Below are 56391 nucleotides of genomic sequence, written 5' to 3'. Positions count from 1 at the left end.
GCCGCCAAACAGATCAACGAGGCCGATGTCCTGTCTGCCGAGGCTGATCTCCAGCTTGCCGAGGTCAATCTTCAAAAGTCGCGCATCGTATCGCCGATCGACGGGGTCATCCTGACCCGCTCCGTCGATCCCGGCGCGACGGTCGCCGCATCGCTGTCGGCGCCCGTTCTCTTCGTCATCGGCGGCGATCTGAAGAAGATGGAGCTGCAGGTCGATGTCGATGAGGCCGATGTCGGCCAGATCGCCGTTGGGCAGAAGGCGACATTTACCGTCGACGCCTATCCCGACCGCACGTTCCCGGCTGAAATCGAGCAGATCCGCTTTGCCTCCGAGACGACGAACAATGTCGTCACCTACAAGGCGGTGCTGTCGGTCGACAATGCCGATCTGCTGCTGCGGCCCGGCATGACTGCAACCGCAGACGTAACTGTCGAGGCCGTCAAGAACACGCTGATGGTGCCGAACGCGTCGCTGCGCTATGCTCCCCCGGAAGCGGGCTCCGGCCGCAACCGCGGACTGCTCGGTCTCTTCCGGCCACCGCGCATGGGTCCGCGTTCGGGTGCCGGCGGTGAAGCGCTGACGGGAAACAAGCGCCGCATCTGGGTTCTCCGGGGCGAGCGGCAGGTACCCGTGGTGATCCAGGTCGGCTCCTCCGATGGCCAGTTCACGCAGGTGGCGTCTGGCGACGTCAAGGAAGGCGACGCGCTTGTGACCGACGCCACGGCGAAGACCCGGTAGGCGGCAGAGCGATGAACAATCCGCCGCTTCTGGAATTCAAGCAGGTCTCTAAAGTCTACGGCGAGGGCGAGGCGGCAATCCGCGCGCTCGACCATGTCGACATGACGATCAATGCCCATGAGTTCGTCGCCATCATGGGCCCCTCGGGCTCCGGCAAATCGACGGCTATGAATATCCTCGGCTGTCTCGACGTGCCGACATCTGGCGACTATGTCTTTCAGGGCATCTCCACCGGCGGGTTCGATCGCAGTCAGCTGACCCTCTTGCGGCGTCACATGCTGGGCTTCGTCTTCCAAGGCTTCAACCTGCTGTCGCGCACATCCGCTGTCGAGAATGTCGAGCTGCCGCTGATCTATCGCGGCATGCCGGCCGGCGAACGGCACGAGCGTGCCAGGGAAGCGTTGAAACTGGTCGGTCTTTCTGGCCGCGAAAACCACAAGACGCAGGAACTTTCCGGCGGCCAGCAGCAGCGCGTCGCCATTGCCCGTGCCATAGTCACCGAGCCGGCGCTGCTGCTGGCCGACGAACCGACCGGCAATCTCGATACCAGGACCAGCGTCGAAATCATGGACCTGATGACCCGGCTGAACCGGGAGCAGGGGATCACCATCGTCATGGTCACGCACGAGCCGGATATCGCCGCCTATGCGCAGCGGCTGCTGCGCTTCGTCGATGGCAAGCTCGAAACCGAAACGGTGCATCAGGCGAGGGCGGGCCATGTTTCTTGAGACGCTGAAACTTGCCCTGCGGGCCATCACCCGCAACATGCTGCGATCATTCCTGACGGTGCTCGGCGTGGTCATCGGCGTTGCCGCCGTCATCGCCCTTGTGACGATTGGCAACGGCACGACGGCCCAGGTCACGACCGAATTGCAGCGGCTCGGCACCAACATGCTGTTCGCAAGGCCCGGCCAGTTCGGTCCCGGACGTGCGAGTACCGAAGCGCGCCGCTTCACGGTGAAGGACGTCGAGGCGATCCGCGATCAGGTCGGCGGCCTGCGCGCCGTTGCCCCGCTCAACCAGACGACGGCGACGGTCATCTATGGTGGCCAGAGCCATTCGACCAGCGTCATGGGCACGACCAACGACTATTTCGTGGCACAGGATTGGGACATGGCGCTTGGCCGCACGTTCGATGCCGCGGAGGAACGCGGCAGGGCGCGCTGCATTCTCGGCGAGACCGTACGCTCGCAGCTCTTCGGAGCAGCCGATCCGACCGGCCAGCAGATCCGTGTCGGCAAGGTCTCCTGCAGCGTCATTGGCGTTCTCGCCAAGCGTGGCCAGTCGGGCATGGGCAACGACCAGGACGACGTCGTCATCATGCCGGTGAAAGTCTACCAGCGCCGCATCGGCGGCAAGGCGAACGCCAATGTGCAGATGATCGTCATCTCGGCCCGCGACGGCGTTGCGACGTCGAAGATCCAGGACGAGACCGAGAACCTGCTGCGTGAGCGGCGCAAGATCATTCCCGGCCGCGAGGACGACTTTAACGTCAACGACATGACGCAGATCGCCGAGGCGATGACCGGCACGACGACGCTGCTGACCGGCCTGCTCGGCGCGGTCGCGGCCATCAGCCTGCTCGTGGGCGGCATCGGCATCATGAACATCATGCTCGTCTCGGTCACCGAGAGAACCCGCGAGATCGGCATTCGCCTGGCGATTGGCGCGCTGGAAACGCAGGTGCTGATGCAGTTCCTCGTCGAGGCCGTCGCGCTGTCGCTCTTCGGCGGTATCACCGGCATCGTGCTCGGCATGGGGATCGGCTTTGTCTCGGTGACCCTGCTCAAGGTTCCCTTCGTCGTCAGCCCGCTGATGATCGGCGTCGCCTTTGCCTTCTCGGCGGCGATCGGCATGATCTTCGGCTATTTCCCAGCCCGCCGCGCCGCGCAGCTGAACCCGATCGAGGCGCTTCGTCACGAGTGAGGTGACGTCACCGCAGTTTGACATGTCATCCCTCAAACGTAACCTTGCCATCGCGCGGGATGCGTGCAAGGGATGATATATCAGTAACTTGTGCCCCGGATCTGAGATGCAGAATTCGCAAAGTCACCAATCCTATCTGGCGCTGGAGCACGCGATCGTCACGCTCGCGGTCAAGCCTGGCGCCATGGTGACCGAACGGCAGCTGATCGACATGACCGGCCACGGCCGTACGCCGGTCCGCGAGGCGATCCAGAAGCTCGCCTGGCAGGGACTGATCATCGTGCGCCCGCGCGTCGGCCTGCAGATCGCCGAGATCGGCCCCGATGATCACGCGAGCGTCATGCAGGTGCGTCGCGAGCTGGAGCCGATTGCCGCGGCATTGGTCGCCGAGCATGCGAACGAGGACCAGCGCGAGGCGCTGGCCGGTTGCGAGAACACCATGCGTGCCTGCGCCGACAGCGGCGATCTCTCCGCCTTCTTTGCCGCCGACAAAGCGTTCGACGAAGTGCTGGAGGAGGCTTGCCCGAACCGCTTCATCACGTCAGCGCTCGGCCCGGTCCAGACCCACGCGCGCCGCATCTGGTACTCGACGGCAAACCCCTCGCGCATGGAGCGTTCCATCGCCCTTCACGTCGCAACGATCGAGGCGATCCGCGAAGGCCGCACAGATGCCGCCCGCGATACGATGACCGTGCTGATCGACTATCTCAGCCAGAAATGAAAACGGCCCCGTTTCCGGAGCCGTTATTGTCCTGAAATCCAGTTGGACCTATCAGCCAACGAAGGCGCGTTCGATGACGAATTCGGCCGGCTTGCTGTTGGCGCCTTCTTCGAGGCCTGCCTTTTCCAGCAGTTCCTTGGTGTCCTTCAGCATCGCCGAAGAGCCGCAGATCATGCCGCGGTCGATGGCCGGGTCGATCGGCGGGATACCGAGATCGGTGAACAGCTTGCCGGATTCAATCAGGTCGGTGATGCGGCCGGTGCGCTCGAAATCTTCGCGGGTGACGGTCGCGTAGTGGCGCAGCTTGTCGCCGACGACTTCGCTGAGAAGCTCGTCGTTGCGGATTTCGTCGACGAGGTCGAAGCCGTATTTCAGCTCGGCGACGTCGCGGGTCGTGTGGGTGAGGATGACTTCCTCGAACTTCTCGTAGGTCTCGGGATCGCGGATCAGGCTGGCGAAGGGCGCAATGCCGGTGCCGGTCGAGAACATGTAGAGACGCTTGCCGGGGGTCAGTGCATCGAGAACCAGCGTACCGGTCGGCTTCTTGCGCATCAGCACCTGGTCACCAGGCTTGATGCCCTGCAAATGCGAGGTCAGCGGACCATCGGGAACCTTGATCGAGAAGAACTCGAGCTCTTCGGCCCAAGCGGGGCTGGCGATCGAATAGGCGCGGAACACCGGCTTGCCTTCGACCATCAGGCCGATCATCGCAAACTCGCCGGAGCGGAAACGGAAGCCCTGCGGCCGGGTCATCGTGAAGCGGAACAGCCGGTCGGTATAATGCGTGACGCTCAGCACCGTTTCGGCATAGACGTTTGCCGGAATGGAGGAGGCGAAGTCTTCGGTCTTTGCAGGGGCGTTCATTTCGGTATCGGATCCCGTATTCATCGCACGATAATTCTATTGCGAGGCTGATATTACAAAACCACCGCAAATTAAAGGCAATCCATTCTCTGCCTCGTGCCAGCCGCGAAATATGCATGTCATTCTCATGATTCAATGCCCTGTGGGCTCTTTTCGCTTTTGATCTGGCGGAGCGGGGCAAAGGATGCATATTAGGGCCAAAACGCGCCCGGTAGTAATGGGGGCGGCAGGCGGTACGGGGAAACATGAAGATTTTCAATTACAAGCGCGTGCCCTATGCGGAGATGCGCGCCTTTTCCGTCCACATTCTGACGGCTTCCGGCTCGTTTCTGGCTTTTCTTGGTGTCGTCGCCGCTGCCGAGCATCGCTTCATCGATATGTTCTGGTGGCTGGGTCTGGCGCTGCTCGTCGATGGCATCGACGGCCCGATCGCCCGCAAGGTCCGCGTCAAGGAAGTCCTGCCGAATTGGTCAGGTGATACGCTCGACAACATCATCGACTATGTCACCTACGTTCTGCTGCCAGCCTTTGCGCTCTATCAAAGCGGCATGATCGGCGAGCCCTGGTCCTTTGCCGCGGCCGGCATGATCGTCGTCTCCAGCGCCATCTATTATGCAGACATGGGCATGAAGACGGAGGAGTATTTCTTCTCCGGATTCCCGGTCGTCTGGAACATGATCGTCTTCACATTGTTCGTCATGGATGCGAGCGCCTTGACCGCGATGATCGTCGTCACCGTATCTGTGGTCCTAACCTTTCTGCCGATCAACTTCCTGCATCCGGTCCGCGTCAAGCGGTTGCGGCCGCTCAATCTCGGCGTCTTCTTCCTTTGGTCGGCGATCGGCATCTATGCGCTGCTGATGCATTTCAGCATTCCGCACTGGGCGGTTGTTCTCTTCATCGTCAGCGGTATCTATCTCTATTGCATCGGCGCCGTGCTGCAGTTTTTCCCGGCGCTCGGAAAATCGGCATAAGGACAGGCATGATGGCAAAGACCAAGGCAGTCGCATTCAGCCGCAACGGCGGACCAGAGGTTCTGGAATATGTCGATGTCGATCTGCCGCCGCCATCTGCCGGTGAGGTGCAGCTCAAGCATGCCGCAATCGGCCTGAATTTCATCGACGTCTATTTCCGCGACGGCACCTACAAGGCGCCGCATCTGCCCTTCGTTCCCGGCAAGGAAGCCGCAGGAACGATCACAGCGGTCGGGCCCGGCGTAACAGATTTCGCCGTCGGCGACCGCGTTGCCTATGCCGGTGCAGATGGAGCCTATAGCGTCGAGCGCAACGTCGAGACCAAGCATCTCGTCAAGGTTCCCGATGGTGTCAGCCTGGAGACGGCCGCGGCGATGATGCTGAAGGGGATGACCGCCGAGTATCTCCTGAACCGTACCTTCAAGGTCGGCCCTGAAACCGTGCTGCTGTTTCACGCTGCCGCCGGCGGCGTCGGTCTGATTGCCGGGCAGTGGGCGAGGGCGCTTGGCGCAACGGTCATCGGCACGGCCGGTTCCGACGACAAGGTCAAGCTGGCGCTGGAATACGGCTACGATCATGTCATCAACTACAAGTCCGGAAACTTCCTCGACCGCGTGAAGGAAATCACGGCGGGCAAGGGCGTTGACGTCGTCTATGACTCCATCGGCCGCGATACCTTTCCGCAATCGCTCGATTGCCTGAAGCCGCGCGGCCTGTTCGTTTCCTTCGGCCAATCCTCGGGCGCCATCGAGAACTTCACCATGTCGGCGCTGGCGCAACGGGGCTCGCTCTACGCCACCCGGCCGACGCTCTTCAGCTATATTGCGACACCGCATGAGCTTAAGGATTGTGCAAACGCGCTATTTGCTGTTGTGCTGAGCAACAAAGTGCGTATCAATATCAATCAAACCTATCCGTTGCGTGAGGTGGGACGGGCTCACGCGGATCTGGAAACAAGAAAAACGACTGGAACTACGCTGCTGATCCCATAGGGATTCCGTGCAAAAAGGACGGATCGGCAGAGAGAAATGAGGGGAACGTGTCGTCATCCAATGCGCCGTCGTCTGGTGCGTTACTGTCGGTCCAGAAGCTGACCAAGCACTTCGGCAGCTTTGCTGCCTGCAATGAAATCGACCTCGATATTGCGCCCGGCGAGATCCATGCTCTGCTTGGAGAAAACGGTGCGGGAAAATCGACCCTGGTGAAAATGCTGTTCGGCGTATTGGAGCCGACGGCAGGTCGCATCCTCTGGCAAGGCAAGCCGGTCACGATCGGCTCTCCCGGCGAGGCTCGAAATCTCGGCATCGGCATGGTCTTTCAGCACTTCTCGCTGTTCGAGGCGCTGACTGTTGCCGAAAACATCGCGCTTTCCCTCGCTGACACCATTCCGATCGGCAAAATCGCCGAAGAGGCGCGCACGCTGTCGGCAGCTTACGGTCTGCCGCTCGATCCGCATGCCCATGTTGCCGATCTCTCGGTCGGCGAGCGTCAGCGCATCGAGATCGTCCGCGCACTGCTGCAGAACCCCAAGCTGATCATTCTCGACGAGCCGACGTCGGTGCTGACGCCGCAGGAAGCCGATAAGCTGTTCGAAACGCTCTTCAAGCTCAAGGCCGAAGGCCGGTCGGTTCTCTATATCAGCCATCGTCTCGAGGAAGTGCAGCGCATCTGTGATCGCGCCACCGTCTTGCGCCACGGCAAGGTGACGGGTGCCTGCGATCCGAAGCAGGAAACGCCGGCATCGCTCGCCCGCATGATGGTCGGCAGCGATGTCGCAGCCGTCACCCATCCCGATCGTGGCAATAAGGGCGAAGTCCAGCTTGCTGTCGCCAGCCTGTCTGTCGCCGCGCGCACGCCTTTCGCGATGCCGCTGAGGGATGTCTCGCTTGCGGTACGTTCCGGTGAAATCCTGGCGATCGCCGGTGTTGCCGGAAATGGCCAGGGCGAGCTCTTCGACGCGCTGTCGGGCGAGTATCCGGTCTCCGCGCCATCTGCCGTCGTCATCCGCAGCAAGCCCGTCGGCAACGTCGGGATTACCGCGCGCCGCCTGCTGGGCGCAGGTTTCGTTCCGGAAGAACGCCACGGTCACGCCGCTGTCTCGGCGATGAAGCTCTCCGACAATCTCGTCCTTGCGCGCTGCCAGTCCGATCGCAAGTCGTTCCTCGGCGGCGGCTTTCTCGGCGTCATCCGCCACGGTGCGGTGAAAAATGCCGCGCGCCGTATCTCCGAGGCGATGGACGTGCGCAAGAGCGGCGAGGATCCCGCAGCTGGATCGCTCTCGGGTGGTAATCTCCAAAAATTCATCGTCGGCCGCGAGCTCGACCGGCAGCCGGCCGTGCTCGTCGTCAACCAGCCGACCTGGGGCGTCGATGCCGGTGCGGCGAGCCGCATCCGCCAGGCGCTTGTCGATCTGGCGCGCGCAGGTTCGGCCGTCATCGTCATCAGCCAGGATCTCGACGAGATCTTCGAGGTGGCAACCGAGATCGCGGTCATCTCCGAGGGACGTCTGTCGCCGCCGTTCCCGGCAGGCGAACTGACGCGCGAAAAGATCGGCCTGCTGATGGGCGGCCTGCACGACAGCAAGCCCGCTGCGGAGGCCGCACATGCGCATTGAACTCGAAAAGCGCCCGCAGGTCTCGAAGCTCTACGCCTTCGTCTCGCCGCTGCTGGCTTTGGCACTGACGCTGATTGCCGGTGCCATCATGTTTGCGATCCTCGGAAAGGATCCGATCCAGGCGCTCGACGCCTTCTTTATCGAGCCGCTGCTTGAGGTCTGGTCGCTGCACGAGTTGGCGATCAAGGCCGCACCGCTGATCCTGATCGCCGTCGGCCTGTCCGTCTGTTACCGCTCGAATAACTGGAATATTGGTGCCGAAGGTCAGTTCACGGTCGGCGCCATTACCGGCTCGATCCTGCCGATCGTCTTCACCGAATGGCATTCGCCGATGGTGCTGCCGCTGATGCTGATCATGGGCGCCATCGGCGGCGCTCTGTTTGCCGCGATCCCGGCGCTGCTGAAGGCGCATTTCAATACCAACGAGATCCTGACGTCGCTGATGCTGGTCTATATCGCCCAGCTGTTCCTCGACTGGCTGATCCGCGGCCGTTGGCGCAATCCACAGGGCTTCAACTTCCCTGAGAGCGTCAGCTTCCCGCCGGAGGCGACGCTTCCCGCGATATGGGAGGAGTCCGGCCGCGCCCACTGGGCCTTCATCTTCGCAATCGTGGCCGCAGTCCTCGTCTGGTTCATGATGAAATACACGCTGAAGGGCTTCGAGGTTGTCGTCCTCGGCCAGTCGGAACGGGCAGGGCGCTTTGCAGGGTTTTCATCGAAGCGGATGATCTGGTTCGGCTTCCTGTTCTCCGGCGCGCTTGCGGGGCTTGCCGGTATTTCGGAAGTCTCCGGCTCGATCGGCCATCTGCAGCCAGCGATATCGCCGGGCTATGGCTTCACCGCAATTATCGTCGCTTTCCTTGGGCGCCTGAACCCGCTCGGCATCATTCTCTCGGGCCTGGTGCTGGCGCTGACCTATCTCGGCGGCGAGGCGGCGCAGCTCTCGATCGGCGTTTCCGACAAGGTGACGCGCGTCTTCCAGGGGCTGCTGCTGTTCTTCGTGCTCTCCTGCGACACGCTCATCTATTACAAGATCCGCATTATCTGGTCGCGGGTCCGGGGAGGTGCGGCATGAGCATCTTCGAAGCCATTCTGCTCACCGTCATCACCGCTTCCACACCGCTCGTCATCGCCGCGCTCGGCGAGCTGGTGGCGGAGCGATCCGGCGTTCTGAACCTCGGCGTCGAGGGCATGATGATCATGGGTGCCGTCGCCGCCTTTGCGGGCGCGCAGTTGAGCGGTTCGCCCTATGTCGGCCTGATCTGCGGCATCGCCGCCGGTGCGCTGTTCTCGTTGCTCTTCGGCTTCCTGACACTGACGCTGGTCGCCAACCAGGTCGCGACAGGTCTGGCGCTGACGATCCTCGGCCTCGGTGTTTCAGGCATGCTCGGCGAATCCTTCGTCAGTGTCCCCGGCATCCGCTTGAGCCCGATCGTCTTCCCGTTCCTGTCGGATATTCCGGTGATCGGCTCGGTGCTGTTCCGTCAGGACCTGACTTTCTACCTGTCGATCGCGCTGCTGATCGGCGTCAGCTGGTTCCTGTTCCGCAGCCGTGCCGGGCTGAAGCTGCGTGCCATCGGCGATAATCATGCCTCGGCCCATGCGCTCGGCATCAACGTCATCCGCACCCGCTATCTCGCCGTCATCTTCGGCGGTGCCTGCGCCGGCCTCGCTGGCGCTCAGCTATCGCTGGTCTATACGCCGCAATGGGTGGAGAACATGTCATCCGGGCGCGGCTGGATCACGCTGGCGCTGGTCGTCTTCGCCTCCTGGCGGCCGCTGCGCGTCTTTGCCGGCGGCTATCTCTTCGGCGCCGTCACTATTCTGCAGCTGCACGCCCAGGCATTCGGCATCGGCATTCCGGCGCAGTTCCTGTCGATGCTGCCCTATGCGGCCACTATTGTGGTTCTCATCATCATTTCTCATAATCGGCGCACGACGTTGATCAACACGCCCGCGTCGCTTGGCAAAGCCTTCGTCCCGGAGCGATAGAAGAACAAGAATCAGACGGGTTTCCGGAAATCTCTTCAAAACCAACAGGGGTCACCATGAAGAAAATAGCACTCGCACTCGCCGCTTCCGCTGCCGCGCTGATCAGCGTCGGCTCGGCTCAGGCTGCGGACAAGACCAAGATCTGCTTCGTCTATGTCGGTTCGCACACCGACGGCGGCTATTCGCAGGCACATGATCTCGGCCGCCAGCAGATCCAGAAGGAATTCGGCGACAAGATCGACACACCTTACCTCGAAAACGTTCCGGAAGGTCCGGATGCAGAGCGCGCCATCGAGCGTCTCGCCCGTTCGGGCTGCAAGCTGATCTTCACTACCTCCTTCGGCTTCATGGATGCGACCGTCAAGGTTGCCGCCAAGTTCCCGGATGTGAAATTCGAGCACGGCACCGGCTACAAGTCCGGCCCGAATCTCGCGACCTACAATTCGCGCTTCTATGAAGGCCGCTACATTCTTGGCCAGATCGCAGCCAAGACCTCGAAGAAGCACGGCGCGGCCTACATCGCCTCCTTCCCCATTCCTGAAGTCGTGATGGGCATCAACGCGTTCGAGCAGGGCGCCAAGTCCATCGATCCGGAATTCAAGCTCAAGGTCATCTGGGTGAACACCTGGTTCGACCCGGGCAAGGAAGCCGATGCTGCCAAGGCCATGGTTGACCAGGGCGTCGACGTTCTGACCCAGCACACCGACACGACGGCGCCGATGCAGGTTGCCGAAGAGCGCGGCATCCACGCCTTCGGTCAGGCATCCGACATGATCGCAGCCGGCCCCAAGGCTCAGCTGACGGCAATCGTCGATACCTGGGGCAACTACTACTCCAAGCGCGTGCACGCGCTGCTCGACGGCACCTGGAAGTCCGAGCAGAGCTGGGATGGTCTGAAGGACAACATCCTGAAGATGGCGCCCTACACGAACATGCCGGATGACGTGAAGAAGATGGCCGAGGAAACCGAAGCCAAGATCAAGTCCGGTGAACTGCATCCCTTCACTGGCCCGATCAACAAGCAGGACGGTACGCCGTGGCTCAAGGCTGGCGAAAAGGCTGACGACGGCACGCTGCTCGGCATGAACTTCTATGTCGAAGGCGTCGATGATAAGCTGCCGCAATAATATCTGACCGCAACTTTTGCGATTGCGAAAGGCGCTCCGAAAGGGGCGCCTTTTTTGCTGCAGCGCATGCTAAAATGTCCATTTACAAAAGTAATACTATATGATTTTTTGAGCCTGCCGCGAGGAGCGGCAATTGGGAGAGACAATCATGAAATTGAAAACTGCACTTTTGAGTGCCACGGTTCTGGCTGCCTGCATGTTCGGTTCGGCAAACGCGGCCCAGCTCGTCGTCGGCTTTTCGCAGATCGGCTCGGAGTCGGGCTGGCGTGCGGCGGAGACGACCGTCACCAAGCAGGAAGCCGAGAAGCGCGGCATCGACCTGAAGTTCTCCGATGCTCAGCAGAAGCAGGAAAACCAGATCAAGGCGATCCGCTCATTCATCGCGCAGGGAGTCAACGCCATCCTTCTCGCACCGGTGGTTGAAACCGGCTGGGACGACGTTCTGAAGGAAGCCAAGGAAGCCGAAATCCCGGTCATTCTTCTCGACCGCACGATCAAGGCTCCGGATGACCTCTATCTGACGGCTGTGACGTCGGATCAGATCCACGAAGGCAAAGTTGCCGGCGACTGGCTCGTCAAGAATGTCGGCGACAAGAAATGCAACGTCGTCGAGCTTCAGGGCACCACCGGCTCCTCGCCGGCGATCGCGCGCAAGAAGGGCTTCGAGGAAGCCATTGCCGGCCACAAGAACTTCAAGATCGTCCGCAGCCAGACGGGTGACTTCACCCGTGCCAAGGGCAAGGAAGTTATGGAAAGCTTCCTGAAGGCCGAGAACGGCGGCAAGGATATCTGCGCCCTCTACGCCCATAACGACGATATGGCCGTCGGCGGCATCCAGGCGATCAAGGAAGCCGGCCTGAAGCCAGGCAAGGACATCCTCGTCGTCTCGATCGACTCGGTTCCGGATATCTTCACGGCGATGGCCGCAGGTGAGGCCAACGCGACCGTCGAGCTGACGCCGAACATGGCAGGCCCGGCCTTCGACGCCCTCGACGCCTACCTGAAGGACAAGAAGGCACCGCCGAAGTGGATCCAGACGGAATCGAAGCTCTACACCCAGGCTGACGATCCGAAGAAGGTCTACGAGTCCAAGAAGGGTCTCGGTTACTGATCGGCACTGAACCCGCACCGGCCCATCATGGGCCGGTGCGGACCTGCCTCTGCACGCGGGGCATCATGTCCCGCGCCTGCAACGGCAAGACGGCTGAATATCAGGAAAAGACCGGACCATGATTCACGATTTCGAGAACGTCCTCGTCGCGTCAGGCATATCGAAACTCTTCCCCGGCGCGGTAGCGCTGGACAAGGTTGATTTCACGCTGCGCAAGGGCGAAGTGCATGCGCTGCTCGGCGAAAACGGGGCAGGCAAGTCGACGCTGATCAAATGCATGACGGGCGCCTATCGCCGCGACGAAGGCACGCTGTCGCTCGATGGCAACCACATCGACCCTGCCGATACGCTGGCAGCTCAGAAGCTCGGCATCGGCACTGTCTATCAGGAGGTCAACCTCCTCGCCAATCTCAGCGTCGCAGAGAACCTGTTTCTCGGGCGCCAACCGCGCCGCTTCGGCATACTGGATATCCGCGCCATGAACCGTCAGGCGCGAGACCTGCTGGCCCAATACGGTCTTACCATCGACGTTACCGCGCAACTCGATCGCTTCTCGGTCGCCGTGCAGCAGGTCATCGCCATTGCCCGTGCGGTCGACCTGTCCGGCAAGGTCCTGATCCTCGACGAGCCGACCGCCAGCCTGGACACCCAGGAAGTGGCGATGCTCTTCGGCATCATCAGGAACTTGAAGGAGCGGGGACTAGGCATTGTTTTCATTACCCACTTCCTCGAACAGGTCTATGAGATCAGCGATCGCATCACCGTGCTGCGCAACGGCAAGCTGGTCGGCACCCGCGACAAGGCGGAGCTGCCGCGGCAGGGGCTGATCTCGATGATGCTCGGCCGCGAACTGGCCCATGCCGAAGAGGCAGCCAAGGAGCGCAGCATTGCCGCCGGCGCCGTCAAGTATCGCTTCGAAGGTTACGGCAAGCGCGGCAAGGTGAAGCCCTTCGACCTCGATGTCCGCGTCGGCGAAGTCGTCGGCATCGCGGGCCTGCTCGGATCCGGCCGCACCGAGACTGCGGAACTGCTATTCGGCATCGAGAATGCCGATAGCGGCAAGGCCGAAGTTGACGGCAAGCCGGTGGCACTCGCCAATCCAAGGGCGGCAATCCGCCATGGCTTCGGCTTCTGCCCCGAGGATCGCAAGACCGATGGCATCATCGGCGACCTGTCGATCCGCGAGAATATCGCCCTGGCGCTCCAGGCCCGCCGCGGCTGGGCGAGGCCGCTCTCCCGCAGCGAGCAGAATGCGCTGGCCGACCAATATATCAAGGCTCTGGATATCCGCACCACGGACCGAGAGAAGCCAATCCGGCTGCTCTCGGGTGGGAACCAGCAGAAAGCCATTCTGGCGCGCTGGTTGGCCACCAATCCGGACTTTCTGATCCTCGATGAGCCGACGCGCGGTATCGATGTCGGCGCCCATGCCGAGATCATCCGCCTGATCGAGGAGCTCTGTGCCAAAGGCATGTCGCTGATCGTGATTTCATCCGAACTGGAAGAACTCGTCGCCTACAGTTCGCGCGTCATCGTCCTGCGTGACCGCGAGCATATTGCCGAGCTGACGGGAGACCGCATAACCGCATCCGGCATCGTTGATGCCATTGCTGCTGCTGACAAGAAAACGGAGGATGCATGAGTTCCTCGCTGAAGGCGCTTGCCATACGCCTGGCGCCGCAATTGATTGCGCTTGCTGTCATTCTTTTGTTGAATTTCATCATGTTCCCGCAATTTTTTAATGTCGTTATTCAAAATGACCGCCTCTATGGCAGCCTGATCGACGTGCTGAACCGCGGCGCGCCGGTGGCGCTGCTGGCGATCGGTATGACGCTTGTCATCGCCACCAAGGGGATCGACCTCTCGGTCGGCGCGGTCATCGCCATCTGCGGTGCGGCCGCGGCATCCTCGATCGTCTCAGGAAACTCGCTTGGCTATACGCTGATCGCAGCGCTGGTCGTCGGCCTGCTCTGCGGCGTCTGGAATGGCTTCCTCGTTGCCGTCCTCAACATCCAGCCGATCATCGCGACGCTGGTGCTGATGGTCGCCGGACGCGGCATCGCCCAGCTGATCACCGAAGGCGTGATCATGACCTTCAACGATCCCGGCCTGATCTTCTTCGGCAGCGGCTCGTTCGCTTTCCTGCCGATGCCGGTTGTCATCTGGCTGGTGGCTGGGGCGATCGTTATCGCGCTGGTTCGCCGCACCGCTCTTGGTATGCTGGTTGAAGCAGTCGGCATAAACCGCAGAGCAAGCACGCTTTCCGGCGTTCGCACACCTGTCTTGCTGATGGCCGTCTATATGCTGAGCGGCCTTTGCGCTGCAATTGCCGGGATCATCGTTGCCGCCGATATCAAGGGCGCGGATGCCAATAATGCCGGGCTCTGGCTGGAGCTTGACGCCATCCTGGCTGTCGTCGTCGGCGGCAATTCTCTGCTCGGCGGACGGTTCAGCATTCTCGGTTCGCTGATCGGCGCGATGATCATCCAGTCGGTCAATACAGGCATCCTGCTGTCGGGCTTCCCGCCGGAGTTCAACCTTATCATCAAGGCGGTGATCATTCTGGTGATCCTGATCATCCAGTCGCCGGCGCTGCAGTCTGCTGCCGTCTTCTTCAGCCGCAAGTCCAGAGCGGAGCAGCCGAAATGAATTCCCGATACCTGCCGCTGCTCGCGACCATCGTCATCTTCATCCTGGCCTATGCGGCCTGTGCGCTGCAGTACCCCAACATGCTGTCGACGCGCGTTGCCGGAAACCTTCTGACCGACAACGCCTTTCTCGGCATCGCCGCCGTAGGCATGACCTTCGTCATCATTTCCGGCGGTATCGATCTGTCGATCGGTTCGGTCATCGCCTTCACCGGCGTCTTCCTGGCCGTCATCCTGCGCGACACTTCCATCCACCCGCTGTTCGCCTTCGTGCTGGTGCTGGTCATCACCACCGTCTTCGGCGGGTTGATGGGCGCGGTGATCCACTATCTGAAGATGCCGCCCTTCATCGTCACGCTCGCCGGCATGTTCCTGGCGCGCGGCATGTCTTACGTGCTGTCGATCGACAGCATCCCGATCGAGCATAACTACTATTCGACGCTGACAAGCATCTACTACCGCCTTCCGGGCGGCGGCCGCCTGACGCTGATCGGCGGCATCATGCTCATCGTCTTCATCGCCGGCATCGTCGTCGCCCACCGCACCCGCTTCGGCGCCAACGTCTATGCGCTCGGTGGCGGAGTGCAGACGGCCGAGCTGATGGGGGTTCCGGTCGCCAAGACGACCATCCAGATCTACGCGCTTTCGGGCTTTCTCGCGGGCCTATCCGGAATCGTTTTTTCTCTCTATACCTCGGCCGGTTATTCCCTTGCAGCGGTGGGCGTCGAGCTCGATGCCATCGCAGCGGTCGTCATCGGAGGGACGCTGCTGACTGGGGGTGCAGGATTTGTAGCGGGAACCTTCATCGGTCTCCTGATACAGGGGCTCATTCAGACATACATCACCTTCGACGGGACCCTGTCGAGCTGGTGGACGAAGATCTTGATCGGGCTTCTGCTCTTTGCATTCATTCTGATGCAGAAGGCCATTCTGTTCCTTTCCAGCCTGAACAAGAGGTATGCCTGACGGAGGACGTGTTGCTTGCGCAACAGAATGATTGATACCCGCAGAACGGGGCGGAAGACACGGACAAGCCACGCACAGGTCGTGGACGAGCTTGGCAGGGCCATGGTCGCCGGAACATATCCGGTCGGCTCGATCCTGCCCGGCGACGTGGAGCTCGCCCAGCGCTTCAAGGTTTCCCGCACGGTGCTTCGCGAAACCATGAAGACGCTTGCCGCCAAGGGTATGGTCGTTGCCAAGGCGCGCGTCGGAACGCGTGTGACGGAGAAGAACCTCTGGAACATGTTCGACAGCGAGATCATCGCCTGGCACTTCGATAACGGCGCCACCGAAGAATTCCTGCTGCAGCTCTACGATATCCGCCTTGCATTCGAGCCCTTCGCGGCTGGCCTCGTCGCCGAGCGCGCCACCGGCGATGACATCGCGCATCTGCGTGAGCTTGCGCTGGTCATGGCCGAACCCGGCCACACCACCGAGAGCTTGGCGCTTGCCGACCTCCGGTTCCATCTGGCGGTGGCTGATGCATCGCACAATCCATTCCTGCGCACGCTCGGCAGCCTGATCGAGGCAGCCCTTGTCGGCATGTTCCGCATCAGCACGCCGCCATCGCAGAACGGCTTTTCGAATATCGCCGATACCCATATGCGGATCGTCGATGCGATCGCCGCCGGCGATGTCGCCGGTGCCCGCAAGGCGATGGAAGACGTCATCATCGATGGTCGCGATCACGTCCACGAAGCCTTCCTGACGATGAACCGCGCCTCGGCCTAGCGGCGTAATCCATTTTTCATCTTTGTCGCCGCTTCGCCTTGCTGCTATGTCACAGCAAAAGCGTCGAACAACGGATTCCCGGAGCCTGCATATGGAACGCACCTGCCTTGCCGTCATCCTCGCCGCCGGTGACAGCACCCGCATGAAGTCTTCGAAGTCGAAGGTTCTGCATCCGGTGGCCAACCGGCCGATGATCGCCCATGTGGTCGATGCCGTGTCGAAGGCCGGCATTTCGTCGGTCGCGCTCGTCGTCGGCCGCGATGCCGACGAAGTGGCAAAAGCCGCATCGGTCAGCGGCGTTGCCGTCGAGGCGCATCTGCAAAAGGAGCGGCTTGGCACCGGTCATGCGGTGCTCGCTGCCCGCGAGGCGATCGCCCGCGGCTATGACGACATCCTAGTCACCTATGGCGATGTTCCGCTGCAGACCGATGGGCCGCTGAAGGCGGCGCTTCAGGGGCTCGCCGATGGCAGCGACATCGTCGTCATCGGCTTCCATACCGATAGGCCGACAGGCTATGGTCGTCTGCTGGTCAAGGACGGCGAACTCATTGCCATCCGCGAAGAGAAGGACGCGACCGATGCCGAGCGCACCGTAAACTGGTGCAACAGCGGCCTGATGGCCATCAACGGCCGCAAGGCGCTGGATCTGCTTTCCCGGATCGGCAACAGCAATGCCAAGGGCGAATACTATCTGACCGACCTCGTCGAGATCGCCCGTTCGCTGGGCGGCCGGGTCACGGCTGTCGATGCGCCGGAAGTCGAGATGACCGGCTGCAACAACCGCGCCGAGCTCGCTAACATCGAGCGCCTCTGGCAGGAGCGCCGCCGCCACGAACTGATGCTGTCAGGCGTGTCGATGATTGCGCCTGAAACCGTCTTCCTGTCGCATGACACAGTGATCGGCCAGGATGCGTTGATCGAACCGAACGTCATCTTCGGACCCGGTGTGGCGATCGACAGCGGCGCCGTCATTCACGCCTTCTCGCATATCGAGGGTGCCCATGTCAGCGCCGGCGCCACGGTCGGCCCGTTTGCACGCCTGCGCCCAGGCGCCGATCTCGGCGAAGGCTCGAAGGTCGGCAATTTCTGCGAAGTGAAGAATGGCAAGATCGCCGAGGGCGCCAAGGTCAACCATCTGACTTATATCGGCGACGCCGTCGTCGGCGCTCACACCAATATCGGGGCAGGGACCATCACGTGCAATTACGACGGGGTGAACAAGCACGAGACCAGGATCGGTGCCAACGCCTTCATTGGGTCGAACAGTTCGCTGGTTGCACCTGTCCAGATTGGGGATGGCGCCTACATTGCGTCCGGCAGCGTCATCACCGATGATGTTCCTGACGAAGCGCTTGCATTTGGACGTGCGCGCCAGGAAATAAAGCCGGAGCGTGCGAGGGTTTTGCGCGAGCGGGCGCTGGCAATCAAGGCTCAGAAGAAGGCCAAGGGCTGAGTTACGGCCCGAAATCCAAAGTGACCACCTGACCGATTGAGAAATAAGAATAAATCGATAGGAGTGGCGTCACTATTTCGAAGCGGTTGGGGATAATTTCATGTGTGGTATTGTTGGGATCGTCGGTAGCAAGCCGGTTGCCGGGCGTCTGGTCGATGCGCTGAAGCGCCTGGAATACCGGGGCTATGACTCGGCAGGTGTCGCCACGGTCCATGACGGCGTGATGGATCGCCGCCGGGCCGAGGGCAAACTTTTCAATCTCGAGAAACGCCTTGATTCGGAGCCGCTCGACGGCACTGTTGGCATCGCTCACACCCGCTGGGCAACGCACGGGGTTCCGAACGAAACCAATGCCCATCCGCATTTCGTCGGCGGCGTCGCCGTCGTTCATAACGGCATCATCGAAAACTTCTCGGAAATTCGCGATCACCTGATCGCCGAAGGTTCGGTCTTCGAAAGCCAGACCGATACCGAGGTCATCGCCCACCTGATGGCGAAGTATCTGCGCGAGGGCCTGCAGCCAYAGGCAGCACTACTGAAGATGCTGAACCGCGTCACCGGCGCCTTCGCGCTGGCGGTGATGCTGAAGGATCATCCGAACACGATCATGGCCGCCCGCTCGGGCCCGCCGCTCGCCATCGGTCACGGTAAGGGCGAGATGTTCCTGGGGTCGGATGCCATCGCGCTATCTCCCTTCACCAGCGAGATCACCTATCTCGTCGACGGCGACTGCGCGATCATCAGCCGCGACGGCGCGACGATCCTCGATTTCAGCGGCAACGTCGTAAAGCGCCCGCGCCAGATTTCCCAGGCGACGGCCTATGTCGTCGACAAGGGTAATCACCGCCACTTTATGGAGAAGGAAATCTATGAGCAGCCGGAGGTCATCTCCCACGCGCTTAGCCACTACGTAAACTTCGCCGACAACACTGTTGGCGCCAACGCCGCAGGTATCGATTTCAAGTCGGTCAGCAGCCTGGCGATCTCCGCCTGCGGCACGGCCTATCTTGCTGGCCTTGTCGGCAAATACTGGTTCGAGCGCTATGCGCGCCTGCCCGTCGAGATCGACGTCGCCTCGGAGTTCCGCTACCGCGAAATGCCGCTGCAACCGACACAGGCGGCGCTCTTCATCTCGCAGTCAGGTGAGACCGCCGATACGCTGGCATCGCTGCGCTACTGCAAGGAAAACGGCCTGAAGATCGGCGCTGTCGTCAACGTCCGGGAATCGACGATTGCCCGCGAATCCGATGCCGTCTTCCCGATCATGGCCGGCCCCGAGATCGGTGTTGCCTCGACCAAGGCCTTCACCTGCCAGCTGGCCGTTCTCGCGTCTCTGGCGCTTGGTGCTGCCAAGGCTCGTGGCACGTTGACCGCTAAGGACGAAAAGGAGCTCGTCAAGCATCTGGCCGAGATGCCGCGCATCATGAGCCGCGTGCTGAACCTCATCCAGCCGCAGATGGAGAGCCTGTCGCGCGAGCTGTCCAAGTGCCGCGACGTGCTCTATCTCGGCCGCGGCACCAGCTTCCCGCTGGCCATGGAAGGTGCGCTGAAGCTCAAGGAGATTTCCTATATCCACGCCGAAGGCTATGCCGCCGGCGAACTCAAGCATGGGCCGATCGCACTGATCGACGAGAACATGCCGGTCATCGTCATCGCCCCTTATGACCGCTTCTTCGACAAGACGGTCTCCAACATGCAGGAAGTAGCAGCCCGCGGCGGCCGTATCATCTTCATCACTGACGAGGCCGGTGCCGGCGCCTCGAAGCTGCCGACCATGGCTACCATCACCCTGCCGAACGTCGATGAGATTATCGCCCCGATGATCTTCTCGCTGCCGATCCAGCTGCTCGCCTATCACACGGCCGTCTTCATGGGCACCGATGTCGATCAGCCGCGCAACCTTGCCAAGTCGGTCACGGTGGAGTGAACCTGGAAATCCCCGGACGAGGCTTGTCCGGGGAACCGAATTCTGGCAGCTTCGTTTCGAAGGTACAGGGGAGCGCCGGATCACGAAAGCCGATAGACTCAAGGGAGTTCATCGCCAGCGATGACGAACAAGATTCCCCGTTTGCCGATTGCAACGCGCATCAGAAACAATTTCCTCGCGGGCCTCATCATCTGCGCGCCGATCGCTATTACCCTGTGGCTGACATGGTCTGTCGTGCGCTGGGCCGACAGCTGGGTGAAACCCTATATTCCGGCCCGTTATGATCCGGACAGCTATCTGAATTTCGCGGTCCCGGGCTCCGGCCTGCTGATCGCGATGATCTTCATCACCATCATCGGTTTTCTCGGCAAGAACCTGATCGGCCAGACGATCGTGCAGTTCAGCGAATCGCTGGTGCGCCGAGTGCCGCTGGTGCGCAGCATCTACAAGAGCGTGAAGCAGATCTTCGAGACCGTGCTCAAGGAGCGCAGCAACTCCTTCAAGAAGGTCGGGCTGATCGAATATCCGAGCGCCGGCCTCTGGTCGCTGGTGTTCATCGCCACCGATGCCAAGGGCGAGATCGCCTCGAAGTTCAATGCGATGGGCAAGGACATGGTCAGCGTCTTTCTGCCGCCAACGCCGGTGCCGACCGCCGGATTCCTGATCTTCGTGCCGCGGGAAAAGATCCTCGTGCTGGATATGAGTGCCGAGGATGGCGCCAAGCTGCTGATATCAGGCGGCCTGGTCACGCCTGAGCATCTGCCGGTCATACCGGGCGCCGAGCCGCAGCCGAACGTCAAGCCGAAGCTCTCAGCCCGCGTGAAGAAAGCGGATCGCCTCATCGCGCCGGAATAGGTAGAGCAGGGTGCGGACCGCCTGTCCGCGCTCGCTGGTCAGTTCCGGATCCCGCTCGATCAGATAGGCCGCGTCCTTGCGGGCGATCTCCAGCAGATCGGCATGCGCTTCCAGGCTGGCGATGCGGAAGCCCGGCGTTCCAGATTGCCGTGTGCCGAGCAATTCGCCTTCGCCGCGCAGCTTCAGATCTTCCTCTGCGATCCGGAATCCATCTTCGGTCTCCCGCATGATCGTCAAGCGCGCGTGCCCTGTTTCCCCGAGCGGCCCCTTGTAGAGCAGGATGCAGGTGGACGCCTCGTCGCCGCGCCCGACGCGGCCGCGCAGCTGGTGCAGCTGCGCCAGCCCGAAACGCTCGGCATGCTCGATGACCATGATCGTCGCGTCGGGCACATCGACGCCGACTTCGACGACGGTTGTTGCCACCAGCAGCCGGATCTCGCCGTTCTTGAACGCCATCATCACGGCATCCTTTTCCGGCCCGCTCATCCGCCCGTGGATCAGCCCGATACCGGGGCCAAGCGCCGAGGTCAGCGTCGAATGCCGCTCTTCAGCGGACATCAGATCCAGCTCTTCGGATTCTTCGACCAGCGGGCAGATCCAATAAGCTTTCTTGCCCTCGGCCAATGCGCTCTTTAGCCGCTGGACGATATCGCCGGTACGTTCGTTCGGAATGGTGATCGTCTGGATCGGTTTGCGCCCCGCCGGCTTCTCGGTGAGCTTCGAGACATCCATGTCGCCGAAGGCGGCGAGCACCAGCGTGCGCGGGATGGGCGTCGCGGTCATCACCAGCATGTGCGGCGAGATGCCCTTGGCGGTCAGCCGCAGGCGCTGGTGAACACCGAAGCGATGCTGCTCGTCGACAACCGCCAGCATCAGGTTCTTGTAGCTGACGCTATCCTGGAACAGCGCATGCGTGCCGATGATGATCTGCGCCTCGCCGGAGGCAATGCGCTCAAGAATGTCCTCCCGCTCGCGCCCCTTGGTGCGGCCGGTCAGCACCTCGATGCGAAGACCGGCAGCCGCACCGAATTTCGAGATCGTCGCATGGTGCTGCCGCGCCAGGATTTCCGTCGGTGCCATCAGCACCGCCTGACCGCCGCTCTCAATGACCGCCGCCATCGCCAGTAGCGCCACGAGCGTTTTGCCGGAGCCGACGTCGCCCTGCAAAAGGCGCAGCATGCGGTCTTCGCTCGCCATATCCTTAAGCACTTCGGCGATTGCCTGCGTCTGGCTCCCTGTTGAAGAAAATGGCAGCGACTGCAATATCTTGCCACTGATTTCTCCAGTAGCACTTACGGGCTGACCGGAGACTTTCCGCAATCGTTGCCGGACAAGGCTCAGCGACAGCTGGCCAGCCAGAAATTCGTCATAGGCAAGGCGGCGGCGCGCAGGTGCTTGCGGATCGATATCGGCCGCATCCTGCGGTTCGTGCAGCATGTGGAAGCTGTCGCGAATGGTCGGCAGGGCCTGCTTCTGCGTCAGGGCCAAATCGATCCACTCCGGAAGTTCGGGCATGCGCGGCAAGCCGGCTTCGATGATCTTGCGTAGGGTCTTCGGCGATAGTCCCGCGGTCAGCGGATAAACAGGCTCGACCAGCGGCAGGTTCTCGGCCTCGCTCGCCTTCACGATATAATCGGGATGCACCATCGTCGCCCGGCCGTTGAACCAGTCGACCTTGCCGCTGACGGTCACCTCTTCGTCGAGCGGCAGCTGCTTTTCCAGCCAGCTGGCCTGCCCGCGGAAGAACACAAGACCAAGCTCGCCGGTCTCGTCATGCAGGAACACCCGGTAGGGAATATTGGTCTTGCCGCGCGGTGGCGCCTGATGCCGGTCGACCCGCCCGGTGATCGTCACGATCGCGCCCTGCGGCGCCCGTGCGATGCCCGGCTGATTGCGCCGGTCGACGAGTGAAGACGGCGCATGAAACAGCAGATCGACGATCCGTGTATCCTCGGGCGTCTCGCGGCCGAGCAGCTTGACCAGCAGTTCCGCGATCTTCGGACCAACGCCTGCAAGAGCCGAAACGGGAGAAAACAGCGGATCGAGAATGGTGGGACGCATGGCGGCAAAATGCGATGAACAATAGGGCATTGGCAAGGCTGACAACGCGCTTTCGAGGGGCTATAGAGGCGCATCAACAGGAAGGTACTGCCATGACAGGTGTGACACTCTCGAGCGCCGGGCTTGATCCGCGCCGCCGCCGGATCTTGTTCCGTTGCTGGCACCGGGGGCTGCGCGAAATGGATCTGGTCTTCGGCCAGTTCGCCGAAGCCGAGATCGCGACGCTATCGGACGCCGAACTCGATGAGCTCGAGACCATCATGGGCGAGGAAGACAACGATCTGGTGCGCTGGGTGATGGGAACCTGGCCGGTACCGGAGCGTTTCCAGACGCCGATGTTCCAGCGCATCGCCGCCTTCAAGCCGGACTTCGAATATCCCGCCGATACCGCCTCCAGGAAACCGGAATGATTTCAGGATTTGACGCAAAGAAGCTCGCAGCCGCTGCCGAGCCGCTGACGATCGGCAACGTTCCTGCAGGCATGGAGCCGATGCTGCTCGCCGAACTGGCGCGCGCCGGCCGCCCGGTCGCCTATGTGCTTTCGGACGGCCACCGGATGGCCGATCTGGAACAGATGCTGAGCTTCGTTGCGCCTGATATCCCGGTGCTGACGTTGCCTGCCTGGGACTGTCTGCCGTATGACCGCGTCTCGCCAAGCGCCGATACGTCAGCCCGCCGTCTGGCGGCGCTGAGCGGGCTGATCGCGCATCAGAAGAAGCCGCATGCGGCGATCGTTCTCGTCACCGTCAATGCGATGCTGCAGAAGGTCGCGCCGCAGGATGTGATCGAAAGCCTTGCTTTCTCTGCGCGTCCCGGCAACCAGGTCCGCATGGACGACATCGCCGGCCGCCTGGAGCGCAACGGCTTCGATCGTGTCGCGACCGTGCGCGAAGTCGGCGAATATGCCGTGCGCGGCGGCATCCTCGATGTCTTCGTGCCGGGCTCGGAAGAGCCTGTTCGCCTCGATTTCTTCGGCGATACGCTGGAGAGCATCCGCAGCTTCGATCCGGCCAGCCAGCGGACGACGGGGCAGGTGCGTTCGCTCGACCTCAATCCGATGAGCGAGGTGACGCTAACCCCGGAGACGATCAGCCGCTTCCGCAAGAATTATCTCTCGTCCTTCGGCGCCGCGACCCGCGACGATGCGCTCTATCTGGCCGTCTCCGAAGGCCGCCGCTATCCGGGCATGGAACACTGGCTGCCGCTCTTCTATGAGAAGCTCGATACCGTTTTCGACTACCTGAAGGGTTTCCAGCTCGTCACCGACCATACGGTTCGCGAAGCCGCCGAAGAGCGTTCCAAGCTGGTTCTCGACTATTACGATGCCCGCCTCAGTTCCGGCCAGCCAGCCAAGGGCCAGATGTCGCAGGGCACGCCCTACAAGCCTGTTACCCCTGGCCAGCTCTATCTCGACAGTAAGACCTTCGCGGCAACGCTGGATGCCTTCAATGCCGTCCGCATGTCGCCCTTCAACGAGCACGAGGGCGAAGCACGCCGCGTCGTCAATATCGACGCCCGCCAGGGCGAGCGCTGGGCGCGCTCGAACGCTGAAGGTGCCGGTAACGCCGAACGCGTCAATGTCTTCGACGTCGTCGTCAAGTATATCGCCGACAAGCGCGCCGGCGGCGCCAAGGTATTGATCACCGCCTGGACGGAAGGTTCTCTGGAGCGGCTCCTGCAGGTGCTGAACGAGCACGGCCTGGAACGCGTCAAGCCGATCGAGGCGCTGAAGGATATCGGCAGCGTTGCGAAGGGTGAGGCAGCAGCGGCCGTCTTCAGCCTGGAAGCCGGTTTCGAGACCGGCGATCTGATCGTCATCGGCGAACAGGATATTCTCGGCGACCGCATGGTGCGCCGCTCGAAGCGCCGCAAGCGCGCCGCCGATTTCATCTCGGAAGTGGCAGGCCTCGACGAAGGCTCGATCGTCGTCCACGCCGAGCACGGTATCGGCCGTTTCATCGGCCTCAGAACCATCGAGGCTGCCGGCGCGCCGCATGCCTGCCTCGAGCTGCAATATGCCGATGAGGCCAAGCTCTTCCTGCCGGTCGAAAACATCGATCTTCTGTCGCGCTACGGCGGCGAGGGGACCGAAGCCAGCCTCGACAAGCTCGGCGGCGGCGCATGGCAGATGCGCAAGGCCAAGCTCAAGAAGCGCCTGCTCGATATGGCCGATGCGCTGATCCGCATCGCCGCCGAGCGCCTGACGCGCCATGCGCCGGTACTGACGACGCCCGAGGGCCTCTACGACGAATTCGCCGCCCGTTTCCCCTATGACGAGACGGAAGATCAGGATACGGCGATCGAGGCCGTGCGCGGCGATCTCGCCGCCGGCCGCCCGATGGATCGCCTCGTTTGCGGCGACGTCGGCTTCGGCAAGACCGAGGTGGCGCTGCGCGCTGCCTTCGTCGCGGCGATGAATGGCGTACAGGTCGCGGTCGTCGTGCCGACGACGCTGCTGTCGCGCCAGCATTTCAAGACATTCTCCGAGCGTTTCCGCGGCCTGCCGATCCGCGTCCAGCAGGCATCGCGCCTTGTCGGCTCCAAGGATCTGGCGCTGACCAAGAAGGAAGTCGCCGACGGAAAGACCGATATCGTCGTCGGTACCCATGCGCTGCTCGGCGCCGGCATCAATTTCGCCAATCTCGGCCTGCTGATCATCGACGAGGAACAGCACTTCGGCGTTAAGCACAAGGAGCGCCTGAAGGAACTGAAGAGCGACGTGCACGTGCTGACGCTTTCGGCAACGCCCATCCCGCGCACACTGCAGTTGGCGATGACAGGGGTGCGCGAGCTCTCGCTGATCACCACGCCGCCTGTTGACCGCATGGCGGTGCGCACCTTCATCTCGCCCTTCGACAGCCTGGTGATCCGCGAAACGCTGATGCGCGAGCATTACCGCGGCGGCCAGAGCTTCTATGTCTGCCCGCGCCTGGYCGATCTGGAAGATGTCCACGCCTTCCTGCAATCCGACGTGCCGGAGCTGAAGGTCGCCGTCGCCCATGGCCAGATGCCGGCGGGCGAACTCGAAGACATCATGAACGCCTTCTATGAAGGTCGCTACGACGTGCTGCTGTCGACCACTATCGTCGAATCCGGCCTCGATGTGCCGACCGCCAACACGCTGATCGTCCATCGCGCCGACATGTTCGGTCTCGCGCAGCTCTACCAGCTGCGCGGTCGCGTCGGCCGTTCGAAGGTGCGCGCCTTCGCGCTCTTCACGCTGCCGGTCAACAAGGTGCTGACGGCGACCGCCGAACGCCGCCTGAAGGTGCTGCAGTCGCTGGATACACTGGGTGCTGGCTTCCAGCTCGCCAGCCACGACCTCGATATCCGCGGCGCGGGCAACCTGCTCGGCGAGGAACAGTCCGGCCATATCAAGGAAGTCGGCTTCGAGCTCTATCAGCAGATGCTCGAAGAAGCGGTTGCCGAAGTGAAGGGCGTCGACGAGATCGCCGATACCGGCTGGTCGCCGCAGATTTCCGTCGGCACGCCTGTGATGATCCCGGATAATTATGTGCCCGACCTACACCTGCGCATGGCGCTCTATCGCCGCCTCGGCGAGGTCACGGAACTGAAGGAGATCGACGGCTTCGGTGCCGAGATGATCGACCGCTTCGGCCCGATGCCGATCGAGGTTCAGCACCTCCTGAAGATCGTCTATGTGAAGTCGCTCTGCCGTATCGCCAATGTCGAAAAGCTGGATGCTGGCCCGAAGGGCATCGTCGTCCAGTTCCGCAACAAGGAATTCCCGAACCCGGCAAACCTGGTCGGCTATATCGCCAAGCAGGGCTCGATGGCCAAGATCCGCCCGGACCACAGCCTGTTCCTGACCCGCGATCTTCCGACGCCGGAAAAACGGCTGCAGGGCGCAGCCGTCATCATGACGCAATTGGCGGAACTGGCGAAAAGCTGAGGCGGATCAATTCATCCCGGCGCGGGCTTCGGCCTTTGCCTTGGCGATATCGCGCAGCGCTCCGGCGATCACGTCGGGCGTCTGCGCGCCGCTGACGGCATATTGCTGATCGAAGATGAAGAACGGCACGCCGTTGACGCCCATTTTCTGCGCTGCCTCGATCTCGCCGACGACAAGATCCTTGTCGGCGTCGGAAGCCAGCAGCGAGGCGGTGACGGCGCGGTCGAGACCGGCTTTCTCGGCGATATCGAGCAACACCGCGTGGTCGCCGACATTGCGGCCTTCCTCGAAATTCGCCTTGAACAGAGCGTTGACGACGCGGTCAGCTTTGTCGCGGTCCTCGATCATCGCCCAATGGATCAGGCGATGCGCGTCGAGCGTGTTCGGCCCGATCTTGATCGCTTCGAAATCGAAATTGATCCCGACTTCCTTGCCGAGACCGGTGAGCATCTGATGGGCCTGCGCCACGCGCTCGGCGCCGCCGAGCTTCTCTTCCAGGCTCTTCTTCTGATCGACGCCTTCGGGCGGATAATCGGGGTTCAGCCGGTAGGGGCGCCAGTTGATGTCGACGCCGACCTCGTCCTGCACTTCGGCGATCGCCAGCTCCAGCCGCGCCTTGCCGAGATAGCACCAGGGGCAGACGACATCCGAGATGACGTCGATGGTGATGCGTTCCATGGTGCTTTCCTTTTCTGGCTGGGGTGCTTCACGCCATCTATGCGTTCAGGCCGCCGACTTCAACCAGGTAGGAAAAAGGAACCGCCTATTGGGCGCTTTGGTCCCACCAGGCCGGCAGCTGATAGCCATAGAGCGGCACCTTGTCCGGATGGCCGATGCGTTTGCTGCGGGCGATCCACTGCTGATCGATGTGGTAGAGCGGCAGCACATAGTGGCCGGACAGCAGCAGACGATCGTGCGAGCGGACGGCGGCGGTGAAATCCTCGTCGGAACGCGCCGCCAGCAGATGCTTGATCGCCATATCGACATCGGGATCGGCGACACCGGCGAAATTCGAGCTGCCTTCGCGGTCGCGGCTGGCCGAGGCCCAATAGGACAGCTGCTCGTTGCCCGGAGACAGCGACGAGACGTAGGATTTGACGATGACGTCGTAGTCGAAGCTGTTGGTCCGGCTCTGATACTGCGAATCATCGACAGTGCGGATGGAGACAGTGATGCCCAGCGTCTGCAACGAGCGCTGATAGGCTATCGCCAGTTTCTCCTGGTCGGCATTCTGGGTCATGATCTCGAAGGAGAGCGGCTTGCCCTTGTCATCGGTCATCTTGCCGTTCTTGATCGAATATCCGGCTTCCTTCAGCACGTCGACGGCCTGCTTCAGCACCTTGCGGTCGCGGCCCGAGCCATCGGTGACGGGCAGCTTGTAGGTACCGTCGAGGATTTCAGGGGCGATCTTGTCCTTGAGCGGCCCGAGCATCGCCAGTTCGCGCTCGTCGGCCGGAACACCGAAGCTCGAGAGCGCGGAATTCTGCCAGAAGCTCTCGGTGCGTTTATAGGCACCGGAAAACAGGTTCTTGTTCGCCCATTCGAAATCGAAGATCAGCGAAAGGCCTTCGCGCAGCTTGAGGTTCTGGAACATCGGCCGGCGGGTATTGAAGACGAAGCCGAACATGCCGCTCGGCAGCTGCGGCTCGAACGTGTCCTTGATGACGGCGCCGGAGCTGACAGCCGGGAAATTATAGGCGGTGGCCCAATGGCCGGGGCTTCCATCCGGATAGACGTCGACATCGCCCTTCTTGAAGGCCTCGAACAGCGTCGTGTCCTGCAGGAAATACTGCACGGTGATCCGGTCGTAATTGTCCATCCCGACCTTGGAGGGAATATCCTTGCCCCAATAGTTCGGATCGCGCTCATAGGTGATGCTTTCGCCAGGCTTCACCGTCTTGATCTTGTAGGGTCCTGACCCAACCAAAGCCGTCAGCGACGTGCGGTCGAAGGTTTCCGGGTCGATCAGGTGCTTCGGCAGAACAGGCATCAGCCCGAACACCATCGGCGTCTCGCGGTCGGCCTTGTCGTTGAAGGTGAAGCGCACGCTGCGATCGCCGATCTTCTCCATTTTCGACACGAGATTGAGGCGTGTCGAGAACGGCACGCGTCCCTTGTCGCGCAGCAACTCGAAGGTGAACATCACGTCGTCGGCGGTGACGGGCTGCCCGTCCGCCCATTTGGCCTTCGGATTGAGGTTGAACTGGATGAAGGTCCGGTTGTCGTCCCATTCGACGGTTTCGGCCAGAAGGCCGTAGAGCGTGAAGGGCTCGTCGCGCGAGCGCTGCAGCAGCGATTCGTAGATGAGGTTGCCGTAATCGGGATCCCACATGCCGCGCGCCGTCGTGCGCATGCTCTTCAGGATGAAGGGATTGAGATTGTCGAAGGTGCCGACCACGCCGTAGGTGATATGGCCGCCCTTCTTTACATCCGGATTGACGTAGGAAAAGCTTTTGTAGTCTGGCGGCAGCGCCGGCTGCCCATGCATGGCGATGCCGTGCAGCGGCTCGGCGATCGCGGCACTGCAAAAGAGCGCAAAGATGGCGGGCAGGGCGATCCGGAGCATCTTTCGTTCCTTTCCGGCAATGGCTCGATTCGCGCGAAGACTATCATGGAGCGCGCGAAATCGAACATTCTCACCCTCAAATCTTTCCGGGCATCCAGAAATTGCCAAAGAAATACTGGATATCTGGAGCGCCTCAATGTAACAGGTGTTCCCGAGTTTCGGGGTCATGCATTTGCCTTATTGTTTTAAGAGGTGGAATGCCGAATGACCCGGTTGGAGAGGGCTGCAAATCGCGGTCCCGAATGGGTATCAGGAGACGGAATCCGCTATGATGTTCAAGTCTGAAAAGAAAATGCGGGCAGCTCTGTCCGTTCTGGCCGTTGCTTTCGGCGCCGCTTCGGCACCGGTTGCTTCTTTCGCACAGGATGCAGCGAGCGCCCCTCAGCAGGCCGCCGGCGCACCGCGTCTCGGCTGGTACAAGACCTGCAGCAAGCAGGAAGACAACGACATCTGCGTCGTCCAGAACCTGATCCTCGCCAATGGCGGCCAGCTCGTCACCGCGGTCGGCCTCATCAGCGTTTCCGGCAAGGTCAACCGCAAGATCCTTCAGGTCTCGGTTCCGACCGCCCGCCTGATCCCGCCCGGCATCATGATGCAGATCGACAACAACAAGGGCCAGAAGCTCGATTACGCCGTCTGCCTGCCCGACAAGTGCACGGCTGAACTGCCGCTGACCGACGCGATGATCGCCAGCCTCAAGAAGGGCAGCGACGTGATCTTCACCTCGATCAACTTCCGCCGCGCTCCGAACCCGATCAAGATCTCGCTCGAAGGCTTCACCGGCGCTTATGACGGCGAAGCAGTTTCCGAATCGAAGCTTGCCGAAAGCCAGAAGAGCCTGCAGGACAGCATGCAGAAGAAGGCTGAAGAAGCCCGCAAGAAGCTGGAAGACGCACAGAACGCTGCCAAGACCGCTCAGTAAGCGTCTCGCATACCGTTTCAGAAAACCCGGCCATCGCGCCGGGTTTTTTTATTGCCGCCGGCAAAGAAAAACCCCGCCGGAGCGGGGTTTGTTAGGCTTGGATCCGATGCGCTTAGTTGGCCAGGCTCATCTTGGGCTTGAACTGGCCAGTCGGCGCCATGTCGAAGATCTGGTAGACCTGTTCGTTGCGGAGCGGCAGGCCGCTCTCGTCATTCTCCAGGTTCTGCTCCGAGACGTAGGCGACATATTCATTCTCGTCGTTTTCGGCGAGCAGGTGGTAGAACGGCTGGTCCTTGCTTGGCCGAACTTCGGCCGGAATGGAGTTCCACCATTCCTCCGTATTCGCAAATTCCGGATCGACGTCGAAAATCACGCCGCGAAACGGAAATACCTTATGCCGGACCACTTCACCGATACCGAACTTTGCAACTCTTTCTTTCATGGTACGACTTCCTTTCATCACCAGATTTGGTGATTGGGCCTGCTCAAATCAAGATTTGTGCAGGATTTCGTCACATGAGTGTCATGTCGCCATCAGCCTCAGTGACATCTTGAAAAGCCCCGGCTTTCGCCAGGGCTTTCCGGTATTTGCTTATGCCGAGTAGTACATGTCGAATTCGACAGGATGCGGCGTCATTTCGAAGCGCATCACTTCGGCCATCTTCAGCTCGATGAACGAGTCGATCTGGTCGTCGTCGAACACGCCGCCGGCGGTCAGGAACTTGCGGTCCTTGTCGAGGCTCTCGAGCGCTTCGCGCAGCGAACCGCAGACGGTCGGGATTTTCTTCAGTTCCTTCGGCGGCAGATCGTAGAGATCCTTGTCCATGGCCTTGCCCGGATGGATCTTGTTCTTGATGCCGTCGAGGCCGGCCATCAGCATGGCTGCGAAGGCGAGGTACGGGTTCGCCATCGGATCCGGGAAGCGGACTTCGACGCGCTTGGCCTTCGGGTTGCTGCCGAACGGGATGCGGCACGAGGCAGAGCGGTTGCGCGCCGAATAGGCGAGCAGAACCGGGGCTTCATAGCCCGGGACGAGACGCTTGTAGGAGTTCGTCGACGGGTTGGTGAAGGCGTTCAGTGCCTTGGCATGCTTGATGATGCCGCCGATGAAATAGAGGCAGGCTTCTGAGAGGCCTGCATACTCGTCGCCTGCAAAGCTCGGCTTGCCGCCCTTCCAGATCGACAGATGGACGTGCATGCCCGAGCCGTTGTCGCCGAAGATCGGCTTCGGCATGAAGGTTGCCGTCTTGCCGTAGGCGTTGGCGACCTGATGGACGACGTACTTGTAGATCTGCATCTTGTCGGCATTGCGCACCAGCGTGTCGAACTTGATGCCGAGCTCGTGCTGAGCGGCCGCCACTTCATGGTGGTGCTTTTCGACGACGACGCCCATTTCGCTGAGAACCGTCAGCATCTCGGAACGCATGTCCTGGGCGCTGTCGATCGGCGGAACCGGGAAGTAGCCGCCCTTGACGCGCGGACGGTGGCCGAGGTTGCCGGTCTCATATTCGGTGTCGTCGTTCGACGGCAGTTCGTTCGAGTCGAGCTTGAAGCCGGTATTGTAGGGGTCGGCCTTGTACTTGACGTCGTCGAAGACGAAAAATTCGGCTTCCGGACCGACGAATACGGTGTCGCCGATACCCGATGCCTTCAGATAGGCTTCGGCCTTCTTGGCGGTGCCGCGCGGGTCGCGGTTATAGGCTTCGCCCGAAACCGGGTCGAGAATGTCGCAGATGATCACCATCGTCGACTGCGCGAAGAACGGGTCCATGTGCACGGTGTCGGTATCCGGCATCAGCACCATGTCGGACTCGTTGATGGCCTTCCAGCCGCCGATCGAGGAACCGTCGAACATGACACCATCGGCGAACATGTCTTCGTCCACGCAGACGACGTCCATCGTCACGTGCTGCAGTTTGCCCTTGGGGTCGGTAAAGCGCAGATCGACGAACTTGACGTCGTTTTCCTTGATCTGCTTCAGAATTTCGGCTGCACTCGCCATGAAACACTCCCTTTGATTTGCTATGACGATCTGGCTTTGCCTCTTGGGGGCAAGGCTTGCTTAGATAGCGTCGATACCGGTTTCGCCAGTACGAATGCGGATGACTTCCTCGACATTCGAAACGAAAATCTTGCCGTCGCCGATGCGGCCGGTCTGTGCGGCCTTGCGGATGGCGTCGATGACCGCTTCTGCATTCTCGTCGGCGAGGACGACTTCGACCTTCACCTTCGGCAGGAAATCGACGACGTATTCGGCGCCACGGTAAAGCTCCGTGTGGCCCTTCTGGCGACCGAAGCCCTTGGCTTCCGTAACCGTAATGCCCTGCAGGCCGACTTCCTGAAGGGCTTCCTTCACTTCGTCGAGCTTGAAAGGCTTAATGATCGCTTCGATCTTTTTCATGAGAAAATGACTCTCCGCTTCTCCCGTTAAAGCGTGCGTGTGCCGCTCGCCAAACATGATGCAGGTATCATGCCAGTTCGCAACCGGCCAGACCGAAAAAATCCCGCAAATGCACCCAAATCGATGCGATTGCCCGCATTTGCGGGCGATTTTTTAGAAAAATATGACGGTTTTTATCCAAAAAATCGAAAATGCGCTCGAAATTGAGAAATTTTGCGAGTCTGCGGTTTGCGTTGCGATGCAGGTTTGAGATTACAAAATAGGCAAAAGCACAAAATATATGCGAACATTGATTGAGCGAAAGCGGTTGTTTTTTAGGCGCTTTTTGACTTCAATGGCGCCATGACCGATCGATTGAGCGAATTGCTTCTTACTCCCAAGGAAATGGCAGCGGTCGATGCCGCTGCAGCAGAGACCGGCATCGACAGTTTCGGCTTGATGACCAATGCCGGCGGCGCCGTCGCCGCCGCCGCGATGCGGCTTTATCCGGGTGCGCTCCGCTTTGCCGTGCTCTGCGGCCCCGGCAATAATGGCGGCGACGGCTATGTTGCGGCGCGATTTCTCGCCGAAAGCGGTGCCGGTGTTTCGGTGTTTCATCTCGGCGATCCCGATAAGCTCCAGGGCGACGCCTTGCGCGCCCGGTCGGAATGCACAGTGGCCAGCGAACCGCTGGCATCCTATGAGCCGCGGCCCGGCGATACCGTCATCGATGCCTTGTTCGGCGCGGGGCTGAGCCGCGACGTGCCGCCCGAGGCGGCCTATGCCATGACGGCCATCCGCAAGGCAGGCCTGCCGGTCATCGCCGTCGATCTGCCATCCGGCATCCATGGCGCCACCGGAGAGGTTCTGGGCACGGCATTTACAGCATCGCACACCATCACCGTCATGACCCGCAAGCCCGGCCATCTGCTGATGCCGGGCAGGGAGCTCGGCGGCACGCTTGAGGTCGCCGATATCGGCATTCCCGGCCGCATCGTCCGGGCGCAGGCGATGTCGGGCATCGCCGAGAACACACCGGCCCGCTGGGCGCATCTGATGCCGTCGTCGAAGATGGAAACGCACAAATACAAGCGCGGCCACCTCGTCGTCTTCTCCGGAACGTCAGGCAAGACCGGAGCGGCCCGGATGTCCGCCATATCGGGCCTCAAGGCAGGCGCAGGTCTGGTGACGATCGCAGCACCCCCGGATGCAGTGTCCGAGAACAGCGCCCATCTGACTGCCGTCATGCTGCGTGAAGTCGATGGCATTGCGGCGCTCGAGGCATGGCTGGAAGACGATCGCCTGCAGACCTTCGTGCTCGGACCCGGTTTCGGCATCGGCAAGCAGGCGAGGGACTATGCCGCCGCACTCAGCGACCGCCATCTGGTTCTCGACGCCGATGGCATCACCTCGTTTCGCCAGGAGCCGAAGCGGCTGTTCGACCTGTTCGCCGGCGGCGAGACGCGTCTGGTGCTGACGCCGCATGATGGTGAATTCGCTCGGCTGTTTCCCGATATCGCCGCCAATACCGAGATCGGCAAGGTCGGCAAGGCACAGATGGCCGCGAAGCGCGCCAATGCGGCCATCGTCTTCAAGGGAGCCGACACGGTGATTGCCGCGCCGGATGGGCGCGCGCTGATAAATACCAATGCGCCGGTCTGGCTGGCGACGGCAGGCTCCGGCGATGTGCTGGCCGGCATCATCGGCGCCTTGCTGACGCAGGGGCTGCCCGCCTTCGAGGCGGCAGCGGCCGGGGTCTATCTGCACGGAATGGCCGGGCAGCGGGCAGGCAAGGGGCTTACGGCGGAAGATCTCGCCGCCCACGTTCTGCCGTACTGATTATTTGCCGACTTCTTCCTGCAGGGCGATGGCACCGAAGGGAGCGTTGACCTTGCCCTCGTGGATCATGAAGGCGAACACGTCGCGCGGCTCCACCTTGACCTTGCGATCCCCATCGATGACAGGCAGATCATCCGGCACCTTGCCCGCCGCCCAGGTCTCCAGCCTGACCGCCCAGGCCTTCAGATCCTTCGGCGGATAGCAGGTCCGGATCTCGTCGGAGCCCTTCTGCAAGCGCGCATAGACGAAATTAGCCGTCACGTCAGCGATCATCGGATAATCGAAATGCTCAGCGACAACGGGTGCGACGCCGTATTTGGCCAGCAGCGCCACGAAGTCAGGCACCTTGAAACTGTCGTGGCGGACTTCGACGACATGCCGGAGCGGCAGCCCGTCCTGCTTATCGGGCAGCAGCTTCAGGAAGGCCTCGAAATCGTCGGGCTCGAATTTCTTGGTCGGCGCGAACTGCCAGAGGATCGGCCCGAGACGGTCGCCGAGCTCCGTCAGCCCCTGTGTCAGGAACCGCTGCATGGATTCGCCGGCCTCGCCCAAAACCTTGCGGTTGGTGACGAAACGGCTGGCCTTCAGCGAAAAGATGAAGCCATCGGGAACATCGGCGCCCCATTTCGCGAAGGTCTCAGGCTTCTGCGAGCTGTAATAGGTGCCGTTGACCTCGATCACCTTCAGCTGGCGGCTGGCATAATTGAGCTCGTCTTTCTGCTTCAGGTCGCCGGGAAAGAAGTGGTTGCGCCAGGGCTCGAATGTCCAGCCGCCGATGCCGACGCGGATAGTGCCGGATGTGCTCATTCTCTTCCTCCCTTTGCCCGCTCAGGCGATTTGCTTTGTCATATCGACGATCACCCATCCTGGCCGGTAGGGATTGGGCCGTCGACCCGTTTCCTGAAAGCCGGCCGCTGCATAGATCGCAATGTTCCGCTCCATCCGCGCATTGGTGTAGAGCCGCAGCTCCGGCAATTCCCATTCGCGCGTTTTATCTTCCACCCAGCCGAGGATCGTCCGTCCGATAACGCGGCTGTGGTGATCGGGCGAAACGGCGATACTGAAAAGCATCGCATGATCCGCATGCCGCTCCAGTACCACAAGCCCAACCGGCTCACCCTCCAAATCGAGAAGCCAGACTTCACCATTGGCGATCCGCGGCCGATAGTCTTCGCGCATCGGCAACGGTTCACCGCCAAACGCCTCGACATAGGGGCTGTAAGCTGCAGCGGTGAGGCGGCAAACAGTCTCCAGATCGTCCGCGCCTGCCTGCCTCAGCATCTCACTCCGCCGCCGCAACCGTCTTTTTCATCGGCCGCCTCTCCAGCAGCTCCTTCAGGAACTGGCCGGTATAGGACCGCTTTTCCTTGACGATTGCTTCGGGCGTGCCCGTCGCAACGATCTCGCCGCCACCGTCGCCGCCTTCGGGGCCGAAATCGAGCACCCAGTCGGCGGTCTTGATGACTTCGAGATTGTGCTCGATGACGACGACCGAGTTGCCCTGGTTGACCAGTTCGTGCAGCATTTCCAGCAGCTTGGCGACATCGTGGAAATGCAGGCCGGTGGTCGGCTCGTCGAGAATATAGAGCGTGCGGCCCGTCGAGCGCTTCGACAGTTCCTTGGCGAGCTTGACGCGCTGCGCTTCGCCGCCCGACAGCGTGTTCGCCTGCTGGCCGACCTTGATGTAGCCGAGACCGACGTCGAACAGCGACTGCAACTTGTCGCGCACCGCCGGAACGGCAGCGAAGAATTCGACGCCTTCCTCGACCGTCATGTCGAGAACATCGGAGATCGACTTGGTCTTGAAGGTGACGTCGAGCGTTTCGCGATTGTAGCGCTTGCCGTGGCAGACGTCGCAGGTGACGTAGACGTCGGGCAGGAAGTGCATCTCGATCTTGATGACGCCGTCGCCCTGGCAGGCCTCGCAGCGGCCGCCCTTGACGTTGAAAGAGAAGCGGCCCGGCTGATAGCCGCGCGCCTTGGCTTCCGGCAGACCGGCGAACCAGTCGCGGATCGGCGTGAAGGCGCCGGTATAGGTCGCCGGGTTCGAACGCGGCGTGCGGCCGATCGGTGACTGGTCGATATCGATCACCTTGTCGATATGCTCGAAGCCGTCGATCCGGTCGTGATCGGCCGGAATCTCCCGAGCGCCCATCACGCGGCGCGCCGCCGACTTGTAGAGCGTCTCGATCAGGAAGGTCGATTTGCCGCCGCCGGAGACGCCGCTGACGGCGGTGAAGACACCGAGCGGGATCGAAGCGGTAACGTTCTTCAGGTTGTTGCCGCGGGCGCCGACGACCTTGATCTCCTTGCCCTTCTTCGGTTTGCGCCGTTCCTCCGGGATCGGCACGCCGAGTTCGCCGGACAGATACTTGCCGGTCAGCGACTTCGGGTTGGCCATGATGTCCTGCGGGGTGCCGTGGGCAATGACATGGCCGCCGTGAATGCCGGCCGCCGGGCCGATATCGACGACGTCGTCAGCCGTCAGGATCGCATCCTCGTCATGTTCGACGACGATCACGGTATTGCCGATGTCGCGCAGGTGCTTCAGCGTATCGAGCAGGCGCGCGTTGTCGCGCTGGTGCAGGCCGATCGACGGTTCGTCGAGCACGTAAAGCACACCAGTCAGGCCGGAACCAATCTGCGACGCCAGACGGATACGCTGGCTCTCGCCGCCGGATAGCGTGCCCGAATTGCGCGACAGGCTGAGATATTCGAGGCCGACATCGTTCAGGAAGCGCAGACGGTCGCGGATTTCCTTGAGAATGCGGACGGCAATCTCGTTCTGCTTGGCCGAGAAATGTGATGGCAGCACTTCGAACCAGTCGCGGGCGACCCGGATCGACATCTGCGTCACTTCGCCGATATGCAGCTTGTCGATCTTCACCGCCAGCGCTTCCGGCTTCAGGCGGAAGCCGGCGCAGGAAGGGCAGGGTGCTGCCGACATGAAGCGCTCGATCTCCTCGCGCGCCCAGGCGGAATCGGTTTCCTTCCAGCGGCGCTCGAGATTGGTGATGATGCCTTCGAAGGTCTTGTGCGTCGTGTAGGAACGCGCCCCATCGGCATAGTGGAACTCGATCTTCTCCTCGGTGCCGTTCAGGATCACGTCCTGCGCCTTGGCGGAAAGATCGTTCCAGCGGCTGGCGAGCTTGAAGCCGAAATGCTTGCCGAGCGCTTCCAGCGTCTGATTGTAATAGGGCGAGGACGACTTGGCCCAAGGCGCGATGGCGCCGTCGCGCAGCGTCCGCTCCGGTTCCGGGATGATCAGGTTGGCGTCGATCTTCTGCTGCGCGCCGAGGCCGTCGCAGGTCGGGCAGGCGCCGGCCGGGTTGTTGAAAGAGAACAGCCGCGGCTCGATCTCCGGAATGGTGAAGCCCGAGACAGGGCAGGCGAATTTTTCCGAAAACAGCACGCGCTCATGCGTCTCGTTCAGCGACTTGTTGGCCGAGCCGCCCGCCGAGGTTTCTTCGGGCGGCAGCGGCTTGTCGGCAAATTCGGCGACAGCCAGGCCATCGGCGAGCTTCAGCGAGGTCTCGAGACTGTCCGCCAGACGCGAGGACATGTCGGCGCGCACGACAATACGGTCGACGACGACATCGATGTCATGCTTGTATTTCTTGTCCAGCGCCGGAACATCGGCGATCTCGTAGAATTGGCCATCGACCTTGACGCGCTGGAAGCCCTTTTTCATGAGCTCGGCGAGTTCCTTCTTGTACTCGCCCTTACGGCCGCGCACGAGCGGCGCAAGAATATAAAGACGCGTCCCTTCCTCGAAGGCGAGAACCCGGTCGACCATCTGGCTGACCGTCTGGCTCTCGATCGGCAGCCCGGTCGCCGGCGAATAGGGAACGCCAACGCGCGCAAATAGCAGACGCATGTAGTCGTAGATCTCGGTGACTGTGCCGACGGTCGAGCGCGGGTTGCGCGACGTCGTCTTCTGCTCGATCGAGATGGCCGGCGACAGCCCGTCGATCTGATCGACATCGGGCTTCTGCATCATCTCGAGGAACTGGCGCGCGTAGGCCGAAAGACTTTCGACATAGCGCCGCTGCCCTTCGGCATAGATCGTATCGAATGCCAGCGAGGACTTGCCGGATCCGGATAGCCCCGTCATCACGATAAGCTTGTTGCGCGGCAGATCCAGGTCGATGCCCTTCAGATTGTGCTCACGCGCGCCACGGATGGAAATCGTCTTCAGTTCGCTCATCGTCTTCTGCTTTGGTCTCTCTGATGAAGCCCCTTATTTAGTGATGCTCGCGGGCGAGTCGAGGCTGAAATCCGGGCTGGGAGAAGGTTTTCGATTCTGTTGACAGGATCATAGTCATTTAATAGAACAAATAAAGAACAAAATTCCTTGTGGATGACGCCGCCATGGACGCCCCTCCCGAGGGCTCTATAGTTTAAGGTACATCCATTGTTTCTAGCGCCACCGGGCAGGGTGGCAGGTAAGGTGAAAAGTATGGCTGGTAGCGTGAACAAGGTAATTCTGATCGGAAACGTGGGTGCAGACCCTGAAATCCGCAGAACCCAGGACGGCCGTCCGATCGCCAACCTTCGCATCGCGACCTCGGAGACGTGGCGCGACCGCAATTCGGGCGAACGCAAGGAAAAGACCGAATGGCACACCGTCGTGGTCTTTAACGAAGGCCTGTGCAAGGTCATCGAACAGTACGTCAAAAAGGGCGCCAAGCTCTACATTGAAGGCGCGCTGCAGACCCGCAAATGGCAGGACCAGCAGGGCCAGGACCGTTATTCGACGGAAGTGGTGCTCCAGGGCTTCGGCTCGACGCTGACGATGCTGGACGGCCGCGGCGACGGCGGTGGCGCGGGCTCCGGCTTCGGCGGTGGTGGCGGCCGCAGCAACAACGATTATGGCGGCAGCGGCGGCGGCTATGGCGACGATTACGGCGCACCTGCGCAGTCATCGGGCGGCGGCGGCCGTGGCGGCAGCGCTGGTGGTGGCGCCGGCGGCAACTTCTCGCGGGATCTCGACGACGACATCCCGTTCTGATCCAAACGGCGCCGCAAGGCGCCGTTTTCATTTGGGCATCCGGTTATCTCGATAGCGAGAGGTTTTCATGAGTGACGTTGCATCGGCGCAAAAAGTGCCGGCGACCTGGCGGATCGTTCTGGCCGCCATCCTTGATTTTTTCACCATCTTCTGGATCGCCGGATACGGCGTGGCTCTGATCTTTGGTGGAAAGACGGAGAATGGCTTTTCGTTGAATGGCGGTCCGGCCCTGTTGTCCTTTGCCCTGATGATCGCCTACTTCGTCGTCTTCAATAAATATCTGGGTGGAACCATCTGGAAGCGCATTCTCAAGGCAAAGCGAACAGATCGCTAGCCGCTCTGCAATGGCATCCTGCGGCGCCTAGAGGCTGAACGCCGCCTTGACGCCATCGACCACGAACTGCGCCGCCAACGCCGCCAGGATGACGCCCAAGAGCCGCGTCAGGATCGCCCGGCCGGTCACGCCCAGAAGGCGGTCGAGGCGATCAGCGATCAAAAGTGCCGCCAGCATCAGAAGCAGATTGGCGGCAATGACGATCAAGAGCTGCGCCCGCTCGAACGTCGTCGGCAGCGAGCCGGCAATCAGGATGGTGGCAGAGATCGCTCCGGGGCCGGCGATCAGCGGGATTGCCAGCGGAAAGACGGCGATATTCTGGATGTGGTCCTTGGTGATCGCCACCGTGCTGGTCTTCTCCTTGCGGTCCTGGCGCTTCTCGAACACCATTTCGAAGGCGATCCAGAAGAGCAGCAGACCACCGGCGATCCGGAAGGCGCCGATCGAGATGCCGAGCACGCCGAGCACGCTGGCGCCGAACAGTGCGAAGACGGCGAGAATGATGAAAGCGATGACCGAGCCGCGCACCGCCACCTGCTTGCGCTGGCTGCGGCTCATGCCCGTCGTCAGCCCTAAAAAGATAGGGGCGAGGCCCGGTGGGTCGATGGTGACGAGCAGCGTCGTGAAGGCATTGATCAGTTGGTCGGCGCTTGCCATTGTCCCTCCGGAACACCATATGAAGTCTTGATTTTTCCGATTGTGAAGCTGCCCCTCGCATTTGGCAAATCGCCGTATGGCGCTGAAGCGCCGAAACGGCTGATTTGCCGCCTTTCCGCCGTAAAAGCCTGTTCAAAACGCCCGCTCAAATTGGCGCGGAACGGGGCTTTCCGCTATAAATCTTTCAGTGATTCTACAAAGAGATCGTGATCTGTTTTGACTGAACAAACACCCCCAGGCGGCGGGAAGCTCCCGCCAGGCATCGAGCCCATCTCCATCATGGAGGAAATGCAGCGGTCGTATCTCGATTACGCGATGAGCGTTATCGTCAGCCGCGCGCTTCCGGATGTCCGCGACGGCCTCAAGCCCGTGCACCGGCGCATCCTTTACGGCATGTCCGAGCTCGGCATCGACTGGAACAAGAAATACGTCAAATGCGCCCGCGTCACCGGTGACGTGATGGGTAAATACCATCCGCACGGCAACTCGGCGATCTACGATGCGCTGGCCCGCATGGCGCAGGATTGGTCTCTCCGCCTGCCGCTGATCGATGGTCAGGGGAACTTCGGCTCCGTCGATGGCGATCCGCCGGCGGCCGAGCGTTACACCGAATGCCGCCTGGAAAAGGCCGCGCACTCGCTGCTCGACGACCTCGACAAGGAAACGGTCGATTTCCGCGACAACTACGACGGCACGCTCTCCGAGCCGGTCGTGGTGCCTGCGAAATTCCCGAACCTGCTGGTCAACGGGGCAGGCGGCATCGCCGTCGGCATGGCGACTAACATCCCGCCGCACAATCTTTCGGAAGTCATCGAAGGCTGTATCGCACTGATCGACAATCCGGCGATCGAGCTGCCGGAGCTGATGCAGATCATCCCGGGGCCTGACTTCCCGACCGGCGCCAAGATCCTCGGCCGTTCCGGCATCCGTTCGGCCTATGAGACGGGCCGCGGTTCTGTCGTCATGCGCGGCGTTGCCACGATCGAGCCGATGCGTGGCGACCGCGAGCAGATCATCATCACCGAGATCCCCTATCAGGTGAACAAGGCGACGATGATCGAGAAGATGGCCGAGCTGGTGCGCGAGAAGCGCATCGAGGGCATCTCCGACCTGCGCGATGAATCCGACCGTCAGGGCTACCGCGTCGTCGTCGAGCTGAAGCGGGATGCCAATGCCGACGTCATCCTGAACCAGCTCTATCGCTACACGCCGCTGCAGACCTCCTTCGGCTGCAACATGGTGGCGCTGAACGGCGGCAAGCCGGAACAGCTGACGCTGCTCGACATGCTCCGCGCCTTCGTCGCCTTCCGCGAGGAAGTCGTTAGCCGGAGAACGAAATTTCTGCTCCGCAAGGCGCGCGAGCGCGCCCACGTCTTGGTCGGTCTGGCGATCTCGGTTGCCAATATCGATGAAGTCATCCGCGTCATCCGCCAGGCGCCGGATCCGGCGACGGCCCGCGAGCAGTTGATGACCCGCCGTTGGCCGGCATCGGATGTCGAAAGCCTGATCCGCCTGATCGACGATCCGCGTCACCGGATCAACGAGGACATGACGTATAACCTCTCGGAAGAGCAGGCGCGCGCCATCCTCGAACTGCGTCTCGCCCGCCTGACGGCGCTTGGCCGCGACGAAATCGGCGACGAACTCAACAAGATCGGCGAGGAAATCAAGGATTACCTCGATATTCTGTCGTCGCGCATCCGCATCATGACCATCGTCAAGGATGAGCTCGGCGCCGTTCGTGACGAGTTCGGCACCCCGCGCCGCACCGAAATCATCGACGGCGGCCTCGAAATGGATGATGAGGATCTCATCGCCCGCGAGGACATGGTCGTCACCGTCTCGCATCTCGGCTACATCAAGCGCGTGCCGCTGACCACCTACCGGGCGCAGCGCCGCGGCGGCAAGGGCCGCTCCGGCATGACCACCCGCGACGCAGATTTTGTTAGCCGGCTATTCGTGGTGAACACCCATACGCCCGTGCTGTTCTTCTCGTCGCGCGGCATCGTCTACAAGGAAAAGGTCTGGCGCCTGCCGATCGGCACGCCGACCTCGCGCGGCAAGGCTCTGATCAACATGCTGCCGCTTGCACCCGGCGAGCGCATCACCACCATCCTGCCATTGCCGGAGGATGAGGACAGCTGGGATAGCCTCGACGTCATGTTCTCGACGACCCGCGGCACCGTTCGCCGCAACAAGCTGTCGGACTTCGTCCAGGTCAACCGCAACGGCAAGATCGCCATGAAGCTCGAGGAAGAGGGTGACGAAATCCTCTCCGTCGAGACCTGCACCGAGCATGACGACGTGCTTCTGACGACGGCGCTCGGCCAGTGCATCCGCTTCCAGGTGGACGACGTTCGCGTCTTTGCCGGCCGCAACTCGATCGGCGTACGCGGCATCAATCTTGGCGACGGTGACCGCATCATCTCGATGACCATCGTCGGTCACGTCGATGCCGAGCCGTGGGAACGTGCTGCCTATCTGAAGCGCTCCGCTGCAGAACGTCGCGCAACCGGCGTCGATGAAGACGATATCGCTCTCGTCGGCGAGGAAGTCACCGAGGAGGGACAGCTTTCCGACGATCGCTATGAAGAACTGAAGGCACGCGAGCAGTTCGTGCTGACGGTTTCCGAAAAGGGCTTCGGCAAGCGCTCCTCGTCCTACGACTTCCGTATCTCCGGCCGCGGCGGCAAGGGTATCCGTGCCACCGACACGTCGAAGACCGGTGAAATCGGCGAACTCGTCGCTGCCTTCCCTGTTGATGATGGCGACCAAATCATGCTGGTTTCGGATGGCGGTCAGCTGATCCGCGTACCGGTCGGCGGCATTCGCATCGCCAGCCGCGCGACGAAGGGCGTGACCATCTTCTCGACTGCCAAGGACGAGAAGGTTGTGTCCGTCGAGCGTATCAGCGAGCCGGAGGATGACGGCGAGGAAGCGGGCGAGGGAACCGGCGAAGCGGTTGCCGAAACCGGCGAAGCAACGCCTGCAGTCGAGGGTGATGCACCGCCTTCCTCTGAAGAATAATTTAACCAGGCTTTGGTTTGAGAACCGGGCGGCCCCTGCCGCCCGGTTTTTTTATGGAGTAAAGAGATTTCTGCTAGCTTGAGTTGATATTTGGGTGAGGGGAATCATGGGGAACTGGACGCGGCGCGGCGTTCTCGTTGCGGGCTCGGCGATCGCCGGAGCGGTGGCAGGACAATATCTTCTGTCGCCGTCGAGCGATCCCGGCCCGGCCTTTCCCGCAGATGTCGATGCACCGGCAGGCGGGGCGATCCTCAATGATGCCGGTGAACTGTCGCCGACGCCGGTTGCCCGGCACCTGACCTTCAGCGAGCCGCCGCAACAGGCGCTTGTCGACCGCCTACGGGCAACACTCGCGGACGCCCGCAGCAGCGGCCAGCCAGTGGCGGCAAGTGCCGCCCGTCATTCGATGGGCGGCCATAGCCTGCCACTGAATGGGACGGCCCTGACCCTCGATCAGGATTGGCTGGAAGCCGATACCGCGGCAAAGACCTATCGCGTTGCCGCCGGCACCCGCTGGTCGACTATCATCAGCAAGCTCGATGCGATCGGCTTTTCGCCCGCCGTCATGCAGTCGAACAACGATTTCGGCGTCGCCAGCACCTTCTCGGTCAACGCGCACGGCTGGCCGGTGCCCTTCAGCGCCTGCGGCAGCACGGTGCGGTCGATGAAGATGATGACTTCCGACGGCAACCTGCTGACCTGCTCGCGAACCGAAAATGACGATCTCTTTAATCACGCCATGGGTGGCTACGGCCTTTTCGGTGTGATCACCGAGCTTGAGCTCGACATGGTGCCCAACAGCCTGCTGGAGCCGTCCTTCGAACATCTTGCCGGCGAAGACGTCGGCCGCCGTTTCGCCGAAGTGCTGGCATCCGATCCATCGGTGCAGATGGCCTACGGACGCTTGGACATCTCGCTGGACCGCTTCTTCGAAGACGGGCTGCTGATCACCTACCGCCCGGCGGGCGATCAGTCCGCCATTCCTGCCGCCACCGGATCCGGCTTCATCAGCCACGTCTCGCGCGAAATCTTCCGCCGCCAGCTGGGCTCCGATGGCGTGAAGCACATGCGCTGGTGGACGGAGGCTGTGCTCAATCCGCAGATCTCAGCTGCTTCGACCCGCAACAGCCTGATGAACGAGCCGGTCATCACCCTCGACGACCGCGATCCCTTGCGCACCGACATCCTGCACGAATATTTCGTCTCACCGTCGCGATTTGCCGATTTTGTCGCGGCCTGTCGCGATGTCATTCCGGCCTCTTATCAGCAACTGCTGAACATCACGCTACGCTACGTGAATACCGACAGCGACAGCGTTCTGGCTTACGCTACGGAACCTCGCATTGCCGCTGTCATGCTGTTCTCGCAGGAGAAGACGGTGCGCGGCGAGGTCGATATGGCGCGGATGACCGAAGCTCTGATCGAGCGGGTGATTGCCATCGGCGGCAGCTACTATCTGCCTTACCGGCCGCATGCACGGCTGGATCAATTGCAGCGGGCCTATCCGCGCACGGCCGATTTTGCGGCAGCGAAACGCAAGGCCGATCCGGATCTGCTGTTCCGCAACCGGTTCTGGGATAATTATCTGGGCAAGATCTGAGGGGGAATGATGAGCAAGCTTCGACTGATCGCGGCACTTTACACCGTGGCGCTGCTGTTTGCGGCGGCGCTCAATTACATTCCGGGACTGACGGATGCGCAGGGCAGGGCCTTCGGTATCTTCGCGCTCGATATCTATGACGATAGCCTGCATCTGGCTTCGGCCTTGTGGGCCGCGATCGCCGCCTATCTGTCGGTGCGGGCGTCGCGCTTCTTCCTCTTCTATTTCGGCCTGCTCTATTTCACCGATGGTCTGCTCGGCCTGATCACCGGCTCGGGCTATCTCGATCTCGGCATCGTCAACTACGGCATCCAGGATCTGCCCTTCGGCTTCAAGATTCTCGCCAATCTTCCGCATCTCTTCCTCGGCGGTGTCGCGATCGTCTCGAGCTATCTCTTCCGTAGCGAGGCGCGCTGATGCGCCGCCTGCTGAAAGTCTTCGGATTTTTTCTCGGTGCGATCGTCATCATCGTGCTGCTGTTGTTGAGCCCGGCCGCCTATGTCGAAACCTTCTGCCATGCCGATCCCGAGCCGGATACCTACAGCCCGCTGATCCGCGATCCCCAGATGAAGCGTGAGGAGGCCAATACTTTCCTCACCTATCCCGAATGGCACATCGTCTATGCCTATGATGGTCTGGCCGAGGTGCTGAAATCAGGTGACGAATACCGTTTCGACTATCTGGCAAGCGTTCGCGATTTCTGGAAGGCCGATTGCGCACTGACGGCGATCGCCGATCGCCATGGCGGCGCCGATACGCAGACGCGCATGATGGTGGCAACGATCGGCGTCAGCTTCACGCTCGAAATGGGCCTGAAGGCCGCCTACGAGGAAACGCTCGGCCGCCTGACGGCCTATTGGCGTGGCGATCAGAAGACCCCGCAGGATATCGTCGCTCGCCACATGGCGATCGATTACGCCGCGTTCCTGCGCCAGACGCCCTGGTACAAATATCCGTTCCAACCCGAGATCGACAAGCTCTGGGCCGTACCGGTGGACGAGCCGGTCCGCGGCTGGGAGCGGCGGCTGGCGCTCGGCGGCGAATGGAAGGCGAAAATCGCCTATGCCGGCATGATCGCCAACGCCGTTGCGGCGACCGGCGAGGCGAAACTGACGATCTTCTCCATCGTCTCAGGAATTCAGGCGCCCGCGCTTTCGGCAATGCCTGATGTCAGGGTCGTCTCGGAAAACGCCAGCGGTATTCTCATCGAAACGCCACGCTACGATCGCTTCACGCATATTCTTGCCGATATCGCCAAGGCTGGCGGGACGATCCGTGAAATTGCCGGCAACGACGAGATCATGGTGTCGCTGACGGCGGCAGCTACTGACCAGACGCCGCCGCCGGGCGAGTTGATCGCCCGTTTCCCGCGCGCAGGCTTCGATAGCGACCGGCTGCTGGTGGTCGTCAAGGTTGCTGATCTCGGCCAGCTGCTGCGCGAACGTCCGATTGCCGATCCCGGGATCGAGCATATATTCGACTTCTGACGGGAGAAGGCGATGAGATTGCCCATGCGGATAGCGAAAACGGCGGGAGTGGCGAGCGCCATTCTCGTGGCCGTATTCCTGCTCTTTGCCGGTGTCTTCGCGGCGACTGGAAATGCCCCGGCCGCCATGGTCTTCCGCCCGCCCGGCAGTCCGTCCAGCCTGCCTGATGGTGTGAAGCTGCTCAGATGGGGAAGTGCCTTTGCCATCGTGCGGGGCGACAGCCCCGATTACGTTCGCAGGCTCTATGCCGATGGCGCACTGCTGGTGCTGCCGTTCCGCAAAAGTGGCTGTCTCGCCTATCGTCCGGCCTGACCGGACAAAGAAAAAGCCGGACGCTTTTGTGGCGTCCGGCTTCATCTGACCCGAGCGCGGGAGGGGAATGCGCTCAAGGGCGGGAGTGGCTTAGAAAGTGATGCGCTTTTCGTTGTAAGCCTTGACCTCTTCGCTTTCACGGCGAAGAGCGGAAATGGTTGATGCCACAGACACGATGAACATCACGCTGATAAGAGCGGTAAGTACAGTCAAGATCGTGAACATGGGCAATCCTTTCCGAAGTTGCGTTCACGTTCCTCAGTACTGGCTGACGATCGGCGCGCGAGCCGAAGCGTAAGGGCCAAATACCTTGGACGTATCAGTTTTCTGATCGTAGAGTGCGATTGTTGCGGTGAGCATTCCCGTGACCATTGCCATCCAGAAAACGTTAATGACGGTAATCTTATCGGGCATATTCTTTTCCTTAAAACCGCGTATCGCATCTACGCTTCGGTTGATTAAATGCATCCGCTTGGAAATGGTTCCGCAGGATGTTGACGTGTCGTTTACTAAGCCTGGTCTGAAGCGACCTTGAATGCCTCGTTCATCTGGCGTTCAGATTCGCGAGGCCCTTCAACGCAGCCGGCCGAGCTGGCGCATCAGCGCATGGTGCTCGCTGACCTCAGGCCGAACCCAGCGCACTTCATACTTTTCCTTGTAAACGCCATAGGCGATCTCGCCGGCAAGAGAGATGAAGACGGCAAGCGCGATCAGCAGCATGAGCATTGAAGTGACTTCCAGGGGGAGCCGGATACCGGAATGGCATCGGCCGTGTTGATGGTTTTCATTATGCCGATCGCATCTGAAACGGCCTTGAACGGAGCATTCATCCGCCGTTCAGCCACCCGGCCGGGAGACGCCAAATGACTTGCGGGAACGGGGCATCCGTGACAAAAGGCAACGAACGAAACGGCCGGGTTCCATGACGACTGCTTTTTATCCGGGGTCCTTCGACCCGATCACCAACGGACATATGGATGTGCTCGTCCAGGCGCTGAATGTGTCCGCGAAAGTGATCGTCGCGATCGGCGTTCATCCGGGCAAGGCGCCGCTATTCTCCTTCGAGGAGCGGGCCGAACTGATCCGCAAGTCGCTGGCCGAGATCCTGCCGCAGAAGGCTGCCGGCATCGATGTGGTGTCCTTCGACAATCTGGTTGTCGACGCGGCCCGCAAGCACGGCGCCTCTCTGCTGATCCGCGGTCTGCGCGACGGCACCGATCTCGATTACGAAATGCAGATGGCAGGCATGAACCGGCAGATGGCGCCTGATATCCAGACGGTTTTTCTGCCGGCTGGAACGGGTTCACGGCCCATTACCGCCACATTGGTCCGCCAGATCGCCGCCATGGGTGGAGATGTCAGCGCCTTCGTTCCGGCCGCAGTCCTGCAAGCCCTTCAATCCAAGCGCAAATCTTGAGGCGGTCGTCCGCCGCAACGGAGCTACAATGAAACTGTTTTATGCCGCCTTTGCCGCCGTACTGTATGTCGCCTCCTTTGTCGGCGACGCTCTTGCTGCAGATACGCTCACCATTCAGCTGAAGGATGGCCCTGTCGTGATCCAGTTGGCGCCCGACGTTGCGCCGAAGCATGTCGCCCAGATCGAAGCGCTCGCCAAGAAGGGCGCCTACGACAACGTTGCCTTCCACCGCGTCATCGACGGCTTCATGGCCCAGACCGGCGACGTCCAGTATGGCAACATGTCGAAGGGCTTCGATCCGAGCCTCGCAGGCACCGGCGGCTCCGACCTGCCGAACATTCCTGCCGAGTTCTCGAAGACGCCTTTCGTCCGCGGTACGGTCGGCATGGCCCGCTCGCAGGATCCGGATTCGGCCAACTCGCAGTTTTTCATCATGTTCGCTGACGGTTCCTTCCTGAACGGTCAGTACACCGTCGTCGGCAAGGTCGTCTCCGGTATGGAATTCGTCGACAAGATCAAGAAGGGCGAAGGCCAGAACGGTGAAGTCAGCAATCCTGACCGCATGGTCAAGGTCACCGTCGCCAAGTAATTAAAGCAAGCACTTCAAGAAGAACGAGGAGAATAAGAATGGCCGAGATCAAGGATCCCGAAAACACCATCATCCTGGAAACCACCAAGGGCAAGGTCGTTATCGCGCTCCTGCCGCAGGTGGCGCCTGAGCATGTCGCCCGCATCAAGGAACTCGCCCGCGAGAAGGCCTATGACGGCGTCGTCTTCCACCGCGTCATCAACGACTTCATGGCCCAGACGGGCGACGTGAAGTTCGGCAAGAAGGGCAGCGAGAGTTTCAACCCCGGCCGTGCCGGCATGGGCGGCTCCGAGAAGCCGGACCTGAAGGCCGAATTCTCCGCTACCCCGCATAATCGCGGCGTTTGCTCGATGGCCCGCTCGCAGAACCCGAACTCGGCCAACAGCCAGTTCTTCATCTGCCTTGCGGATTCTCCGTGGCTGAACAAGCAGTATTCCGTCTGGGGCCAGGTCATCGAAGGCATGGACAATGTCGACAAGATCAAGAAGGGCGAGCCGGTCGTAGACCCGGATTCGATCGTCTCGATGCGGGTTGCCGCCGACGTCTGATTGTGATTTCTGACGGAACCCGCCCTTGCGTGAGAACGCGGGGCGGGTTTCGCTTTGCCCGGAAGTACCCCGATGCGCGTAGACCTTTTCGATTTCGACCTGCCGGATGAGCGGATTGCGCTCAGGCCCGCCGAGCCGCGCGACAGCGCGCGCCTGCTGGTCGTCGATGCCGCTGCCAGCGAGACGCTGAGCGATCACACGGTCCGCGATCTGCCGAATTTTCTGAAGCCGGGCGACGCGCTGGTTTTCAACGACACCAAGGTTATCCCCGCACAGCTCGAAGGCATCCGGCACCGCGAAGGGGCGGGCGGTCAGCAGGTTTCGGCGACGCTGCATATGCGGGTCGGCGCCAACCGCTGGAAGGCCTTTGCCAAGCCCGGCAAGCGCATCAAGGAAGGCGACCGTATCGCCTTCGGGCATAGCGGCGAAAGCTGCTTCCTCGGACAGCTCGATTGCACCGTCGTCGAGAAGGGTGATGCCGGCGAGGTGACGCTCGCCTTCGATCTCTCCGGCCCTGCACTCGACGAAGCCATCGCCACCGTCGGTCACATCCCGCTGCCCCCCTATATCGCCGCCAAGCGGCCGGAAGACGAGCGCGACCGTGCCGACTACCAGACGATCTATGCCCGCGAGGAAGGCGCCGTCGCCGCTCCCACCGCCGGCCTGCATTTCACGCCGGCACTCTTCGAAGCTCTCGACAAGGCCGGCATTGAACGCCATTTCGTGACGCTGCATGTCGGCGCCGGCACCTTCCTGCCGGTGAAGGCCGACGATACCGATGACCACAAGATGCATCTCGAAAGTGGCTACGTCACCGAAGAGATCGCCGCCAAGCTCAACGCCGTCAAGGCGAGGGGCGGGCGCATCGTCTGCGTCGGCACGACCTCGCTGCGGCTGATCGAAAGTGCCGCGGCCGATAGCGGCGATATAAAGCCCTGGGCCGGTGCCACCGGCATCTTCATCACGCCCGGCTACCGCTTCAAGGCGGTCGACATGCTGATGACCAACTTCCACCTGCCGCGCTCGACGCTGTTCATGTTGGTGTCTGCCTTTGCCGGTTTCGAGACCATGCACGCGGCCTATGACCACGCCATTTCGACAGGCTACCGCTTCTATTCCTACGGCGACTCCAGCCTGCTTTTCCGGAACGACAGATGACCGAGAATTTTCAATTCACTCTCAAGAAGACTGATGGCGGCGCCCGCCTCGGCGAAGTCACCATGCCGCGCGGCACGATCCGCACCCCGGCCTTCATGCCTGTGGGCACTGTCGGCACGGTCAAGGCGATGTATCTCGATCAGGTGCGCGACACCGGCGCCGATATCATTCTCGGCAATACCTATCACCTGATGCTGCGCCCCGGCGCCGAACGCGTTGCCCGCCTCGGCGGCTTGCACAAGCTGATCCGCTGGGAGCATCCGATCCTGACCGATTCAGGTGGCTTCCAGGTCATGTCGCTCTCGGGGCTGCGCAAGCTCGACGAGCAGGGCGTCACCTTCAAGTCGCATGTCGATGGCAGCCTGCACCACATGTCGCCGGAGCGCTCGATCGAGATCCAGGGCCTGCTCGGATCCGACATCCAGATGCAGCTCGACGAATGCGTGGCGCTTCCCGCCGAGCCGCGCGAGATCGAACGCGCCATGGAAATGTCGCTGCGCTGGGCCGAGCGCTGCAAGGTGGCCTTCGGCAACCAGCCGGGCAAGGCGATGTTCGGCATCGTCCAGGGCGGCGATCAGCCGAACTTGCGCGTTCGCTCTGCGGAGGCATTGAAGCAACTTGATCTCAAGGGCTACGCTGTCGGCGGCCTGGCGGTCGGCGAGCCGCAGGATGTGATGCTGCGGATGCTGGAGACGACGCTTCCGGTTCTGCCGACGGAAAAGCCTCGCTATCTGATGGGCGTCGGCACCCCCGATGACATGCTGAAATCCGTCGCCCGCGGCATCGACATGTTCGACTGCGTGATGCCGACGCGTTCTGGCCGCCATGGCCTGGCCTTCACCCGCCGCGGCAAGGTCAATATCCGCAACGCCCGTCACGCCGAGGATATGCGCCCGCTCGACGACCAGTCGAACTGCCCGGCGACCCGTGACTATTCGCGCGCCTATCTGCACCACCTAGTTCGCGCCAATGAAGCGCTCGGCGGCATGCTGCTCTCTTGGCATAACCTCAACTACTATCAGGAATTGATGCAGGGCATCCGCAAGGCGATCGCCGAGGGACGCTTTGCCGATTTCATGGCCGAGACGATCGAAGAATGGGCGAGGGGCGATCTCGAGCCCGTCTGAGCCTCAGATACCTTTGCTGTCGGTGTTCGGAACGATCTGGACGCCATTGATCTTGTATTGCCCGTCGGGCTGGCGTGCCATCTGGTAGATCGCTGTCCAGTCCTTTCCGTCGCGCCCTGAGATCAGCACTTCGTTATAGATCATCGCGCCGTCGGCAATCGATTTGCTGCGGCCGAAGGCGTAGTTGCCGGGATGATAGACCGGCTCGTAGCTTTTCTTCACCATCGCGAAGAACACGTTCTTGTCCGGAAACAGCGCCTTGATCCCAGGAGCCGCGTAGGAATAGGCGGTATCGGGATCGTCCTTCAGGAAGGCATTGATCTGCCCTTCGATGATCTGCTGCGTCGTTGCGATGGGATCTTCGGCGCGCGCCTGTAACGGTGCGGTCAGCAAAGCAGCAAACAGAAGAAGCACGGCGGATAGAGCACGCATGAGATTGTCTCCGGCCAATAGACTGGAGTGTAGGGCATTTCAGCGAATTTGAAAGTGGCGGACCGATCGCCCGCCACTCGCAGGAGACGTTCAGTTCCAGCGGCGGAAGAGGGCGCTTGCGTTGACGCCGCCAAAGCCGAAGCCGTTGCTGATCGCATAGTCCAGCTCGAGCTTGCGCGCCGTCTTGCCGACGATATCGAGACCGTCGGCGACGGCATCCGCCTCATCGAGATTGCGCGTCGGCGGGACGATCTGGTCGCGCAGTGCCAGGATCGTGAAGATCGCTTCCAGCCCGCCGGCAGCGCCGAGAAGATGGCCGGTCGCCGATTTCGTGGCACTGATGGCGATCCCGCCATCGCGGCCGAAGACCGTTCCGATCGCCGCCATCTCGCCACGGTCGCCGACCGGCGTCGAGGTTGCGTGGGCGTTGAGATGCTTGATCTCTGATGGCGCGATTTTCGCCTGCCGGATGGCGGCTTCCATAGCCCGGCGTGCGCCGTCGCCATCTTCAGGGCCTGCCGTCATGTGATAGGCATCCGCCGCCGTGCCGTAGCCGACCAGTTCCGCCAGCGGCTTGGCGCCGCGTGCCAGCGCATGTTCCAGCGTCTCGATGACGAGAATACCGGCACCTTCACCCATCACGAAGCCGTCGCGGGCAGTATCGAATGGGCGCGAGGCGAGCTCGGGCGTGTCGTTGAAGCCGGTCGAAAGCGCGCGCGCGGCCGCAAATCCGCCAAGGCTCACGCGGTCAATACAGGCCTCCGCACCGCCACAGATCGCCACATCGGCTTCACCCGACCGGATCAGCCGGGCCGCATCGCCAATGGCCTGAACGCTGGCCGCGCAGGCCGTAACCGGCGCGCCGAGCGGTCCCTTGAAGCCATATTTGATGCTGATCTGTCCGGCAGCCAGATTGACGAGGAACGAGGGTACGATGAATGGCGAAAGCCGCCGCGGCCCGCGGGTTTCGACCGTGCGCACCGCATCGGTGATCGCGGGAAAGCCGCCGACGCCGGAGGCGATGATCGTTGCAGTGCGTTCGCGCGAAGCGGTATCTTCGGGCATCCATCCGGCCTGACGCACCGCCTCGTCTGCGGCCCCCATGGCGAAATGGATGAAGCGGTCCATCTTTTTCTGGTCTTTCGGAACGATATAGCGATCCGGATCGAAGCCGCCCTCGGCATCCTCGCCGATATCAGGTACGACGCCGCCGACCTTGGCCGCAAGATCGCCGACGATATCTTCGCCCAGCAAGCGAAGCCCGGAGCCGCCGGCAAGCAGCCGCTTCCACGCGATCTCCACACCTGTTCCAAGCGGCGACACAAGTCCCATACCGGTGACGACAATGCGATCCATGATTTGTTCCTTCTTAAGCATCAAAGCCCAGATACCAGGCCTTCATCCGCGCAATGCGCTCATGGGCCGCCTCATCGGCCGCAGGGCCGGGCAGCAGGCAGGTATTCCGGGGGGGGAGTTCTTCGCCGTTCCTGGCATCGACCAGCTTGGTTTCAAGCGCTTCGCCGGATGCATTGCCGAGAAGATAGGCGAGATCTTCCTGCGGGGCGTGGCGTCCGCCCCATGTCGACAGCGCCATCAGCACCGGAAAGAAATCCTGTCCCTTCGCCGTCAGCACATATTCGTGGCGGGCAGGGCGCTCGCTATAGAGCCGTTTCTCGAAAATGCCTTCCTCGACCAGATGGGCGAGGCGCCGTGTCAGGATGTTCGGCGCGATCCTAAGGCTCTTCTGGAAATCGTCGAACCGCGTCAGCCCGTGAAAGGCGTCGCGCAGGATCATGATGCTCCAGGAATCGCCGACGCTGTTCAGCGCGCGGGCGGCCGGGCATGGGAAGATGGCAAAGCTGGTTCGTTGCATGAAGCAAGCCACTCTAGAAGTAACTTGCTTTTAGCAAGTCACTCTTCAGCGCGCATCGGAACTGAAGATCCGCGCGAGGATGACGCCCATGACAAGCATGCCAGCGGCAACGAAGATCGTATCGCCGGGCGTGCCGATATAGAGCGGCCCGATATTGGCGAAGAGCAGAAAGGCGATCAGGAAATTCAGCCAGCCCCAGATGACGTTGACTTCAGCAGAACTGAGATTCGAGCTGCCGAGCCGCGCGAAGGGAGTGCGGAAGGAGCGCCCGCTGACGCCGTTGACGAAGTGCGGAATGCCGTTCGTCAGGAACGCGGCGGCGATGAAATGAACGATATAGGCGATCCAGGGCAAGAGAGCCTCCGACTGAGAAACATGTCCTCTCTAGATTGGCAGCATAAGCAGGAAGGCAAGGGGACAAACAGGGTGTCGCAGCCGCGAAATTTCCGCCCATTATCAGCAGATTAGCATATAATCGTTTATATCCCGGACGACGGATTGACCTTCCGGCCCGATTGCAATTTCTATGCGCGCGAGGTGGAGTGACGGGGGAATAATGAGAGTTTTCTCTGACATTGGTGAGCTGCGCGCAGCACTTGAGGCTTTGCGCCGGCAATCGCGCGCAATCGGCCTGGTACCGACGATGGGGTATCTGCATGCCGGCCATATGGAGCTGGTGGCGCGGGCGAGGGTGGAGAACGACATTGTTGTCGCCTCGATCTTCGTCAATCCGCTGCAGTTCGGCGCCAACGAGGACCTCAGCAAATACCCCCGCGATATCGAGCGCGACACGGCTATGCTCCGGCAAGCCGGTGTCAACATCCTCTTCGCGCCTGGCGTCACCGACATGTATCCGAAGCCGATGATGACGGTCGTTGACGTGCCGGAGATCGGCCGCGAGCTCGAAGGGGCGGTGAGGCCGGGCCATTTCGCCGGCGTCGCCACCGTCGTCTGCAAGCTCTTCAATATCGTCCAGCCGCAGCGGGCCTATTTCGGCGAGAAGGACTACCAGCAGGTCGTCGTCATCAGACGCATGGTCGACGACCTGACCCTGCCTGTGCGCATCGTTCCGGTGCCAACGGTGCGTGATCACGATGGCCTGGCGCTATCGTCGCGCAATGTCTATCTGAGCGCCGACGAGCGCAAGGCGGCTGTGATCGTGCCGCAGACGCTCGCCGAGGCCGAGCGGCTGCTCGCCGCCGGCCTGACCGATCCCGCCGAGCTTGAACATCTGCTGAAGACCTTCCTCGGCCGCGAACCACTCGCCAATCCGGAAGTCGTCGCCGTCCGCGATGCCGCGACGCTAAAACCGGTCGAGGTAATCCGCGATCCCGTCGTCGTTGCGCTGTTCGTCAGGATCGGCACGACCCGGCTGCTCGACAACCGTGTAATCGGCGGGCAGGGCGTCACGAAATTGGGAGCCGTACGATGAGTGCATCCGGAACAGCCAAGCGCCTGACGCCGTCGAGGATCGCGGCGATGAAGGGCAGCACCCCGATTGTCTGCTTGACGGCCTATACGACGCCGATGGCCCGTCTCCTCGATGCCCATTGCGATCTGCTCCTCGTTGGAGATTCGCTCGGCATGGTGCTCTATGGCATGGAAACCACGACGGGCGTCACGCTCGAGATGATGATCGCCCATGGCAAGGCGGTGATGCGCGGCGTCGAGCAAGCCTGCGTCGTCGTCGACATGCCATTCGGCACCTATCAGGAATCAAAGGAAGTGGCGTTCCGCAACGCTGTCCGCATTCTCCAGGAAACCGGCTGCGACGCCGTGAAGCTCGAGGGCGGCGAGGAAATGGTCGAGACGATCGCCTTCCTGACGGCACGCGGCATTCCTGTCCTCGGCCATATTGGCTTGATGCCGCAGCTGGTCCATACCGCCGGCGGCTACCGCTCGGTCGGCCATACCGAACACGAGACCTCGAAGATTCGCCGCGACGCCCACGCGATCGGCGGATCCGGCGCCTTCGCCGTCGTCATAGAGGGAACCGTCGAACCGCTGGCCCGCGAGGTCACATCGGCCATCCATGTCCCGACAATCGGCATCGGCGCATCGTCCGCCTGCGATGGCCAGATCCTGGTGTCCGACGATATGCTCGGGCTGTTCAACGATTTCACGCCACGCTTCGTCAAGCGCTACGATGAGCTCGGCAAGCGTGCTGCCGCCGCGGCAGAGGAGTATGCTGCAGACGTTCGCTCACGAAAATTTCCAGCGGCAGAGCATACGTTCAAACGGCGAACGTAACCGGGCAAGAACAGGACCGGGCGGCACTCATAGGCACGTCGCCAATAGCTACACGATGTGGCGTGAGAGTTGAAATGTCCGCCGGTTTGCAAAGTTAAAATGTCCGCAAGGCCACCATACGGCACACGGGCCAGCCCCGATCTGACCGGCTGATCCCGGTTGCAAGATCAGATCGGGGCGGGTGGTAAATACACCTCTTCGGCT

54 protein-coding genes (1 of these 54 only partly in view) are annotated in these 56391 nt (G+C 61.5%); 36 read left to right on the top strand and 18 right to left on the bottom strand.

The window, feature by feature from the left end; all coding sequences use genetic code 11:
• The 4 genes from AC1DNK_RS18110 to AC1DNK_RS18095 form a co-directional block, all read left to right on the top strand.
• Window positions 1-738, top strand: partial view of an efflux RND transporter periplasmic adaptor subunit gene (locus AC1DNK_RS18110; RefSeq protein WP_112539477.1) — the 3' portion only. The gene continues 573 nt to the left of window position 1, outside the view; the window shows 738 of its 1311 coding nt (coding positions 574-1311); its start codon lies off the left edge, out of view; the stop codon is at window positions 736-738.
• 11 nt (window positions 739-749) lie between these two features.
• Window positions 750-1466 carry an ABC transporter ATP-binding protein gene (locus AC1DNK_RS18105; RefSeq protein ID WP_477942587.1) on the top strand — a complete coding sequence of 239 codons (717 nt, stop codon included), beginning with the start codon at window positions 750-752 and terminating at the stop codon, window positions 1464-1466.
• Complete coding sequence (locus AC1DNK_RS18100; RefSeq protein ID WP_112387428.1) at window positions 1456-2664, top strand: ABC transporter permease; 1209 nt, start codon at window positions 1456-1458, stop codon at window positions 2662-2664. Before AC1DNK_RS18105 ends, AC1DNK_RS18100 begins: the two co-directional genes overlap by 11 nt.
• 106 nt (window positions 2665-2770) lie before the next feature.
• Window positions 2771-3385 (top strand): GntR family transcriptional regulator, encoded by a 615-nt coding sequence (locus tag AC1DNK_RS18095; RefSeq protein ID WP_310299301.1) that lies wholly within the window; start codon window positions 2771-2773, stop codon window positions 3383-3385.
• 51 nt (window positions 3386-3436) lie between these two features.
• Here the strand turns inward: AC1DNK_RS18095 and AC1DNK_RS18090 are convergent, their stop codons facing one another.
• On the bottom strand, window positions 3437-4249 hold the full coding sequence (locus AC1DNK_RS18090; protein ID WP_112387494.1) for a ferredoxin--NADP reductase: 813 nt from the start codon (window positions 4247-4249) through the stop codon (window positions 3437-3439).
• A gap of 245 nt (window positions 4250-4494) precedes the next feature.
• On the opposite strand from AC1DNK_RS18090, the gene pcsA reads away from it, so the two are divergent.
• The 14 genes from pcsA (at window position 4495) to AC1DNK_RS18020 (ending at window position 20684) form a co-directional block, all read left to right on the top strand.
• Window positions 4495-5223, top strand: coding sequence for a phosphatidylcholine synthase (pcsA, locus tag AC1DNK_RS18085; RefSeq protein ID WP_477942585.1), 729 nt, complete (start codon window positions 4495-4497; stop codon window positions 5221-5223).
• Between the two features lie 11 nt (window positions 5224-5234).
• Window positions 5235-6215, top strand: a complete 981-nt coding sequence (locus AC1DNK_RS18080; protein ID WP_477942872.1) for a quinone oxidoreductase family protein — start codon at window positions 5235-5237, stop codon at window positions 6213-6215.
• Between the two features lie 47 nt (window positions 6216-6262).
• Window positions 6263-7837: an ABC transporter ATP-binding protein gene (locus AC1DNK_RS18075; RefSeq protein ID WP_477942583.1), complete on the top strand. Its 1575-nt coding sequence runs from the start codon at window positions 6263-6265 to the stop codon at window positions 7835-7837.
• The gene (locus AC1DNK_RS18070) at window positions 7827-8912 is read left to right on the top strand and encodes an ABC transporter permease (RefSeq protein WP_310299311.1); all 1086 of its coding nucleotides are present in this window, start codon (window positions 7827-7829) and stop codon (window positions 8910-8912) included. Before AC1DNK_RS18075 ends, AC1DNK_RS18070 begins: the two co-directional genes overlap by 11 nt.
• A complete protein-coding gene (locus AC1DNK_RS18065) occupies window positions 8909-9829 on the top strand; it encodes an ABC transporter permease (RefSeq protein WP_477942581.1) in 921 nt (306 codons plus the stop codon). The genes AC1DNK_RS18070 and AC1DNK_RS18065 overlap by 4 nt, the downstream gene beginning before the upstream one ends.
• Before the next feature lie 56 nt (window positions 9830-9885).
• The gene (locus AC1DNK_RS18060; protein WP_112518458.1) at window positions 9886-10956 is read left to right on the top strand and encodes a BMP family ABC transporter substrate-binding protein; all 1071 of its coding nucleotides are present in this window, start codon (window positions 9886-9888) and stop codon (window positions 10954-10956) included.
• Between the two features lie 148 nt (window positions 10957-11104).
• Window positions 11105-12067 carry a galactofuranose ABC transporter, galactofuranose-binding protein YtfQ gene (gene ytfQ, locus AC1DNK_RS18055; RefSeq protein WP_112387421.1) on the top strand — a complete coding sequence of 321 codons (963 nt, stop codon included), beginning with the start codon at window positions 11105-11107 and terminating at the stop codon, window positions 12065-12067.
• 118 nt (window positions 12068-12185) lie between these two features.
• Window positions 12186-13709 carry a galactofuranose ABC transporter, ATP-binding protein YtfR gene (gene ytfR / locus AC1DNK_RS18050; RefSeq protein ID WP_477942579.1) on the top strand — a complete coding sequence of 508 codons (1524 nt, stop codon included), beginning with the start codon at window positions 12186-12188 and terminating at the stop codon, window positions 13707-13709.
• Window positions 13706-14716, top strand: coding sequence for an ABC transporter permease (locus AC1DNK_RS18045; protein ID WP_477942577.1), 1011 nt, complete (start codon window positions 13706-13708; stop codon window positions 14714-14716). Before ytfR ends, AC1DNK_RS18045 begins: the two co-directional genes overlap by 4 nt.
• Window positions 14713-15681 carry a galactofuranose ABC transporter, permease protein YjfF gene (gene yjfF / locus AC1DNK_RS18040; RefSeq protein WP_477942575.1) on the top strand — a complete coding sequence of 323 codons (969 nt, stop codon included), beginning with the start codon at window positions 14713-14715 and terminating at the stop codon, window positions 15679-15681. Before AC1DNK_RS18045 ends, yjfF begins: the two co-directional genes overlap by 4 nt.
• Before the next feature lie 27 nt (window positions 15682-15708).
• Window positions 15709-16449 (top strand): FadR/GntR family transcriptional regulator, encoded by a 741-nt coding sequence (locus AC1DNK_RS18035; RefSeq protein ID WP_477942870.1) that lies wholly within the window; start codon window positions 15709-15711, stop codon window positions 16447-16449.
• Window positions 16450-16540: 91 nt separating this feature from the next.
• Window positions 16541-17902 (top strand): bifunctional UDP-N-acetylglucosamine diphosphorylase/glucosamine-1-phosphate N-acetyltransferase GlmU, encoded by a 1362-nt coding sequence (gene glmU / locus AC1DNK_RS18030; protein WP_477942573.1) that lies wholly within the window; start codon window positions 16541-16543, stop codon window positions 17900-17902.
• A 100-nt stretch (window positions 17903-18002) separates the two neighbouring features.
• Window positions 18003-19829, top strand: coding sequence for a glutamine--fructose-6-phosphate transaminase (isomerizing) (gene glmS / locus AC1DNK_RS18025; protein WP_477942571.1), 1827 nt, complete (start codon window positions 18003-18005; stop codon window positions 19827-19829).
• A gap of 120 nt (window positions 19830-19949) precedes the next feature.
• The gene (locus AC1DNK_RS18020) at window positions 19950-20684 is read left to right on the top strand and encodes a DUF502 domain-containing protein (protein WP_310299335.1); all 735 of its coding nucleotides are present in this window, start codon (window positions 19950-19952) and stop codon (window positions 20682-20684) included.
• Here the strand turns inward: AC1DNK_RS18020 and recG are convergent.
• On the bottom strand, window positions 20640-22745 hold the full coding sequence (recG, locus tag AC1DNK_RS18015) for an ATP-dependent DNA helicase RecG (RefSeq protein WP_477942569.1): 2106 nt from the start codon (window positions 22743-22745) through the stop codon (window positions 20640-20642). The two genes, AC1DNK_RS18020 and recG, sit on opposite strands and share 45 nt — an antisense overlap.
• 92 nt (window positions 22746-22837) lie before the next feature.
• Between recG and AC1DNK_RS18010 the strand changes: the two genes are divergently transcribed.
• Both AC1DNK_RS18010 and mfd read left to right on the top strand, forming a co-directional pair.
• On the top strand, window positions 22838-23155 hold the full coding sequence (locus AC1DNK_RS18010; protein WP_112387412.1) for an FAD assembly factor SdhE: 318 nt from the start codon (window positions 22838-22840) through the stop codon (window positions 23153-23155).
• Window positions 23152-26658 carry a transcription-repair coupling factor gene (mfd, locus tag AC1DNK_RS18005; RefSeq protein ID WP_477942567.1) on the top strand — a complete coding sequence of 1169 codons (3507 nt, stop codon included), beginning with the start codon at window positions 23152-23154 and terminating at the stop codon, window positions 26656-26658. Before AC1DNK_RS18010 ends, mfd begins: the two co-directional genes overlap by 4 nt.
• 6 nt (window positions 26659-26664) lie before the next feature.
• On the opposite strand, the gene AC1DNK_RS18000 is transcribed toward mfd, so the two are convergent.
• Together AC1DNK_RS18000 and AC1DNK_RS17995 are read right to left on the bottom strand one after the other, a co-directional pair.
• On the bottom strand, window positions 26665-27336 hold the full coding sequence (locus AC1DNK_RS18000) for a DsbA family oxidoreductase (protein ID WP_477942565.1): 672 nt from the start codon (window positions 27334-27336) through the stop codon (window positions 26665-26667).
• Between the two features lie 85 nt (window positions 27337-27421).
• Entirely contained in the window at window positions 27422-29224 is a 1803-nt protein-coding gene (locus tag AC1DNK_RS17995; RefSeq protein ID WP_477942563.1) for an extracellular solute-binding protein, read from the bottom strand.
• Between the two features lie 268 nt (window positions 29225-29492).
• On the opposite strand from AC1DNK_RS17995, the gene AC1DNK_RS17990 reads away from it, so the two are divergent.
• Window positions 29493-30146 (top strand): invasion associated locus B family protein, encoded by a 654-nt coding sequence (locus tag AC1DNK_RS17990; protein WP_112387408.1) that lies wholly within the window; start codon window positions 29493-29495, stop codon window positions 30144-30146.
• Between the two features lie 112 nt (window positions 30147-30258).
• On the opposite strand, the gene hspQ is transcribed toward AC1DNK_RS17990, so the two are convergent.
• The 3 genes from hspQ to AC1DNK_RS17975 all read right to left on the bottom strand — a co-directional run bounded on the left by hspQ (window position 30259) and on the right by AC1DNK_RS17975 (window position 32547).
• Window positions 30259-30588, bottom strand: a complete 330-nt coding sequence (gene hspQ / locus AC1DNK_RS17985; protein WP_112387407.1) for a heat shock protein HspQ — start codon at window positions 30586-30588, stop codon at window positions 30259-30261.
• A gap of 150 nt (window positions 30589-30738) precedes the next feature.
• The gene (glnA, locus tag AC1DNK_RS17980; protein WP_112387406.1) at window positions 30739-32148 is read right to left on the bottom strand and encodes a type I glutamate--ammonia ligase; all 1410 of its coding nucleotides are present in this window, start codon (window positions 32146-32148) and stop codon (window positions 30739-30741) included.
• A 60-nt stretch (window positions 32149-32208) separates the two neighbouring features.
• The gene (locus AC1DNK_RS17975) at window positions 32209-32547 is read right to left on the bottom strand and encodes a P-II family nitrogen regulator (protein ID WP_003539626.1); all 339 of its coding nucleotides are present in this window, start codon (window positions 32545-32547) and stop codon (window positions 32209-32211) included.
• 342 nt (window positions 32548-32889) lie between these two features.
• Here AC1DNK_RS17975 and AC1DNK_RS17970 point away from each other — a divergent pair, with 342 nt between their 5' ends.
• The gene (locus AC1DNK_RS17970) at window positions 32890-34365 is read left to right on the top strand and encodes an NAD(P)H-hydrate dehydratase (protein WP_477942561.1); all 1476 of its coding nucleotides are present in this window, start codon (window positions 32890-32892) and stop codon (window positions 34363-34365) included.
• Here AC1DNK_RS17970 and AC1DNK_RS17965 read toward each other — a convergent pair whose 3' ends face one another.
• The 3 genes from AC1DNK_RS17965 to uvrA are packed head-to-tail and all read right to left on the bottom strand — an operon-like array spanning window position 34366 to window position 38572.
• On the bottom strand, window positions 34366-35172 hold the full coding sequence (locus AC1DNK_RS17965; protein WP_112539438.1) for a DUF72 domain-containing protein: 807 nt from the start codon (window positions 35170-35172) through the stop codon (window positions 34366-34368). It abuts the gene before it with no gap.
• A gap of 21 nt (window positions 35173-35193) precedes the next feature.
• Window positions 35194-35646 carry a GNAT family N-acetyltransferase gene (locus tag AC1DNK_RS17960; protein WP_477942559.1) on the bottom strand — a complete coding sequence of 151 codons (453 nt, stop codon included), beginning with the start codon at window positions 35644-35646 and terminating at the stop codon, window positions 35194-35196.
• A gap of 1 nt (window position 35647) precedes the next feature.
• Window positions 35648-38572, bottom strand: a complete 2925-nt coding sequence (gene uvrA / locus AC1DNK_RS17955; RefSeq protein WP_477942557.1) for an excinuclease ABC subunit UvrA — start codon at window positions 38570-38572, stop codon at window positions 35648-35650.
• Window positions 38573-38824: 252 nt separating this feature from the next.
• Between uvrA and AC1DNK_RS17950 the strand changes: the two genes are divergently transcribed.
• Together AC1DNK_RS17950 and AC1DNK_RS17945 are read left to right on the top strand one after the other, a co-directional pair.
• The gene (locus AC1DNK_RS17950; RefSeq protein ID WP_477942555.1) at window positions 38825-39376 is read left to right on the top strand and encodes a single-stranded DNA-binding protein; all 552 of its coding nucleotides are present in this window, start codon (window positions 38825-38827) and stop codon (window positions 39374-39376) included.
• 67 nt (window positions 39377-39443) lie between these two features.
• Window positions 39444-39710 (top strand): RDD family protein, encoded by a 267-nt coding sequence (locus AC1DNK_RS17945; protein ID WP_477942554.1) that lies wholly within the window; start codon window positions 39444-39446, stop codon window positions 39708-39710.
• Window positions 39711-39737: 27 nt separating this feature from the next.
• On the opposite strand, the gene AC1DNK_RS17940 is transcribed toward AC1DNK_RS17945, so the two are convergent.
• Window positions 39738-40367, bottom strand: coding sequence for a MarC family protein (locus AC1DNK_RS17940; RefSeq protein ID WP_477942552.1), 630 nt, complete (start codon window positions 40365-40367; stop codon window positions 39738-39740).
• 216 nt (window positions 40368-40583) lie between these two features.
• Between AC1DNK_RS17940 and gyrA the strand changes: the two genes are divergently transcribed.
• The 5 genes from gyrA (at window position 40584) to AC1DNK_RS17915 (ending at window position 46793) form a co-directional block, all read left to right on the top strand.
• Entirely contained in the window at window positions 40584-43394 is a 2811-nt protein-coding gene (gene gyrA, locus AC1DNK_RS17935) for a DNA gyrase subunit A (protein ID WP_477942550.1), read from the top strand.
• Between the two features lie 106 nt (window positions 43395-43500).
• On the top strand, window positions 43501-44994 hold the full coding sequence (locus AC1DNK_RS17930) for an FAD-binding oxidoreductase (protein WP_477942548.1): 1494 nt from the start codon (window positions 43501-43503) through the stop codon (window positions 44992-44994).
• A 9-nt stretch (window positions 44995-45003) separates the two neighbouring features.
• Complete coding sequence (locus tag AC1DNK_RS17925; RefSeq protein WP_477942868.1) at window positions 45004-45411, top strand: hypothetical protein; 408 nt, start codon at window positions 45004-45006, stop codon at window positions 45409-45411.
• Window positions 45411-46481: a hypothetical protein gene (locus AC1DNK_RS17920; RefSeq protein WP_477942547.1), complete on the top strand. Its 1071-nt coding sequence runs from the start codon at window positions 45411-45413 to the stop codon at window positions 46479-46481. The genes AC1DNK_RS17925 and AC1DNK_RS17920 overlap by 1 nt, the downstream gene beginning before the upstream one ends.
• Window positions 46482-46493: 12 nt before the next feature.
• Complete coding sequence (locus tag AC1DNK_RS17915; RefSeq protein ID WP_477942546.1) at window positions 46494-46793, top strand: hypothetical protein; 300 nt, start codon at window positions 46494-46496, stop codon at window positions 46791-46793.
• 90 nt (window positions 46794-46883) lie between these two features.
• Here the strand turns inward: AC1DNK_RS17915 and AC1DNK_RS17910 are convergent, their stop codons facing one another.
• From AC1DNK_RS17910 to AC1DNK_RS17900, 3 genes are all read right to left on the bottom strand, one after another.
• A complete protein-coding gene (locus AC1DNK_RS17910; protein WP_281438207.1) occupies window positions 46884-47018 on the bottom strand; it encodes a hypothetical protein in 135 nt (44 codons plus the stop codon).
• A gap of 33 nt (window positions 47019-47051) precedes the next feature.
• The gene (locus tag AC1DNK_RS17905) at window positions 47052-47207 is read right to left on the bottom strand and encodes a hypothetical protein (RefSeq protein ID WP_310299585.1); all 156 of its coding nucleotides are present in this window, start codon (window positions 47205-47207) and stop codon (window positions 47052-47054) included.
• A gap of 159 nt (window positions 47208-47366) precedes the next feature.
• Window positions 47367-47519: a hypothetical protein gene (locus AC1DNK_RS17900; RefSeq protein WP_477942544.1), complete on the bottom strand. Its 153-nt coding sequence runs from the start codon at window positions 47517-47519 to the stop codon at window positions 47367-47369.
• A 196-nt stretch (window positions 47520-47715) separates the two neighbouring features.
• On the opposite strand from AC1DNK_RS17900, the gene coaD reads away from it, so the two are divergent.
• From coaD to tgt, 5 genes are all read left to right on the top strand, one after another.
• Complete coding sequence (gene coaD, locus AC1DNK_RS17895; RefSeq protein ID WP_112539430.1) at window positions 47716-48210, top strand: pantetheine-phosphate adenylyltransferase; 495 nt, start codon at window positions 47716-47718, stop codon at window positions 48208-48210.
• Window positions 48211-48238: 28 nt separating this feature from the next.
• Complete coding sequence (locus tag AC1DNK_RS17890; protein ID WP_477942541.1) at window positions 48239-48799, top strand: peptidylprolyl isomerase; 561 nt, start codon at window positions 48239-48241, stop codon at window positions 48797-48799.
• A gap of 38 nt (window positions 48800-48837) precedes the next feature.
• Window positions 48838-49347: a peptidylprolyl isomerase gene (locus tag AC1DNK_RS17885; RefSeq protein ID WP_112387393.1), complete on the top strand. Its 510-nt coding sequence runs from the start codon at window positions 48838-48840 to the stop codon at window positions 49345-49347.
• 72 nt (window positions 49348-49419) lie between these two features.
• Window positions 49420-50505: a tRNA preQ1(34) S-adenosylmethionine ribosyltransferase-isomerase QueA gene (gene queA, locus AC1DNK_RS17880; RefSeq protein WP_477942539.1), complete on the top strand. Its 1086-nt coding sequence runs from the start codon at window positions 49420-49422 to the stop codon at window positions 50503-50505.
• The gene (gene tgt / locus AC1DNK_RS17875) at window positions 50502-51632 is read left to right on the top strand and encodes a tRNA guanosine(34) transglycosylase Tgt (RefSeq protein WP_112539426.1); all 1131 of its coding nucleotides are present in this window, start codon (window positions 50502-50504) and stop codon (window positions 51630-51632) included. The genes queA and tgt overlap by 4 nt, the downstream gene beginning before the upstream one ends.
• Window positions 51633-51635: 3 nt before the next feature.
• Here the strand turns inward: tgt and AC1DNK_RS17870 are convergent, their stop codons facing one another.
• The 4 genes from AC1DNK_RS17870 to AC1DNK_RS17855 form a co-directional block, all read right to left on the bottom strand.
• On the bottom strand, window positions 51636-52064 hold the full coding sequence (locus tag AC1DNK_RS17870; RefSeq protein ID WP_477942537.1) for a DUF4864 domain-containing protein: 429 nt from the start codon (window positions 52062-52064) through the stop codon (window positions 51636-51638).
• Window positions 52065-52154: 90 nt separating this feature from the next.
• On the bottom strand, window positions 52155-53420 hold the full coding sequence (gene fabF / locus AC1DNK_RS17865; protein ID WP_477942535.1) for a beta-ketoacyl-ACP synthase II: 1266 nt from the start codon (window positions 53418-53420) through the stop codon (window positions 52155-52157).
• Between the two features lie 13 nt (window positions 53421-53433).
• Window positions 53434-53937: a winged helix-turn-helix transcriptional regulator gene (locus AC1DNK_RS17860; RefSeq protein WP_477942534.1), complete on the bottom strand. Its 504-nt coding sequence runs from the start codon at window positions 53935-53937 to the stop codon at window positions 53434-53436.
• Window positions 53938-53982: 45 nt separating this feature from the next.
• Window positions 53983-54291, bottom strand: a complete 309-nt coding sequence (locus AC1DNK_RS17855) for a hypothetical protein (protein WP_477942533.1) — start codon at window positions 54289-54291, stop codon at window positions 53983-53985.
• Window positions 54292-54493: 202 nt separating this feature from the next.
• On the opposite strand from AC1DNK_RS17855, the gene panC reads away from it, so the two are divergent.
• The gene (gene panC / locus AC1DNK_RS17850) at window positions 54494-55369 is read left to right on the top strand and encodes a pantoate--beta-alanine ligase (RefSeq protein ID WP_477942531.1); all 876 of its coding nucleotides are present in this window, start codon (window positions 54494-54496) and stop codon (window positions 55367-55369) included.
• Complete coding sequence (panB, locus tag AC1DNK_RS17845) at window positions 55366-56187, top strand: 3-methyl-2-oxobutanoate hydroxymethyltransferase (RefSeq protein WP_477942529.1); 822 nt, start codon at window positions 55366-55368, stop codon at window positions 56185-56187. The genes panC and panB overlap by 4 nt, the downstream gene beginning before the upstream one ends.
• Window positions 56188-56391: the final 204 nt, after the last annotated feature.

The organism is Rhizobium sp. 01N424 (assembly GCF_056399485.1).
This window is presented reverse-complemented; position numbering and strand designations above follow the sequence as displayed.

Coding starts and splice junctions, on each gene's coding strand:
- AC1DNK_RS18105 (WP_477942587.1), top strand. CDS start 750: ATGAACAATCCGCCGCTTCTGGAATTCAAGCAGGTCTCTAAAGTCTAC.
- AC1DNK_RS18100 (WP_112387428.1), top strand. CDS start 1,456: ATGTTTCTTGAGACGCTGAAACTTGCCCTGCGGGCCATCACCCGCAAC.
- AC1DNK_RS18095 (WP_310299301.1), top strand. CDS start 2,771: ATGCAGAATTCGCAAAGTCACCAATCCTATCTGGCGCTGGAGCACGCG.
- AC1DNK_RS18090 (WP_112387494.1), bottom strand. CDS start 4,249: ATGAACGCCCCTGCAAAGACCGAAGACTTCGCCTCCTCCATTCCGGCA.
- pcsA (WP_477942585.1), top strand. CDS start 4,495: ATGAAGATTTTCAATTACAAGCGCGTGCCCTATGCGGAGATGCGCGCC.
- AC1DNK_RS18080 (WP_477942872.1), top strand. CDS start 5,235: ATGGCAAAGACCAAGGCAGTCGCATTCAGCCGCAACGGCGGACCAGAG.
- AC1DNK_RS18070 (WP_310299311.1), top strand. CDS start 7,827: ATGCGCATTGAACTCGAAAAGCGCCCGCAGGTCTCGAAGCTCTACGCC.
- AC1DNK_RS18065 (WP_477942581.1), top strand. CDS start 8,909: ATGAGCATCTTCGAAGCCATTCTGCTCACCGTCATCACCGCTTCCACA.
- AC1DNK_RS18060 (WP_112518458.1), top strand. CDS start 9,886: ATGAAGAAAATAGCACTCGCACTCGCCGCTTCCGCTGCCGCGCTGATC.
- ytfQ (WP_112387421.1), top strand. CDS start 11,105: ATGAAATTGAAAACTGCACTTTTGAGTGCCACGGTTCTGGCTGCCTGC.
- ytfR (WP_477942579.1), top strand. CDS start 12,186: ATGATTCACGATTTCGAGAACGTCCTCGTCGCGTCAGGCATATCGAAA.
- AC1DNK_RS18045 (WP_477942577.1), top strand. CDS start 13,706: ATGAGTTCCTCGCTGAAGGCGCTTGCCATACGCCTGGCGCCGCAATTG.
- yjfF (WP_477942575.1), top strand. CDS start 14,713: ATGAATTCCCGATACCTGCCGCTGCTCGCGACCATCGTCATCTTCATC.
- AC1DNK_RS18035 (WP_477942870.1), top strand. CDS start 15,709: ATGATTGATACCCGCAGAACGGGGCGGAAGACACGGACAAGCCACGCA.
- glmU (WP_477942573.1), top strand. CDS start 16,541: ATGGAACGCACCTGCCTTGCCGTCATCCTCGCCGCCGGTGACAGCACC.
- AC1DNK_RS18020 (WP_310299335.1), top strand. CDS start 19,950: ATGACGAACAAGATTCCCCGTTTGCCGATTGCAACGCGCATCAGAAAC.
- recG (WP_477942569.1), bottom strand. CDS start 22,745: ATGCGTCCCACCATTCTCGATCCGCTGTTTTCTCCCGTTTCGGCTCTT.
- AC1DNK_RS18010 (WP_112387412.1), top strand. CDS start 22,838: ATGACAGGTGTGACACTCTCGAGCGCCGGGCTTGATCCGCGCCGCCGC.
- AC1DNK_RS18000 (WP_477942565.1), bottom strand. CDS start 27,336: ATGGAACGCATCACCATCGACGTCATCTCGGATGTCGTCTGCCCCTGG.
- AC1DNK_RS17995 (WP_477942563.1), bottom strand. CDS start 29,224: ATGCTCCGGATCGCCCTGCCCGCCATCTTTGCGCTCTTTTGCAGTGCC.
- AC1DNK_RS17990 (WP_112387408.1), top strand. CDS start 29,493: ATGATGTTCAAGTCTGAAAAGAAAATGCGGGCAGCTCTGTCCGTTCTG.
- hspQ (WP_112387407.1), bottom strand. CDS start 30,588: ATGAAAGAAAGAGTTGCAAAGTTCGGTATCGGTGAAGTGGTCCGGCAT.
- glnA (WP_112387406.1), bottom strand. CDS start 32,148: ATGGCGAGTGCAGCCGAAATTCTGAAGCAGATCAAGGAAAACGACGTC.
- AC1DNK_RS17975 (WP_003539626.1), bottom strand. CDS start 32,547: ATGAAAAAGATCGAAGCGATCATTAAGCCTTTCAAGCTCGACGAAGTG.
- AC1DNK_RS17970 (WP_477942561.1), top strand. CDS start 32,890: ATGACCGATCGATTGAGCGAATTGCTTCTTACTCCCAAGGAAATGGCA.
- AC1DNK_RS17965 (WP_112539438.1), bottom strand. CDS start 35,172: ATGAGCACATCCGGCACTATCCGCGTCGGCATCGGCGGCTGGACATTC.
- AC1DNK_RS17960 (WP_477942559.1), bottom strand. CDS start 35,646: ATGCTGAGGCAGGCAGGCGCGGACGATCTGGAGACTGTTTGCCGCCTC.
- uvrA (WP_477942557.1), bottom strand. CDS start 38,572: ATGAGCGAACTGAAGACGATTTCCATCCGTGGCGCGCGTGAGCACAAT.
- AC1DNK_RS17950 (WP_477942555.1), top strand. CDS start 38,825: ATGGCTGGTAGCGTGAACAAGGTAATTCTGATCGGAAACGTGGGTGCA.
- AC1DNK_RS17945 (WP_477942554.1), top strand. CDS start 39,444: ATGAGTGACGTTGCATCGGCGCAAAAAGTGCCGGCGACCTGGCGGATC.
- AC1DNK_RS17940 (WP_477942552.1), bottom strand. CDS start 40,367: ATGGCAAGCGCCGACCAACTGATCAATGCCTTCACGACGCTGCTCGTC.
- AC1DNK_RS17930 (WP_477942548.1), top strand. CDS start 43,501: ATGGGGAACTGGACGCGGCGCGGCGTTCTCGTTGCGGGCTCGGCGATC.
- AC1DNK_RS17925 (WP_477942868.1), top strand. CDS start 45,004: ATGAGCAAGCTTCGACTGATCGCGGCACTTTACACCGTGGCGCTGCTG.
- AC1DNK_RS17920 (WP_477942547.1), top strand. CDS start 45,411: ATGCGCCGCCTGCTGAAAGTCTTCGGATTTTTTCTCGGTGCGATCGTC.
- AC1DNK_RS17915 (WP_477942546.1), top strand. CDS start 46,494: ATGAGATTGCCCATGCGGATAGCGAAAACGGCGGGAGTGGCGAGCGCC.
- AC1DNK_RS17910 (WP_281438207.1), bottom strand. CDS start 47,018: ATGTTCACGATCTTGACTGTACTTACCGCTCTTATCAGCGTGATGTTC.
- AC1DNK_RS17905 (WP_310299585.1), bottom strand. CDS start 47,207: ATGCCCGATAAGATTACCGTCATTAACGTTTTCTGGATGGCAATGGTC.
- AC1DNK_RS17900 (WP_477942544.1), bottom strand. CDS start 47,519: ATGCTCATGCTGCTGATCGCGCTTGCCGTCTTCATCTCTCTTGCCGGC.
- coaD (WP_112539430.1), top strand. CDS start 47,716: ATGACGACTGCTTTTTATCCGGGGTCCTTCGACCCGATCACCAACGGA.
- AC1DNK_RS17890 (WP_477942541.1), top strand. CDS start 48,239: ATGAAACTGTTTTATGCCGCCTTTGCCGCCGTACTGTATGTCGCCTCC.
- AC1DNK_RS17885 (WP_112387393.1), top strand. CDS start 48,838: ATGGCCGAGATCAAGGATCCCGAAAACACCATCATCCTGGAAACCACC.
- queA (WP_477942539.1), top strand. CDS start 49,420: ATGCGCGTAGACCTTTTCGATTTCGACCTGCCGGATGAGCGGATTGCG.
- tgt (WP_112539426.1), top strand. CDS start 50,502: ATGACCGAGAATTTTCAATTCACTCTCAAGAAGACTGATGGCGGCGCC.
- AC1DNK_RS17870 (WP_477942537.1), bottom strand. CDS start 52,064: ATGCGTGCTCTATCCGCCGTGCTTCTTCTGTTTGCTGCTTTGCTGACC.
- fabF (WP_477942535.1), bottom strand. CDS start 53,420: ATGGATCGCATTGTCGTCACCGGTATGGGACTTGTGTCGCCGCTTGGA.
- AC1DNK_RS17860 (WP_477942534.1), bottom strand. CDS start 53,937: ATGCAACGAACCAGCTTTGCCATCTTCCCATGCCCGGCCGCCCGCGCG.
- panC (WP_477942531.1), top strand. CDS start 54,494: ATGAGAGTTTTCTCTGACATTGGTGAGCTGCGCGCAGCACTTGAGGCT.
- panB (WP_477942529.1), top strand. CDS start 55,366: ATGAGTGCATCCGGAACAGCCAAGCGCCTGACGCCGTCGAGGATCGCG.